Source organism: Microbacterium gawkjiense (assembly GCF_031932225.1).
GTDB classification, from domain to species: Bacteria; Actinomycetota; Actinomycetes; order Actinomycetales; family Microbacteriaceae; genus Microbacterium; species Microbacterium gawkjiense.
In genome coordinates, this window is the sequence record NZ_JAUZVV010000002.1 from 1235639 (window position 1) to 1292811 (window position 57173).

Sequence of the window (57173 nt, forward strand, 5' to 3'; positions counted from 1 at the left end):
TCACGCGGGGATCGGGGTGGTGGATCGGGAAGCTGCGCCCGGCGCGGAGCTCGGAGTGGATCACCGAGAGGATGCCCTCGAACCAGCTCTCCGGAGGCCGCGGCATCCGTTCGGCGTCGTCGGCGACCAGGTCGCGCGAGAGCTGGCCGACACGCTCCAGCGCCTCGAGAGTGTTCAGGCAGTCGGGGCAGGACTCGATGTGCGGATCGCGCGGCGTGCGCCCCGCCTCGACGTAGCTGCTGAGCTCGTCGATCGTGCGGCCGCAGTCGAGGGTCGAGGAGTCATCGTCAGCGCTCATCGCCATCCCTCCATCTCGATCGCGATGCTCGCCCGCGCACGTGCGAGCAATCCTCGGACGGTGCTGTCGGTCATGTTCATCTCTTCTGCGATCTCGGCGTAGCTGAGTTCAGCCACTTCTCGGAGCAACCAGCATCGCCGTTGATCCTCTTTGAGTCGATCCAGCGCCCGCGAGAGAGCGGCGAGATGCTCGTTCTGGATCGCGGACCTCTCGGGCTGCGCGGCGGACGACGGGGGCAGGGTCGCATCGTCGAGAGCATCCTCTCGCGACCTGCGGGTGGCCAGGGCCAGCGCCTCCCGCCCCGCGATCCGCATCAGCCAGGACTTGACGGCCGAAGGATCGCGGAGGGTGGGGAGCTGCTTCCAGGCCGTCACGAACGCGTCCTGGACGACGTCGTCGGTATCGGCGACGGACTTCACGATGCGGTACACGTAGGCGCGCACGAGGGAGGAGTGCCTGCGCAGGATCTCGCCGAAGGCGGCGGTGTCGCCGTCGACCGCCCGCTGGACGAGGATGCGGTCGGGCACATCGTGCAGCGGAGAGACCATGACGCGCTCCCTCCCGTGCGGCCTCCTCGGGTGGGCCGGCTGGTGCCGACGCTAACCGTGGCGTCGGGTCGCAGAAACTTCTTGCGTACCCGCATGCGAACGGCTAGGCGAAACCGAAGAAGCGTCGCGCGCGTTCGAGCGCGGCGCCGACCCCGTCATCCGTCTCGCCGTCGAACAGCGTCGCCTCTGCGGCCCCCGTCGCCCCCTTCGCGAGCGAGAGCCGCCACGTGCCGACGGCCACGCCGCGGCGCAGGATGACCGGCCGCATCATCCCGTTCGCGGTGGGGCCGACCGTCACCCGGTCGCCCGCGCCGAGCCCGATCGTCCGGTCGGCGTACGACAGCGTGTACTCGTCGAAGGCCGGTAATGCGAGGGTCGCGGCATCCGCTGCGGGGCGCGGCACCGGGGATGCGCCCGGAAGGGCGAGGAGCCCGTCACCGAAGGCGACGACCCGGTCCTCCGCGCGTTCCCCCGCGGCGCGCGCCAGGCCCGCGGGGATCCCCGCCCACCACGCGAAGTCCGCCGTCGACGCCGGCGCATGCCCGCGGAGGTAGGCGACGAGGAGGTCCACCGCGGGGTCGTCGCCGACAGCGCCCCCGTCGGGCAGCCGGACGAGGAACTGCTCGCGGGTGACACCATCGTCGCGCGGGACGACGGGCCCGAGACCCAGGACGCCCCGGAAGGAGAGGGCGAGCAGGATGCCGCCGGCCTGGCGTGCTGAGGTGACGACACCGTCCCGTTCGAGCGCCGTCGCGAGGCCGGCTCGCGTCCGACGGCCCTCGACGGCCACCGCGGCTCGGAAGACGCGCTCGGCCCGGTCGAGCACGTCGGGATCGACGCCGATCGCGCGCAGCTGCCGCGCGCCCGTGACCGCGAGGATCGCGGCGACGGACGACGGCGTGACCGTGTGGAGCGTGCCGCGCTGCGTCCACGCCCGGACGAGGTGTCCGTCGTCGAACGCCCGGTCGACGTCCGCGTCGGAGATCTCCCCCGCAGTCCGGATGCCGAGGGCCCACCGCCCGGCGCCGAAGTCCTGCGCCTGCAGGGCGCCCAGATGCTCGGCGACCTCCACGACGCTCGCCGCGGGCGAGGCGAGCAGGTGCGAGCGGAGCCGGTGCGCGCGGACCGTCGCGGCATCCGTCATCTCGGCATCCGCCCGCTCAGGCCGACGTCGCGTACGGCTCGAGCGCGTCGATCACGCTCGAGGCGAAGTCGGCGCTCGCGCCCCAGTCGAAGCGGAACAGCGCCCCCTCGCCCCCGCCGGATCCGCGGAAGACGGCCTTCGTCGGGCCGGCGAGGTTCTCGATCACGACCGTGAGGGACGCGCGACTGCTCGTGCGCATGTAGTACTTCTCGAAGATCAGCAGCGCCATCTGGTGACCGGACTCCGTCGCCGTGGCGTGCTGCCCCACGCACTCGACCGTCATGCCCGACGACTGCACGTGGTCGAGGACGATGCGTGCCGCGTCGAACGGGGTGAGGCTGATCTCCATCGTCTGCAGCATGACCGCAGTGTGGCACGCGGACGTGATTCCCGCACGCGTCGTGGCTACACTGAATGCCGTCCAGGGCCGCGACCGACCCTGGTGCTCGGAAAAGGGGCACGCAGCCACCCGCGACGCAGCGGGGAGCGAGACACATACGGCATCCGTCGTCATCGTCTCCAGGAGCATCCATGCCCACCGTCGCCGCCCACGTCGCCTCCGCCCTCGCCGCCCACATCGACCACGTCTTCGGCGTGATGGGCAACGGCAACGCCCTCGTCCTCGACGCCCTCGAGCGTCGCGACGACGTCACCTTCACCGCCGTCCGCCACGAGGCGGGCGGGGTCGTCGCCGCCGACGCGCACCATCGGGCCGGGGGCGGGCTCGCCGCCGCGACCGCCACCTACGGCGCCGGGTTCACGAACACGCTCACCGCGCTCGCCGAGGCGGCACAGGCTCGGGTGCCGCTCGTGCTCGTGGTCGGCGACGAACCGACCTCGGGTCCGCGTCCGTGGGACGTCGACCAGCTCTCGCTCGCGTCGGCGGTCGGCGTCCGCACCTACACCGTCGGACGGACGGACGCCGCGGCCACGACGGTCATCGCCATCGAGCACGCCCTGTCGTTCCGCATCCCCGTCGTCCTCGCGATCCCCTACGACGTCGGCGGCCGCGAGGCGGGCGAGATCCCCCCGACACCCGATCCGGTGCTGCCCGCCCCGCTCGCACCCAGCGGACCCCACGCCGAGGCGACCGTCGCGGCGATCGCGCGTCTGCTCGCCACGGCGGAGCGCCCCCTGCTGCTCGCCGGTCGGGGCGCGTGGACCGCCGGGGCCGGCGACGAGCTCGGACGTCTCGCCGACGCGGCCGGGGCGCTGACGGCATCCACCGCCCTCGGCCGGGGAATCTTCCCGCGCGCGGAGTTCGACCTGGGGGTCACGGGCGGCTTCGGGGCCGAGCGGGCCATGGCGACGGTCCGCGAGGCCGACGTCGTCGTCGTCTTCGGCGCCTCGCTCAACCAGTTCACGATGCGCTTCGGCGAACTGTTCGCCCCCGACGCGACGATCGTTCAGGTCGACGTCGCACCCGCGGCGACGCATCCGCAGGTCGGCCGGTACCTGCGGGCGGATGCCGCGCTCGCCGCGCGGGCGATCGTCGACGAGCTCGAGCGTCTCGGCGGCGGCGCGTCGCGCTGGCGGGAAGGCGTCGACGTCGCCGCACTGCGCGCGCGGGAGCACGGCGACGGCATCGCCCCCGACGGCCGGCTCGATCCCCGCAGCGCGGCGGCGGCCATCGCGGAGCTGCTGCCCGAGGACCGCGTCGTCGTCTCGGACGGGGGCCACTTCATCGGCTGGGCCAACATGTTCTGGCCGGTCGCCTCACCCGACCGGATGATGATGGTCGGCACCGCATATCAGTCGATCGGGCTCGGCTTCCCGTCGGTCCCCGGTGCGGCGACGGCGCGTCCCGAGTCGACGATCGTTCTCACGACCGGCGACGGCGGCGGACTGATGGCGATCGCCGACCTCGAATCCGCCGTCCGGGTCGCGCGCGGCCGCGGCCTCGCGGTCGTGTGGAACGACGGCGCGTATGGCGCCGAGGTGCATTTGTACGGGGTGATGGGACTGGCGCGCGGGCCGATGGAGATCCCCGAGGTCGACTTCGCCGGCCTCGCCCGCGCCGTCGGTGCCGAGGGCGTCGTCGTGCGGACCCTCGACGACCTCGACGCGCTCGCACACTGGCGGGAGCTGCCGGCGGACGAGCGCCGGTTCCTGCTGCTGGACCTGCGCGTGTCCGGCGCCGTCCGCGCGCCGTACCAGGAGGAGATCCTGCAGGTGAACCTGCGGCGCTGAGGCGCGACCCGTCAGGTGCGGGAGTCGGGGCGGCCCTCGAGGCCGGCCCGCCGACCGACCGCGAGCCAGGCGACGGGGCCGAGGACCGGGACGAACAGCACCACGAGGACCCAGATCAACGCCTGCACGGCGGTCAGACGGCGCGCCACCCGCGAGAGCGAGACGATCGCGACGATCGCGAGCCCGACGATGACGACCGCAACGACGGACCAGACGATGTCGTAGGCAGTCGGGGGGAGCGGGTTGACGATCACGCCTCCGAACCTAGCTCAGCTCCACGACGGGTCCGGGCGCCGGCCGGTGCGAACTCCACCCTGCGATCTCCCAGCTTTCGGGTTACCGTGGCAGTGGAGGCGCAGACCCCCAGACTGCGGCGCACATATGAATACCCCACGACGGATGCTGACGATCATCGCGGCCCTGGTCACCGTCTACGCCTTGATGGGGTCGGCGATCGTGGCTGCGCCCCCCGCCCACGCCGACACGAAGCCCGGGTTCGGCATCGGCACCACCGGACTCTACCGTCCGACCGGCTCGACGGGTCGCTACATCTACGTCGACGCGGCCCGCGGTGCGGACTTCGCCTACGACCCCACAGGGCACGAGGCCGGTGATGCGCCCTGGCCACGCAACGACTGTCTGCATGGCAACCGGACACCGTATTGGGCTCGTACCAACGGTCTGGGCTCCGCCAACTGCCCCCAACCCGACGCCGCCCACCCCATGCGGACGATCAAGGTGGCGATCTACGCCTCGCGCCCGGGCGATGTCATCGTGGTGCGGGGCGGGACCTACAACGAGGCCATCAGCACCACCGGCGACGGACGCACCGACCACAAGGGCACCTCGAGCACCCACCGTCTCGTCCTGCAGAACTATCCCGGCGAGTCGGTCAGGCTGAACGGGTACATCAACTTCCAGGACCCCGACTACTGGACCATCGCCGGTATCCGCTTCGGCTGGCACTCCACCATCACGGCCAACAGGCACTACATCGTCGGCATGTTCGGGGGCACCGGCTGGCTCTTTCAGCGCAACGAGGTCTCGGGCGCACACGGCAACGCCAATATGCTCGTGAGCTTCGCATCCGGGGGTCCCAGCGCCGCCACCGCGCCTCAGTCCTGGCGCGTCAATCAGAACTGCATTCACAACAATCGGGGCACCAACCCCGGCAACACCGACCACAACCTGTACGTGAAGCCCTCGCAGTACTCCCGTGATGGCGTGATCCAGCGCAACTTCATGTGGAACGCACCCAATGGGGCGAACATCAAGCTCGGTCCGTCACAGAACCCTGCCGAATCACCCGCTTACGTCACCGTGCGCAACAACACGCTGCTGCGCTCCGGATCGGGCGTGGTCGTCGGATCGACCGCCCAGCACATCTCCATCACTCGCAACGTCATCGGCCTGCCCTTCACCCCGAACCGCGACGACGGCGGGATCAAGACCTACTCGATGCGCTACCCCACGACCGTCACGGTGAACGACAACTACATCGCCGGCTGGCCGAACTACATCCGCGAGACGGGAACCAACCCCTACGGACACGTCGTCCGTCAGAACAACAAGGTGTGGGATCAGCTCACGACGGGGTCGTACAACAGCTGCACCGTCGTGCCTGCGACCAGTACCGTTCGCAGCGGCTGGGGCCACGTGGCCAACTGACCGATCCGCCCGGGTCCCGTTGAGGCGCGTCACCGGTCGGCATCCCACCACTGCAGCGCGCGGAGCGCGAAAAAGGTGAGCCAGCGCGAGGGCTGCCCCTCGGGAGCGTCGACATCGAACCAGCGGCGCCCTTCGAGGAGGCGACCCTGGTGCCACGTCCCGTCGGGCCGCTGCGCGGCCCGCACCAGGTCGACGGCGTCCGAGAGTCGCTCGTCGGGGGCGACGCCGTCGTGCAGGGATGCCTCGCGGAAGTGGTCGAGGGCGGTGAGTGCGCTGTAACGGTGCCGGTTCGGGTAGACGAACTGCGTCACGAAGGGTCCGACGAGGTCGCCGGTCGACAGCCGGTACAGCAAGCGGCGCTCGAGCAGATACTCCTGACCGCGTCGGCGACTGTCGCGCAGGGCGGTGTCGCCCGTGAACTCCTCGTAAGCGAGCATGCCCCGCAGGGCGTTGAGGGTCGAGTGGAACGAGCTGCGGACGGAATCACCCTCCTCGGCCTCGCAGTTCCACCCGCCGTCGGCGAGCTGATGCTCGGGGAACCACTGCGCGAGCCGCGAGACGTCGGCGCCGAGCCAGGCCCCGGTCCCGAGCGTGAAGGCGTTGATGCAGACGTCGACCTCGCCGCCCCAGTAGGGCAGGTCGTCGTACTCCCACCGGCTGTGGCGGTCGAGCTTGTCAGCGGTGTCCCCGAGGGCGGATGCCGGGACTCCCCACTCGCGCAGATCCTTCAGCGTCCAAGTCGTCGCCGTCCACGGCTGCCCGGCATCTCCGATTCGGGGCTGCCGAAGAACCCGGCCGGGAAGTACGCGCCGCCCTCCCACTGTCCGTCCTCACCCTGCTGCGCGAGCAGGGCCGCGCCGTACCCCTCCGTCGCGACACGGGCGCGCGTCGCCTGCCACACCTCGGCGGGCTCCCCCGCGAGGTCGCGCTCGACCTGCCATCGCAGCGACGGGTCGGAGTCGCGCATCCAGTCGAGGATCCGGGGGTCGACGCTCATGCGCTCATCTTCCCGCGCGCCTCCGACACCCGCCAGGGGTCGACGCCCAGGCTCCCGCGGCGGTCAGCGCTCGGCGAGCATCTCGCCGTAGCCGTCCTCGAACGTCGGGTAGGCGAGCGGGCCGACGACCGAGCGCAGCAGCGCACCGTCGAGCACGGTGCCGCGCCGCTCACCCGGTGCGCCGCGCGGCGGCACCGGCACTCCGAGGTGTCCGGCGAGGAACGTCACGACCTCGCCGAGCGTGGCGTGGCGCTCGTCCGTGCCGTGCACCACCCGCGGCGGGGCGTCCACGGCGAGCAGGGCGAGGATCGTCCGCACGACGTCGGTCTCGTGGATGCGGTTGGTCCGGCGCTCGTGATCGACCGGCGCACCGGCCTGGACCTGCCGGATGAGGCGGTCGCGCCCGGGCCCGTAGATCCCGGCCGGCCGCAGGATGACCGCGTCCAGCAGGTCGACGGCGCGCACCTCTCCGTCGACGAGCTGCTGCGCGCGCGGACCCGCCGGGCGCGGCTCGTCAGCCTCGGTCAGGGGGCGGCCGTCGCCGTACCCCTCGAAGACGCGCGTCGACGAGACCCACACCGTCCGCCCCGGCGCCACGGGAAGCGCCGCCGCCAGATGGCTCGCCGCCGCGGCGAGGAAGTCGTCGTCCCCGGGCGGCAGTGTCACGACGACGGCGTCGACGGCCGGCAGCGGGCGTTCCAGCGGACGCGAGAGGTCGGTCGCGATGTGGTGATCGTCGGGTGCGGATGCCGCCGACCGCCGCAGTGTCCAGACCTCGCCGCCCGCGTCGCGCAGCGCGGCCGCGACACGCGAGCCGATCCGACCGGACCCGACGATGAGAGTGCGAGAAGGAGTCACCCCGTCATCCTCTCAAGCGCGCACCGGCCCGCGGCGATGACGGGCGTGTAACAAAGCGACGCTCCGGGGCCCGCGGCATCCCTCCCCGCGCGAGAATGAGGGTCGGCACCCGCCCGATCGCGCGGCGTCGCCACCCGAACCCCCTCGACCGAGCCTGCTCGGCGCCTCCGGAGGCCCTCATGTCCCGTCGTCCCGCCTTGCGCATCGCACTCGCGGCATCCGCTGCCGCCCTCGCCCTGCTCCTCGGAGGTTGCGCGTCGAGCGCCGCGCCGAGCGCCTCGTCCTCGTCGGATGCAGGCCCCTCCCCCGACGACTACGTCACCCCCGGCAAGCTCACGATCGCGACCGGCGAGACCGCGTACGAGCCGTACGTCATCGACGACGACCCGGAGTCCGGCGAAGGCTTCGAAGCCGCCGTCGCCTACGCCGTCGCCGACAAGCTCGGCTTCGCGAAGGACGACGTCGAGTGGGTGCGGACGAGCTTCGACGCGGCGATCGCTCCGGGGCCGAAGAGCTTCGACTTCAACGTCCAGCAGTACACGATCACCGACGAGCGCAAGCAGGGTGTGGACTTCTCGTCGCCCTACTACTCCGCCAGCCAGTCGCTGATCGCCCTCAAGGGCGGTAAGGCCGATGGCGTCACCGCCCTTGCGGGGCTCGAGGACATCACGATCGGCGCGATGGCGAACTCCACGAGCGCCCTCACCCTCGACGCGCTCGACCTCGGACTGAAGCCGAAGCTCTACAACTCGAACGAGGACGCCACCGCCGCCCTGAGCGCCGGCCAGGTCGACGCCGTCGTCCTCGACACCCCGACCGCCTACGTCGCGGTGAATTTCTACATCGAGAACTCGTTCTTCGTCGGCGAGCTGCCGAAGTCGGGCATCGAGGACCAGTGGGGCCTCCTCCTCGCGAAGGACTCGCCGCTCACCCCGGCCGTCAGCGCCGCCGTCGACGAGCTCCGCGAGGACGGCACCCTCGCCGACCTCGAAGAGAAATGGCTCTCTGGTCTGACCGAGGGCGTCACCGAGCTCCAGTGAGGGCGCGCTAGCGTCGATCCGTGACCCCCCGCATCCCGAGCGAGCTCGAGCTCGACCGTCGCGCCTACCGGCGCGGCCGCGAACGGCGATCCGTGCTGATCGCCATCGCGTCGACCCTCGTCTTCGCCGTCGTCGTCTGGGCGACGGTGATCAACACCGAGGGCTGGTCGAAGGTCCAGCAGAGCTTCTTCGACCCCGCCGTCGCACTGCAGGCGCTGCCGAAGGTGTGGGACGGGTTCCTCGTCAACCTCACCGTCCTCGGCATCTCGATCTTCACGGTCGGCGGCGTCGCGCTGGTGATCGCGTTGCTGCGGACGCTCCGCGGTCCGGTGTTCTTCCCGGTCAGGATGCTGGCGGCCGGCTACACCGACCTGTTCCGCGGCCTGCCGTTCATCATCGTCCTCTACCTGGTCGGGTTCGGTCTGCCGACGATCGTCGGCGAGCGGATCGACGAGCTGTTCCTCGGTGTGCTCGCGGTGACCCTCACCTACTCGTCGTACGTCGCCGAGGTGATCCGCGCGGGCATCGAGTCGGTGCACCCGTCGCAGCGCCTCGCCGCCCGCGCCCTCGGTCTCAGCCACGTGCAGACGCTCCGCCGCGTCGTGCTGCCGCAGGCTCTGCGCAAGATGACACCGGCGCTCATGAACGACTTCATCTCGATGCAGAAGGACGTGGGACTCATCTCGATCATCGCGGGGATCGACGCGATCGCCGGGGCGCGATCGGTGACCGCGACGACGTACAACTTCACGCCGTACGTCGTCGCCGGCATCCTGTTCATCCTGCTCGCGATCCCCACGATCCGCCTCGCGGACTGGTACACGGCGCGGCTGCGCGAGCGCGAGCAGACGGGATCGGTGCTGTGAGCGCGGTCCTGCGAGCCACCGGCATCCACAAGTCCTTCGGCGACCGCGAGGTGCTGAAGGGCGTCGACGTGTCACTCGCCGCGCACGAGGTCGTCGCTCTCATCGGCGCGAGCGGCTCGGGCAAGTCGACGCTGCTGCGCTGCCTCGGACTGCTCGAACCCATCGACGACGGGCAGATCTTCCTCGGCGACGAGGACATCTCCGACCCTCGTGTCGACGGCAACCGCGTGCGGGCACGGCTCGGCGCAGTGTTCCAGAGCTTCAACCTCTTCCCGCACCTGTCCGTGCTCGACAACGTGACGCTCGCCTCGCGCGTCGTGCACCGTGTGCCGCGGCGCGAGGCCGAGACCCGCGCTCGCGAGCTGCTCGCCCGCGTCGGCCTCGCCGACAAGGCGAAGGACCACCCCGACCGGCTGTCGGGAGGTCAGCAGCAGCGCGTGGCGATCGCCCGCGCGATCGCCACCGACCCCGAGGTGCTGCTGCTCGACGAGATCACGTCCGCGCTCGACCCCGAGCTCGTCGGAGAGGTCCTGGAGCTCGTCCGCGATCTGGCGTCCGAGGGCGCGACGATCCTCATGGCGACGCACGAGATGGCGTTCGCCCGCGATGTCGCCGACCACGTCGTCTTCCTCGACGCCGGCACGATCGTGGAGCAGGGCCCGCCGTCGGAGGTGCTGCGGCATCCTCGCGAGGAGCGCACCCGCGCCTTCCTCGCCCGCTTCACCGCCTGAGGCCCCGGCGCGGGTCACTCCCCTGTCACGACACGCCGCGCACCCCCGCAGATTGCGACAGGCGAGCGGCGTCGGGCACCACCCCCACGGCTCCCCTGTGACAACACGCCGCGCGCCTCCGCAGATTGCGACAGGCGAGCGGCTGGGCAGTGCGCCCAGGGCTCCCCTGTCACAACACGCCGCGCGCCGCCGCAGATTGCGACAGGAGAGCGGCTTCCGAAGACGAGAACGCGGGATGCCGGGCGACACCCGGCATCCCTCGTTCACGACATGTGCGTCAGGCGCGCAGGCCCGCCGCGCGCTCGGCGACCTCGACGACGTTCGTCATGAGGAGCGCGACGGTCATGGGGCCGACGCCGCCGGGGTTCGGCGAGAGCCAGCCGGCGACCTCCGCGACGTCGGGGTGCACGTCGCCGTAGACGCGGCTCTTGCCGGTCTCGGGATCGTCCTCGCGGGTGACGCCCACGTCGAGCACCGCCGCGCCGGGCTTCACGTGCTCGGCGGTGACGATGTGCTTCACACCGGCGGCGGCGACGATGACGTCGGCTTCGCGCAGGTGCGCGCCGAGGTCAGTCGTGCCGGTGTGGGTGAGCGTCACGGTCGCGTTGTACTCGCGGCGCGTGAGCAGCAGACCGATCGACCGCCCGATCGTGACACCGCGGCCGACGACGACGACGTGCTTGCCCGCCAGGTCGTAACCGTTGCGCACCAGCAGCTCGATGACGCCCCGCGGCGTGCACGGCAGCGGCGAGGTGATCGGGGTGTTGACGTTGAGCACCAGGCGGCCGAGGTTCGTCGGGTGGAGGCCGTCGGCATCCTTCTCCGGGTCGATGCGCTCGAGGATCCGGTCGGTGTCGAGGTGCTTCGGCAGGGGCAGCTGCACGATGTAGCCGTGGCACGCCGGGTCGGCGTTGAGCTCGTCGATCAGCGCCTCGACCTGCTCCTGCGTCGCGTCGGCGGGAAGCTCCCGCTGGATCGAGTTCATCCCGATCGCTTCGGACTGCCGGTGCTTCATCCCCACGTAGAGCTGGGATGCCGGGTCCGCCCCCACGAGCACGGTGGCGATCCCGGGAGTCACACCGTGCTCCTTGAGCACGGCCACTCGCTCCGCCAGCTCGGTCTTGATCGCGGCCGAGGCCGCCTTGCCGTCGAGGACCCGTGCGGTCATCGTGTCTCCTGTCGTCGCCCCTCGACCGCGAGACTGCACCGGGAGCTCGAGACTGCGGTCCGCGACCACTGTCTCGAGGCGTGCGTGCAGTCTCGCGGGCGGAGGAGGGGCCGGATGCCGGGGGTCACTGCTGGAGGCCGGGGTACAGCGGGAAGGCGTCGGCGAGCGTGGCGACGCGGGCGCGGAGGGCCTCGAGGTCGGCGCCGGGCTGCAGCGCGAGCGCGATGACGTCGGCGACCTCGGTGAACTCGGCGTCGCCGAAACCGCGGGTCGCGAGCGCCGGCGTGCCGATGCGGAGCCCCGACGTGACCATCGGCGGGCGCGGGTCGTTCGGGACCGCGTTGCGGTTGACGGTGATCCGGATCTCGTGGAGCAGGTCCTCGGCCTGCTTGCCGTCGATCGCCGCGTCGCGGAGGTCCACGAGGACGAGGTGCACGTCGGTGCCGCCGGAGCGGACCGAGATGCCGGCATCCTTCACGTCCTGCTGCGAGAGCCGGTCGGCGAGGATCGCGGCGCCCGAGACGGTGCGCTGCTGGCGTTCCTTGAAGGCGTCGGATGCCGCGAGCTTGAACGCGGTCGCCTTGGCGGCGATCACGTGCATGAGCGGCCCGCCCTGCTGACCCGGGAAGACGGCCGAATTGATCTTCTTCGCGATGTCGGCGTCGTTCGTGAGGATGAAGCCCGACCGGGGGCCGCCGATCGTCTTGTGCACGGTCGACGAGACGACGTGCGCGTGCGGCACGGGCGAGGGGTGCAGGCCGGCCGCGACGAGACCGGCGAAGTGCGCCATGTCGACCCAGAGGAGCGCCCCGACCTCGTCGGCGATCGCGCGGAACGCGGCGAAGTCGAGCTGACGCGGGTAGGCGGACCAGCCGGCGATGATGACCTTCGGCTTGTGCTCGAGGGCAAGGCGCCGCACCTCGTCCATGTCGACGAGCGAGGTCTCGGCGTCGACGCCGTACGCGACGATGTTGTACAGGCGGCCCGAGAAGTTGATCTTCATGCCGTGGGTCAGGTGGCCGCCGTGGTCGAGCGAGAGGCCGAGCAGCGTGTCGCCGGGGCGGGCGATCGCGTGCAGCACGGCGGCGTTGGCCGAGGCGCCCGAGTGCGGCTGGACGTTGGCGAACTCGGCGCCGAAGAGCGACTTGGCGCGCGCGATCGCGAGCTCCTCGGCGACGTCGACGACCTCGCAGCCGCCGTAGTAGCGGCGACCGGGGTAGCCCTCGGCGTACTTGTTGGTGAGGACGGAGCCCTGCGACTGCAGTACCGAGACGGGAACGAAGTTCTCGGAGGCGATCATCTCGAGGAACCCGCGCTGGCGGTCGAGCTCGCGCTCGAGCACATCGGCGATCTCGGGGTCGACCTCGGACAGCGGGGCGTTGAACAGCGAATCGGTCATGCGATCTCCTGACGACGGCTTTCGGGATGGGTGATCTCGCATCGGCCCAGGCGCGCGGTCGAATGCCGTGTCAATCGCTCCCCGGTGGTCCTCCACCTCAACGCCAGTCGCGACACTGCGAGCATAACGGATGCCGCCGCTGCTAGGCTGGCCCGATCGGTTTTGTTAGGACACCTTACAGAACGGCGGTGACGGTGCTCCCCCTCCCCCTCGTGCCCCTTCCCGCAGACCTCGCCCTCGCGGACGGCGCCCCGTACGCGCTGAGCGGGGCGGCGGTGACGGGCGATCCGGATGCCGCCGCGCACCTGCGCACGCTCGTCCGGACGCGCACGGGACTCGACCTCGGCACGGGCGACGGCATCGCGCTGGCGGTCGACGGGTCGGGCCCGGCGGAGTCGTACCGGCTCGAGGCGTCGGGCACCGGCATCCGGATCACCGGAGCGGATGCCGCGGGCCTCTTCTACGGCGTGCAGACCCTCGTCCAGCTGGTCGCACGCGACGGCGGCGCGTGGGTCGTCCCCGCGGTGCGGATCGTCGACAGCCCGCGGTTCGCGTACCGCGGCGTCATGCTCGACGTCGCACGGCACTTCCACGACCTCGACACCGTGCGGGCGTACATCGACCGGGCGGCATCCCTCAAGCTCAACGTCCTGCACCTGCACCTGTCGGACGATCAGGGCTGGCGGCTCGAGCTGCGCTCGCGCCCCGAGCTCACCGCGGAGGCGTCGGCCACCGCCGTCGGCGGCGCCCCCGGCGGGTACTACACGCAGGACGACTACCGCGCTGTCATCGCGTACGCAGCATCCCGGCACATGACGGTCGTGCCCGAGTTCGACATGCCCGGCCACACGCACGCCGTCGGCCTCGCGTACCCCGAACTCGCAGAGGCCCCCGCCGTCGAGGTCATCACCGAGGGGTCGACGCCGGTCGCCGGCGAGCCCTACACCGGGATCGGCGTCGGGTTCTCGTCGCTGCGCATCGGCGACGAAGCGACGGATGCCTTCGTGCGCGACGTGTTCGCCGAGCTCGCCGAGCTCACCCCCGGCCCGTGGCTGCACTTCGGCGGCGACGAGTCGCTCGGCACCACGCCCGAGGACTTCGCCCAGTTCGTCGCCTCCGCCAGCGCCGCGATCACGGCGCTCGGCAAGACCCCGGTTGCCTGGCACGAGGCCGGCGCCGCGGCGGGTCTCGCGCCCGGCACGGTCGGTCAGTTCTGGGGCTTCGTCTCGCCGACGGATGCCGCGACCCGCCACGCGCGCGCGTTCGCCGAGCGAGGCGGCCGGCTCATCCTGTCGCCCGCCGACGCGGTCTACCTCGACATGAAGCCCACCGCCGACTCCCCGCTGGGGCTCACCTGGGCGAACGGTCCGACGAGCCTCGTCCGCGCGTACGACTGGGAGCCGACCCGTGTCGTGGACGGTGTCGACGAGGCGACGATCCTCGGCGTCGAGGCGCCCCTGTGGACTGAGACCGTCGCGACCCTCGAGGACATCGACGCCCTCGCGTTCCCCCGCATCGCGGCCGCGGCGGAGATCGCCTGGTCGCCCGCGTCGGGCGCGGAGCGCTCGTGGGCGTCCTTCCGCAGCCGCGTCGGCGGTCTCGGACCGCTGTGGACGACCCTCGGCATCCGCTTCCCCGCCCTCGAGGAGGTGCCGTGGACGACCTGAGCCGCATCGTCCACTCGGTCCGACTCGTCGACGGCGGCACCGAGACCCCGGACGCGTGGATCCACGTCGTGGCCGGCCGGGTCGCGGCATCCGGCACAGGTGACGCCTGGCGCGGGCTCGACGCGGACGAGGTCGTCGACGCGCGGGAGGTCGCCGGCGACGCGGCGCTGCTCACACCCGGCTTCGTCGACCTGCACGGCCACGGCGGCGGCGGCCGGGCGCACGAGGAGGGGCGCGACGCGATCCTCGCGGCCCGCGCGCTGCACCTCGCCCACGGCACGACCCGCGCCGTCGTCTCCCTCGTCGCCGGCTCGCCGGCGGATCTGCAGACCCGCCTCGGTGTCATCGCGGATCTGGCGGAGACGGATGCCTCGGTCCTCGGCGCGCACCTGGAGGGACCGTTCCTCGACCCGGGTCACCACGGCGCGCACGACCCCGCACTTCTCGTTCACCCGACACCCGACGCGATCGAGGCGCTGATCGCCGCCGCGCGCGGCTCGCTCGTGCAGGTGACCCTCGCCCCCGAGCTGCCCGGCGGACGCGACGCGATCGCACGCCTCACCCGCGCCGGGGTCGTCGTCGCGGTGGGACACACCTCCGCCGACGCCGACCTCGCCCGCGACGCGTTCGAGGCGGGCGCCACGCTGCTCACGCACGCGTTCAACGCGATGCCCGGCCTGCACCACCGCGCCCCAGGCCCGGTGGCCGCGGCGACCGGCGACCCGCGTGTGACGATCGAGGTCATCGCCGACGGCGTGCACGTGCACCCCGACGTCATCCGCATCCTCTTCGCCGCCGCCCCCGGCCGCATCGCGCTCGTGACCGACGCGATGGCCGCCGCCGGGGCGACTGACGGGACCTACCGCTTGGGATCGCTGTCCGTCAGGGTGCAGGCGGGCGTCGCGCGTCTCGCGGACGGCACGATCGCGGGGTCGACGCTCACGCAGGACGCCGCTCTCCGCACCGCGGTCGCGGCGGGGGTCGCGCTGCCGGACGCGGTCACGGCCCTGACCTCGACGCCGGCGCGCACGATCGGCCGGCCCGAGCTCGGCTCGCTCGCCGTCGGCGCCGTCGCCGACGCGGTGCTGCTCGACGCCGGTCTGCAGGTGCGGCGGGTCTTCACCGGCACGGTCTGACGCGGCATCCGCTCGGCGCGTTCCGTACGCAGTCCGCGGGGTTCGCATCGTCGTCCCCGGATCAGGCACCCGTGGGCCGTTTGGACCGTGAGCGACTCGCCGGGACGGAATCCCGTACCGCGGCCCGCCTCAGACCCCGGTCACCGCGGTCGCGCCCGCCAGGAGCGCCGCGCCCCGCGCACCGATAGGCGCGTTCCGGGGCGTCGGCACCACGCGATCGGCCAGCTCCAGCGAACCCAGGAAGGCAGACCCGGATGCCGCAGTGTCCAGGGCCGTGCGCACCGGATCACGCAACCGCTCACCGAGGTGCGACACCCCGCCGCCCAGCACCACGACATCCACGTCGGCGGTCAGCACGAGCAGCTGCACGGCCGAGGCGACCCCGCGCACGACGTCCGCGCGCAGGCCCGCGGCGAGCGGGTCGCCCACCTCCGCCGCGTCGAACACGTCGGCCACCGGCAGGGCGGCGGGCCGCGCCCAGCGGGCGGCCACGGCCGCACCGCCGGCGAGCGCCTCGATGCACCCGCGCTGCCCGCACGAGCAGGCGGGCCCGGCGGGGTCGACGCTGACGTGGCCGATCTCGCCCGCAGCGCCGCGCGCGCCGCGCCACGGCATCCCGTCGCGGACGATGCCCGCGGCGATGCCGGTTCCGAGATTCAGGTAGGCGATCGACCCGGCACCGGGGAGGAGGGACGCCGCACCGACGGCGGCCGCGCGGACGTCGTTCTCGACGACGGGGCGGAGTCCGGTCCGGGCGCCCACCACCTCGGCGAGGTCGAGCACGTCGATGCCGAGGTTGAGCGCGTGGCGCACGACACCGTCCGGCGACACCTGACCCGGCACCCCGATCCCCAGCGCGTCCGGGCGCCCTCCCCCGGTCACGACCGTGACGACGGCGACGATCCCGTCGACCACGGCCTCCGGGCCCCAGCCGGTCGCCCGCCGCTCCTCGGCGATGACGCGTCCGGCGTCGTCGAGCGCGACGGCGAGGGTTTTCGTGCCTCCGACATCCACTCCGATGCGCACGTCAGCCCTTCACGGCGCCGGACACGAGTCCACCCGACATCCGTCCCTGCACGATCAGGAAGAAGATGACGACGGGGATCGAGATGAGGGTGGATGCCGCCATCACCGCCCCCCAGTTGGTGGCCTCGGTCGCGGACTGGAACGACAGCAACCACGGCGGCAGGGTCAGGTTCTGACCACGCAGCAGCAGGAGCGCCATCGTGAACTCGTTCCACGACTGGATGAAGGCGAACACCCCCGTCGCGACGAGGCCCGGGGCGAGCAGCGGAAAGGTCACCTTCCAGAACGCCTGCGAGCGGGTGCAGCCGTCGATCATTGCGGCCTCCTCGAGGTCCACCGGGACGCCCGCGACGAAGCCGCGGAGGGTCCAGATCGTGAAGGGGACGACGGCGGCGACGTAGACGATGCCGAGCCCGACGAGCGTGTTCATGAGACGCCAGTCGTCGATCATCCCGTAGATCGTGAACATCATCGCCTCGCCCGGGATCATCTGGACGATCAGCACCGCGACGATGAAGGACCGGCGGCCGCGGAAGCGGATGCGGGCGACCGCGATCGAGGCGAGGAAGGCGACCAGCAACGTGACGACGAGCACACCGACGGTCACGAGCCCCGAGCTGAGGAGTCCATGCACGAAATCGGTCTGCCCGGGCGCCGCGGGCCGCGTCCACGCGGTCTCGTAGTTGCGGAGCGTGAAGTCCAGCGGCAGGAAGCTCGGGGTGCGGCTGATGATCGACTCGCCGCTCGTGAACGACATGTTCAGCATCCAGTACACGGGGAAGACCGAGCAGGCGAACACGACGAGGGCGGCGACGTTGAGCAGGATGCGGCCGAGCGGCGAGCGCCGCTGCCGCCGCGCCGCGAGCGACCCGGTGACGGGCGTCTTCGCGTGGCCGACGGGTCCGGCGACCTCGTCGACGCCGACGGTCGAGAGCTGGGCGGCGGGGGTGATCTGGGTGCTCACAGCTCCTCCTCCTTGAGAGTCGTGCGAACGTAGCCCCACGAGAGGGCGAGCAGGAGGATGACGGTGAGCACGCCGATCGCGCTCGTCACCCCGAACTCCCCCACGCCCTGCCGGAAGATGTAGGTGCCGAGCACGTTCGTCTCCGAGACGAGACCGCCGCGCTGCTGGAGTGTGTAGACCTGCGTGAAGATGCGGAGGTTCCAGATGACCTGGAGCACCACGACGACGGTGACGACGTTGCGGAGGTAGGGGTAGACGACCAGGCGGAAGCGCTGCAGCCCGGTCGCGCCGTCGAGCGACGCCGCTTCGAGCACCTCGCCCGGCACCTGACCGAGCGCCGCGTAGAGCGTGAAGGCCGCGAACGGGACGCCCTGCCAGACGACGATGATCGTCAGCACGACGAAGAACGACCACGGGTCGAGCAGCCAGGAGTGGTTCGTGAAGTCGCTGGTCCCGGTGACGGTGTTGAACAACCAGTTCACGAGCCCGTACTCGGCGTCGAAGATCCACCCCCACACCGTCGTGGCCGCCAGCGGCGGCATCGCCCACGCCAGGAGCAGCCCGACCGACACGAGCAGCCGCCAGCCGCGCGTGAGGCGCGTCATGAGCACCGCGACGAGGGCACCGAGCCCGACGATGAACACGGTCATGACGAGCATGAGCCCGAGGCTGCGCACGAGCACCGCCGGGAAGTCGGACGCGGTGAACACCTCGAGGTAGTTGGCGAACCCGACGACGTCGGGCAGAGTCCCCTGCACCTTGTTGCGGATCGAGTAGTCCGTGAACGACTGGACCACCATGAGGACGGCCGGGTAGCCCACCATCACCGCGAGGATCACGAGGGAGGGACCGAGCAGGGTCAGTGCCGCCGCCCCATCCTTACGACGACGGGCACGTTCGCGCGCGGCGCCGGCGAAGCGGTCGCGGGGTGCCCGCGCGGGAGCGGGCCGGGTCAGGGTGACGGTCATCGGCATCCTCCGGAAAAGGGTGCAGGGGGCGTCGCCGCCCCCTGCACCGGGGGTCACGAGTTGAGGATCGACTCGATCTGGCCGTCGAGCTCGGTCGCGATCTGCGTGACGTCGCCGCCCTGGGCGATCTTCACGAGCGCGTCCTTGATGACGCCCGCGGACTCGACCTCGGCCCACTTCGGGCTGGCCGGGACGGCCTTGGAGGATGCCGCGGCCTTCGCTGCCTCGGCGGTGATGGCGTCGTCGGGCAGGTACTGCGCGAACGAGGTGCGCGCAGGGATGAGGCCGTTCTCGGCGAGGATCTTCTGGTAGCCCTCGGAGAGGATGATCTCGAGCGCCGCCTGGGCCTTCTCCTGCGCGTCGGACTTCGCCGCGATGGCGACGTTCGAGCCGCCGGCGAAGACGGGGGCGACCTCGCCCGCGCTCATGCCCGGCAGGGCGAAGGCGGCGAGGTCCTTGCCGGCGCCGTCGGGGCAGCCCGGCGCTTCGGCGTCCGCCGGCGCGAGGATCGACCACTTCACCCATGCGGGCGCCGACAGGAACCCGATCTCGTCGGCGCAGAAGGGCACCTGCGGGTCGGCCTCGTCGGCGTCGGCGGGAGCGATGGTCGCGTTCTCGTAGACGTCCTGCAGCATCGTCAGGCCGGCGACGCCGCCCTCGCTCGAGAACCCGCCGACCCACTTGTCGCCCTCGAGAGTGGCGATCTCGCCGCCGTTCGCCCAGACGTAGGGCAGTGCGTTGTACCAGTCCTTGCCCGGAGCGTAGATGCCGGACTTCGTGGCGGTGGTGGCCGCGATCCCGTCCTTCACGTAGTCCTCGAGGGTGGCGGGGATCTCGCCCGAGTAGGTCGACGGCGAGTAGAACACGACGCGCGACCCGGCGTAGTAGGGCGCCGCGTAGAGCGTGCCGTCCTCCGATCCGAGGTCGACGAAGCTCTGCAGCATGTCATCGCCGCCGAGGTCGTCCTGGATGCCGGAGAGGTCGGCGAACAGGCCCTGCGAGATGAAGCCGGGTGCCTGGGTGTTGCCGACCTCGACGATGTCGGGCGCATCGTTGGACGACAGCGCGGCGACGTACCCTTCGGCGGTGTCGGCCCAGGTCTTCTCCTCGATCGTGAGGGTCCACCCGTCGTTCTGCTCCTCGAAGGTCTTCTCGAGGTAGTCGCGCGCGTCCTGGGGGGTGTCGGTGCCGACGAGCCAGACGGTCAGGTCGCCGGTCTCGGCGCTTCCTCCCGCAGGGGTCGAGGCGCCGGCGCAGCCGGACAGGACGAGGGCCGACGCGCCGAGGAGCGACAGTGCTCCGAGGGTCTTCTTCATAGCGGTTCCTTCACTGTGTGGGATGCGGCGACCCGGGCGGATCGTCGCGGGAGATGCGGGTGGAGCGGGTGATGCGGGGGTCAGGACACGCCGAGACGGCCGGACAGGACCATGACGGCTGCACCGCGCAGGACGATGTCCTCGCTGTGGGTCGACATGCGCACCTGGAGCCCGTCGTGGAACGTGGCGAGGGTCCGGGTGCGTACCGTCTCGGCGGCAGCCTCGGCGAGGGTGCCGCCGAGGAGGTCGGCGGGGCCGGAGAGGGCGATCTCCGACAGATCGAGGGCGCCGACGATCGGCGCGAGGGCGATGCCGAGGCGCTCGCCGGCGTCGCGGAGCACCCCCTGCGGGTCGTCCGCGGCGGCGAGCCGTTCGGTGAGGGCGGGGACCGCGAGCCAGGCCTCGAGGCATCCGATCTTGCCGCAGGCGCACGCGGGGCCGCCGTCGGTGCCGACCGTCACGTGGCCGATCTCGCCCGCGGCGAAGCGGGCGCCGACGAGCGGCTCGCCGCCGGTGAGGAGCCCCGCACCGACACCGCGGCCGACCCGGACGAGGATGACGTCGTCGCCCGCTCCCCCGAACGTGTGCTCGGCGAGGACGGCCGCGTTCGCGTCGTTGGCGACGAGGACGGGGAGACCGAGCTCGGCCTCCAGCTGCCCGGCGAGATCGACGTCCGTCCACCCGAATCCGGGCGCCGCGAGCACGACGCCGCGGTCGTCGACGACACCGGGCGTGCCGACGCCGAGGCCGAGCACCGGCGCGTGCGCGTCGGCGATGACGTCGCGCGCGAGGCGGACGATCGCGGCGAAGACGTCGCTGCGATCGGCGGGTACGTCGACGGCGTGCCGGGCGACGATCTCGCCGTCGAGGGTGAGCACGGCGCCCGCGAACTGCTCGCTGCCCGACAGGTCGAGCCCGGCGATGCGGTGGCCGTCGCGGTCGATGTCGACGAGGATCGCCGGTTTTCCGGGACCGGATGCCTCGCGCACCCCCTGCTCGATCACGTAGCCGTCGTCGATGAGGCCGGCGACGAGGTCCGAGATCGTGACGCGGGTGAGGCCCGTCTCGCGGGCGAGGTCGGCGCGGCTCATGGCGCCCTGCGTGAAGAGCGCCTGGAGCACGAGCGCGCGATTGTGGGCGCGGGCGTGCTCGGGCAGGATCTTGCCGGCGGTGCGGCGGCTGCGGGTCGCGGGGGCGGGTCGCGTCGGGGTCGACATGTTTGTTAGTAGACCTTACGAATAGGGTCGCCACAAGATGCCCGACCCCGTTTGCGAGCAGTCTTAACAAACTCGTTACACTTCCCCGCCCGCGTAGGATCGAACCATGTCCGAGCTCCCCCACGTCCGGCCCGAACGACCCGCGGAGCCCGCACCCGCCGCGACCGCCCCGGCACGTCTCTCCGGACTCGACCTCCTCAGCTTCCTGTGCGCGATGTTCGCCGTCGTGTCGCTCGCCATCTGGGGTTTCACGGCGTGGGATGCTCCGTGGAACGTCGTCCTCGGCATCGCGACCCCGCTCGCCACCCTCATCGTCTGGGGCCTGTTCGCCTCACCGCGCGCCGTGGTCCGGGTCCACCCGTTCGTGCGCGGCCTCGTGGAACTGCTCATCTACCTGTCGGCGACGATCGCGTGGTGGAGCGCCGGTCAGGCCTGGATCGGCCTGGGCTTCGCGCTCGTCGCCGTCGTCGTCGGCGTCCTGGCGGGTCGTCGACGGCTGTCGTGACCGACGTCGTCGACCGCCTCCGCGACGCGCTCGGCGAGCGCGTCGACACGAGCGAGGCCGCCCTCGAAGACGCCCGCGCCGACAAGTCGGGACACCGCGCGTCGGGACGACCGCTCGCGCTCGTGCGGGCGGCATCCGTCGCGGACGTGCAGACCACGATGCGGATCGCATCCGCCACGGGCACGCCGGTCGTGGCCCGCGGCGCCGGCACGGGCCTCGCCGGCGGCGCGAACACCGGCTCGGGCGAGATCGCCCTGTCGCTGCGCGGCATGGACCGCATCCTCGAGGTGCGGCCCGACGACCTCCTCGCCGTCGTCGAACCCGGCATCCTCAATGCGGATCTCGGCCGCGCCCTCGCTCCCCACGGCCTGTGGTGGGCGCCCGACCCCGCCAGCCGCGAGATCTCCACGGTCGGCGGGAACATCGCCACGGGGGCGGGCGGACTGCTCTGCGCGAAATACGGCGTCGTCCGCGACGCGGTGCTCGCGCTCGACGTGGTCCTCGCCGACGGGCGCCTCATCTCGACCGGCCACCGCAGCGTGAAGGGTGTGACCGGCTACGACCTGACCGCGCTGATGATCGGCTCGGAGGGCACGCTCGGGGTCGTCGTGGGTGCGACGCTCAAGCTCCGACGGCTCGCGCCGGGGCAGTCCCGCACCCTGACCGCGCAGTTCGCCGATGTGCGCGCCGCCGCCGCGGGTGCTGCCGCCGTGACCGCCGTCGGGGTGCAGCCCGCGATCATGGAGCTGATGGATGCCGTGAGCCTGGCGGCCGCGCACGCGCTGCTCGGGCTGCCGAGCCCCACACCGGGTGCGACGCAGCTCACGGTCCAGACCGACGGCGTCGCCGCCGCCGCGGAACAGGCGGAGATCGCCGAGATCCTCACCGCCGCGGGCGGCGCGGTGCGCCTGGCCACCGACGACGCCGAAGCGGCGCAGCTGTGGGCGGTGCGCCGGGCGATGCACCCCGCGATGGAGAGCCTCGGGACGGCGCTCATCGAAGACGTGTCGGTGCCGCGCAGCGCCCTTCCGGCGATGTTCGACGAGATCGCGCGCATCGAGGCGGAGTTCGGCCTCACGATCCCGACCGTCTGCCACGCCGGCGACGGCAATCTGCACCCCAACTTCATCTTCGACGGCGACGAGGTCCCCGAGCGCGTCTGGCAGGCCGCCGACGCGCTCTTCCGCGCCGCGCTCGCCCTCGGGGGCACCCTCACCGGGGAGCACGGGATCGGCGTCCTCAAGAGCCGGTGGCTCGCCGACGAGATCGGCGACGACCAGTGGGCGTTGCAGCGCGGCATCAAGGCCGCGTTCGATCCGGCCGGCATCCTCAATCCGGGCAAGGTGTTCGCCGCTCAGCCGTGACGCGCGGTCGCGCCGGCCGCCGCGGTCGTCTCGCGCGGCGCGGCGGGACTCGTCGTCACCGCCAGCACCATGGAGACGATGCCGACGACACCCGGGATGGTCGCGGGCAGCACCCCGACGGGTCCGCCCGCCCCCGGAGCGACGACCGGGACGGCGGCGAACACGATCGCCAGGAGGAGACCGAGCACGAGTGCGGCCAGCGGGATGCGGCTCCACGGCTGCGGGATGACCCCGACGCGAAGGATCGCGATCGCCCCGCCGATCGCGAGCACGAACGCGACGATGTCGCCGAGTGCCGCCGTCGACTCGGCGCCGGCTCCGGCGGCGTAGCCGGTCGGCCCCGCCCACCACACGGCGTGCGCGACGACGAACGCCGCCAGCAGGAACAGCACCCCCATCCCCGCGGGGTGCCGTGCCACGACGCTCTCGTGCGCCCGGACCCCGAAGGCGTACACGACGCAGGCCGCGGCGACCAGAAGGGCACCGCCGAGCTCGAGGGGCACCGAGACGGGATCATCCGCTTGCACCGCGAGCGAGGCGAGGACGGCGAGGACGCTCTGGAGGAGCAGGAGGAGCCCTCCGATGAGCCACGACCACACCGTTGTGCGCTGCATGGCCACACCCTACGGCCCGCGCCGCCCCGGTGTCACCCGACGTACCGCCCCCGGTCCACCGTTCCCTCAGGGCGATCGTGGCAGTCTCGAACGGTCCCGTCCTCGAGGAGGTCCGCTGTGCCCGCATCCCGCTCCGTCCGCACGACCGGTGCGCTGGTCGTGGCCGGCCTCGTCGCGCTGGGCGGCGCCGCGTGCACGTCGTCGTCGCATCCCGAGGCGGACGGCCAGAGCGTCGCCGCCGCGTGCGCGACCCTCGCCGACTCGGTCGAGCAGGCGATGAGGGCGTTCACCGAGGCGGATGCCGCCGACCCGGCCGCCGCGGCGCAGGCGACCGCCGAGGTGCGCGACGACCTCGCCGCCGCGGTGACGTCGATCGGCAACGCACGCGTCGAGGCCGTCGCGGCCGATCTGCGGGCGGGGTTCGACGTCCTCGCCGAGGCGACCGCCGCGGCCTCGGCGGGCGACATCGCCGGCGCGACGGGTCTCGCCGACGCCACCGATCGCATCCGCACCGGCCTCGCCGAGTATCACGATCTGTGCAGCGGATGATCGGTGATCCGCCCTCGTCACGTACCATTTCCTGAAGCGACATTCGCCCGACGACGAGACCCCGGATCCCCGTGGCGTCCGGAACGCCGGGCCGCAGCTCGGGGGAGACCGATGTCGGAGATCATCACACGCCAGGACACCGGCGACACGCCCGCCTCGGGCGAGCACCTCGACGTGCGCTGGGCTCCCGCCGAGCCCGCGCCGCGCCCCCGTCGCCTCTGGCTGAAGATCGGTCTGCCCGCCGCCACGGTCGTGGCGGCCGCGACGGTCTGCTCCCTCGTGCTGATCGCTCCCGGCACGACCGCCGCCGGCGTCCCCGTCGGCGGGCAGACGGTGGGCATGGCCGCCGACTCCATCTCGTCCCGGCTCGCCTCGATCCAGGTCTCCCTGGGCGACGGCGGCCCGACGGTGTCCGCCGCCGACCTCGGCGCGACCGTCGACGCATCCGCCCTCGCCGACGAGGCCTTCGCGGGCAGCCCCCTCTGGAACGTCTCGGCATGGTTCGCCGAGTACGGCACGCCGACGGTCACCCTGAACGCCGAGCGCGCCGCGACGACGCTGCGCGCCGCGCTCCCCGACGCGTACGTGGATCCCACTCCCGCCGCGGTGTCCTTCCAGGACGGCGCCTACGTCAGCACGCCCGCCGTCGACGGCACGGGCATCTCGCTCGCCGCCGTCAGCGACGCCCTCGGATCCGCTCTCGCGTCGGGCGCCTCCACGGCGACGGTCGACGCGACTCCCGAAGCCGTCCCCGCCACCGTGACGACCGCCGCCGCCGAGTCCGCCGTCGAGCGCCTCAACGGCATGATCGCCGAGGCCGGTTTCTACGCGGGCGACGACCGTGCGGTCCCCGTCTCCGCCGCGGAGCTCGCCTCGTGGCTGAACGTCGAGACCGACGCCTCCGGCGCCTTCACGATCACCGCCGACGCCGCCGCGATCCAGCTCGCCGTCGACAAGCTCCCCGAGGTCGTCAACCAGGACCCGGTCACGGCCCAGGTGCTCGCGAACGAGGCCGGTGAGGTCCTGACCGCGATCGTCGAAGGCCAGGACGGGCGCGTGCTGGGCGACACGTCCGGCGTCGCGCGTGATTTCGCCGACCAGCTCGCGACGGGCGATGCGTCTTACGCGCTGCCGGTCGACGTCACGCCGCGGGAGACCGTGAGCACGGTGCGTCTGGCCGAGGTCGACCTGGGCGAGCAGCGCCTGTACCTGAAGGAGAACGGCAAGGTCGTCGACACCTGGCTCATCTCGAGCGGTCGCGACGGCGCGGTGACCTTCACGGGCCACTACTCCATCGGGTGGCGCACGCCGCTGCAGGACATGACCGGAACCTCGCGCGACACCGGGACGAAGTACACGCAGCCCGACGTCCCGTGGGTGATGTACTTCAACGGCAACCAGGCCTTCCACGGCGCCTACTGGCACAACAACTTCGGCAACCAGATGAGCGCCGGCTGCGTGAACATGCCGCCCGCCCTCGCCAAGCAGCTGTACGACTGGATGCCGAACGGCGGCGACGTCTGGATCCACTCCTGAACGTCATCTGACGCCCGGTATCCGTCGTCTAAATGCGACGGGCACGGATCACCGTTAGCCTGTGCTCATGGCTGACCTCCGCGTGGAAGAACTGTCGGCGTCGACGATCGTCGCCGTGAACACCCTCTCGCTCAAGCCGGGCCAGGAACGCTTCATCGCGCCCGAGAGCTACGCGATCGCCGCAACGGTGGTCGACCCCGCCACTTCGTGGCAGCGTGTGATCCTCGACGGTGACGAGGTGGTCGGCTTCGTGAGCGCCGGCTTCGACGCCGACGCCCCGCACGAGCACTTCCGCTCGGTGCTGTGGCGGATCAACGTGGATGCCGACGACCAGGGTCGCGGCGTCGGGCGCTACGCCGTCGAGCAGCTCACGAACGAGGCCCGCGCGCGCGGGTTCGATCACGTGAACGTCATCTATGAAGCCGGTGAGGGCGGGCCCGACGCGTTCTTCCGCCGCGTCGGCTTCACCCCCGTCGACGAGACCGAGTACGGCGAGGTCGTCGCGCAGATCCGGCTCTGACGCTCCCCCGAACGCACGGATGCCCCGGCCCGCTCTCGCGGCCGGGGCATCCGTCTGTGCGGATCAGAGTCCGTCGATGATGCCGTTCAGCGTCGCGGAGGGCCGCATGACCTTCTCCACCAGCGCCGGGTCGGGACGGTAGTAGCCGCCGATCTCGGCGGGCGAGCCCTGCACGGCGACCAGCTCGGCGACGATGGTCTCCTCGCCTGCGGTCAGCGCCTCGGCGACCGGGGCGAACGCCGCCGCGAGCTCGGCGTCGACGGTCTGACGCGCCAGCTCCTGCGCCCAGTAGGTCGCGAGGTAGTAGTGGCTGCCGCGGTTGTCGATCGTGCCGAGGGCACGGCCCGGCGACTTGTCCTCTTCGAGGAAGGTCCCGGTCGCGGCGTCGAGCGTGTCGGCGAGGACCTTCGCGTGCGGGTTGCCGGTGTAGTCGGCGAGGTGCTCGAAGGATGCCGCCAGCGCGAAGAACTCGCCGAGCGAGTCCCACCGCAGGTAATTCTCCGCGACGAGCTGCTGCACGTGCTTGGGGGCGGAGCCGCCCGCGCCGGTCTCGAACAGTCCGCCGCCGGCCAGCAGCGGGACGATCGAGAGCATCTTGGCGCTCGTGCCGACCTCGAGGATCGGGAAGAGGTCGGTGAGGTAGTCGCGCAGGACGTTTCCCGTGACCGAGATGGTGTCCTCGCCGCGGCGGATGCGCTCGAGCGAGTAGCGGGTCGCGTCGGCCGGAGCGAGGATCTCGATCGTGAGACCGTCGGTGTCGTGCTCGGCGAGGTAGGTCTTCACCTTCACGATGAGGTTCGCGTCGTGGGCGCGGTTCTCATCGAGCCAGAAGACGGCGGGCGCACCCGTCGCACGCGCACGGGTGACGGCGAGCTTCACCCAGTCGCGGATGGCGACGTCCTTGGTCTGCGTCGCGCGCCAGATGTCACCGGGCTGGACGGCGTGGGAGAGGAGGACCTCGCCCGCCCCGTTCACGACCTCGACGGTGCCGGCCGCGGCGATCTCGAACGTCTTGTCGTGCGAGCCGTACTCCTCGGCGGCCTGCGCCATGAGGCCGACGTTCGGCACGGAGCCGATCGTGGCCGGGTCGAGCGGACCGTTGGCGATGACGTCGTCGATCGTCGCCTGGTAGACGCCGGCGTACGAGGAGTCGGGGATGACGGCGATGGTGTCATCCTCGCCGCCGTCGGCGCCCCACAGCTTGCCGCCGTTGCGGATGAGCGCCGGCATCGAGGCATCCACGATCACGTCGGAGGGGACGTGCAGGTTCGTGATGCCCTTGTCGGAGTTGACGTACGACAGGCGCGGGCCGTCGGCGATGGCCGCCTCGAATGCCGCGCGGATCTCGTCGCCGCCCTCGACGCCGCCGAGACCGGCGAGGATCGCGCCGAGGCCGTCGTTCGGGGTGAGTCCGGCAGCCGCCAGCGTGTCGCCGAAGCGCGAGAAGACGTCGGCGAAGAACGCGCGGACGACGTGGCCGAAGATGATCGGGTCGCTGACCTTCATCATCGTGGCCTTCAGGTGCACGGAGTACAGCACGTCGTCGGCCGCCGCCTGGGCGATCGTGTCGGCGAGGAAGGCGTCGAGGGCCTTCGCCGAGAGGAACGTCGCGTCGACGACCTCACCGGGCAGGACCTTCAGACCCGACTTCAGCTCGGTGACGGCGCCGTCCTCCCCCGTGAAACGGATCGTGAGGACGTCGTCGTTCTCGATGACCGTCGAGGTCTCGTTGGACTTGAAGTCGTCGTGACCGAGCGTCGCGACGCGGGTCTTCGAACCCTCTGCGAACGCCTTGTTGCGGTGCGGGTGCTTGCGCGCGTAGTTCTTGACCGACAGCGGCGCGCGGCGGTCGCTGTTGCCCTCGCGCAGGACCGGGTTCACCGCGGAGCCCTTGATGCGGTCGTAGCGGGCGCGGACGTCCTTCTCGGCGACGTCCTTGGGCTCGTCCGGGTAGTCCGGGATGGCGTAACCCTGGGACTGGAGCTCGGCGATGGCCGCCTTCAACTGCGGGATGGATGCCGAGATGTTCGGCAGCTTGATGATGTTGGCCTCGGGGAGCGTCGCGAGACCGCCGAGCTCGGCGAGCGCGTCGCCGACCTGCTGCTCGGGGGTGAGGTTCTGGGGGAAGGCGGCGAGGATGCGGCCCGCGAGCGAGATGTCGCGCGTCTCGATGCCGACGCCCGCCTTTCCGGCGAACGCTTCGACGATCGGCAGGAAGGACGCCGTCGCCAGCGCGGGAGCCTCGTCGGTGTAGGTGTAAATGATGGTGGAATCGGGCACGTGTCGTCTCCAAGAAAAGGGCGTCGCGGATCGGTCTCAGCGTATCGCACCGCCCCCGTTTCTCTCGATGTCGAGATATCTCGGCGGGCGCGGAAGACACCTGCGTGCGCGGCCGGATGACCGCTAGGGTGAGCGCGTGCCGCGCTTCGATCTGCCTCTGTCCGACCTCCGCGACTACCGTCCCGACGTCCGCGTCCCCGCGGACTTCGACGCCTTCTGGTCGACCACGATCGCGGGTGCTCGCGAGGCGGGCGGCGCGCCCGTCGTTACGCCCGTGACGACGCCGCTGCGCGGCATCGAGGCGTTCGACGTCACGTTCCCCGGGTTCGCGGGCGACCCGGTCAAGGGCTGGCTGCTCCTGCCCGCGCACCGTGACGGGGCGCTGCCCGCCATCGTCGAGTTCAACGGCTACGGCGGCGGACGCGGGCTCCCCGTCGAGCGGCTCGGGTGGGCGGCATCCGGGTACGCGCACTTCTTCATGGACACGCGCGGCCAGGGCAGCGCGTGGGGGGCGGGCGGCGCGACGCCCGATCCGCACGGCTCGGGCCCCGCCTTCCCCGGCTTCATGACGCGGGGCATCGACGACCCCGAGACCTACTACTACCGGCGCGTGTTCACCGACGCCGTGCGGGCGATCGACGCGGTGCGCACCCTTCCCGAGGTGGATGCCGCCCGCGTCGCCGTGACCGGGGGCAGCCAGGGCGGCGGCATCGCGATCGCCGCGGCCGCGCTGAGCGACGGGCTCGTCGCCGCCATGCCCGACGTGCCGTTCCTCTGCCACTTCGAGCGCGCCGTGGGCATGACCGGGCGCGACCCGTACGAGGAGGTCGCGCGGTACCTCGCCGTCCACCGCGGTGCCGAGGAGCGGGTCTTCGAGACCCTGGCGTACTTCGACGGGGTGAGCTTCGCCGCCCGGGCGGATGCGGCATCCCTCTTCTCCGTCGCGCTCCTCGATCCGATCTGCCCGCCGTCGACGGTGTTCGCCGCGTTCAACGCATGGGCGGGGGCGGACAAGGAGATCGAGGTGTTCCCCTTCAACGAGCACGAGGGCGGTCAGGCGCACCAGTGGCTGCGGCAGGCCGAGTTCCTCGCCGCGCGGGTCTGAGCGGGATCAGTCGAACGGAGGCCGCTCGCCGGTCCCCCGCTCGATGATCCAGGTCGGCAGGGTGATCTGGCGGACGAACCCCGACGGGTCGCCGATGCGCTCCATCGCGAGCGTCGCCGCGCGACGCCCCAGCTCGAGCGGGTCGTAGGAGATGACGGACACCCCCAGGACGTCGGCGGTGTCGAAGTCGTCGAAGCCGATCAAGGCCGTCCGCTGGTCGTCCCGTGCGCGCAGCGCGCGGAGGGCGCCGACCGTCACGCGGTTGTTCCCCGCGATGATGGCAGTCGGCGCGGCGTCGCCCCGCCAGAGCCGTTGCACCAGGTCGACGGGAGAGATCTCGAGGTCGTCGCCGAGCATCTCCCACGGGGTCGGATCGACACCCGCCTCGGCCATGGCCTGCCGGTAACCGGCGAGTCGCTCCGATTGCGTCCAGACGGATGCCGGGTTGCAGACGTACGCGATGCGGCGATGGCCGAGCGCGGTCAGCCTGCGCGTCGCGTCGAGGACGGCGGTGCGGTTGTCGAGCACGATCGCGTCCGCCGCGAGGTTGCGGGCGGGACGGTCGATCGCGATCACGGGTGTGCCCAGCTGTCGCTCACCCTCGAGGTAGGACTGGTCCTCGCCGACGGGGATGAGCAGCAGAGCCCCGACGCGCTGGGCCAGGAGCGCATCGGCGACACGCCCCTCGCCCTCCTCGGTGTCGTCGGTGGTCGCCACGACGAGGCTGAACCCGTGGGACGAGAGCTCCTTCTCGATCCCCGCGGCGACCTTGTAGTAGAACGGGTTGCTCAGCTCGCCGATGATGAATCCGACCGTGCGGCTGCCTCCGCGTCGGAGCCCCTGGGCCAGGCTGTTCGGTCGGAACCGCAACCGCTTGGCCGCCGTGAGCACGCGCTCGACCGTCTGCGGCGAGACCAGCTCGCGCTGTGCGAACACCCGGGACACCGTCTTCGAGCTGACCCCCGCCAGACGTGCGACGTCCTCGAGGGTCGCGCGCTGCTGCACCGTCATGGTTCCTCCTGACGCCGAGGATAGCACCAGGGCCGCAATGACGACGATAGACATTTTAGCGACATCGGAGACGTCGAGCTGTCTCCATCGCGCTCACGAAATCCAGATCAGCGGTATTTTTCTGGACTTCGAAAGAGACAGGACAGACAGAGACAGCGCTGTCATTTCGCCCTTGTGGAGGGTCCTCCGCGCGGCTAGCGTGAGCGCCATCGGCGAAGTCGCCGACCCGCACCCGAGTGGTTTCGAAGACGAACCTGACAGGAGACGCACACATGGCACGCACACGGATCGGCGCCGCACTCGCGACGCTCACCGTCGCCGGCATCGCGCTCGCCGGCTGCGCCGGCGGCGGCGCCCAGCCGGCCGGCGACAACACGATCGACGGCGAGGTCGCCGGCGACATCAAGGTCATCACGTGGCGAACGGACCTCGTGGAGGACGGCACGTTCGCGGAGTACGCCAAGGAGTTCCAGAAGACCTACCCCGACGTGAACGTGACCTTCGAAGGGATCACGGACTACGCCGGGGAGATGCTCACCCGCATGTCGACCACCAACTACGGCGACGTCATCGGCATCCCGGCGATCAAACCCGACCAGTACGAGCAGTTCCTCGAGCCGCTCGGTGACACGTCGTCGTTCGAGGACACCTACCGCTTCCTCCCGGCCGCCAGCTACGACGGCACGCAGTACGGCATCGCCTTCGGCGGCAACGCCAACGGCATCGTCTACAACAAGAAGGTCTTCGAGGAGGCCGGCATCACCGAGCTGCCCACCGACGAGGCGAGCTGGCTCGAGACCCTCCAGAAGGTGAAGGACGGGACCGATGCGATCCCGATGTACACCAACTACAAGGACGGCTGGCCGCTGACGCAGGCGTTCGGCAACCTCGGCGCGATCACGCATGACCCGGACGCGCCCATCACGATGGCCGAGGACCCGGCGCCCTGGACCGAGGGCACCGACGCCTACGCGGTCGACTCGTTCCTGTACGACACCGTCGCCGCCGGCCTCACCGAGGAGGACCCGCTCACCACCAACTGGGAGCAGTCGAAGGTCGACCTCGGCACGGGCAAGATCGCCACGATGCCGCTCGGCTCTTGGGCCATCTCGCAGATGCAGGCAGCCGCCGAGGCGAACGGCGGCTCCGCCGACGACATCGGCTACATGGCCTTCCCCGCCAACGTCGACGGAACGCAGTACGCCGTCATCGGCGGCGACTACAACCTCGCCGTGAGCAAGCACTCCAAGGCGAAGGCCGCCGCGTGGGCGTGGATCCAGTGGGTCGCGGCCGACTCGGGCTACACCGAGGCGCAGGGCATGATCTCGCCCGTGCTCGACAAGCCGCTCCCCGAGAACCTCGCCGGGTTCGAGGACTCCGGCGTGGAGCTCATGGAGATCAACCCCGCCCCCGCCGGCAAGGAGGGCCTCATCAACTCCGTCGCCGACGACTCGCAGATCGACCTCTACGGCCCCCTCTACCGCCAGAAGCTCATCGACATCGCCCGCGGCGCCGCCGACGGCGACAAGGAGAGCTACTTCGCTGAACTCAACGAGCGCTGGGGCGCATCGGTCGAGAAGCTCGGCTGAGAGAGGCATCCACGATGGCGATCGCAACTCCCGGCTCCGCTCCCGCGGACGCCCCTGCGGTCCTGTCCGCACCCGCCCGGGTGCGCCGGCTTCGCGGCTCGCGCCGCGGGACCGGCGCACCCGGCGCCGGGTCGCGCGGGGCGGGACGCGGGATCGTCCAGCGGCTCACGCCCTGGCTCTTCCTCTCGGGGGCCGTCGGCCTCCTCCTGCTGTTCACGTACTGGCCCGCGCTGAACCTCTTCTACTACTCCGTCACCGACTGGGACGGCATCGACCTCGAGAAGAACCTCGTCGGGCTTGACAACTACATCCAGGTGTTCACCGACCCTCGCATCTTCAGCGTCTTCTGGGTGAGTCTGTATTACTTCGCGGCGTCGTTCCTGCAGATGGCGATCGCCCTCTACTTCGCGACGATCCTCAGCTTCTCGACGCGGTTCTCGAACCTCTTCCGCGGCATCCTGTTCTTCCCGTACCTGATCAACGGCGTCGCCATCGGGTTCGTCTTCCTCTACCTCTTCCAGCCCGGCGGCACCCTCGACACCGTCCTCGGCTGGTTCGGCCTCGCCGACCCGCCGCAGTGGCTCGGCGACCCGGACGTCGTCAACTGGTCGCTGGCGGGCACCTCGGTCTGGCGCTACACCGGCCTCAACTTCGTCCTGTTCCTCGGCGCGATCCAGTCGATCCCGCGCGAGCTGTACGAAGCCGCGGAGCTCGACGGTGCCAACAAGTGGCAGCAGTTCTGGTCCATCATCGCCCCCGGCATCCGTCGCATCATCGGCCTGTCGTTCATCCTCGCCATCGCCGGCAGCCTGTCGGTGTTCGAGGTGCCCTTCATCATGACCGGCGGCGCCAACGGATCCGCGACGTTCGTCATCCAGACCCTGCAGACCGCGTTCTCGTTCCGGCAGGTGGGCCTCGCCTCGGCGATGGCCGTCGTCCTGCTGGTGATCGTCCTGGTCGTCACGGTGATCCAACGACGCGTGTTCCCCGACGAGAAGGTGGACCTGACGTGACCGCGACCCTGATGCCGCCCACGAAGCCGACGTCGCTCCCCCGGCGCCGGTCCGCGCGGACGCCGCTGCAGCGCCTCGGCAGCCTGAGCGCGACGGCGGCGAAGTACACGAGCCTCGTGATCGCGGCGATCGTGACGCTGCTGCCGCTGTCGGTGCTGCTGTTCGCGGCGATGAAGAGCTCGAGCGAGTATGCGAGCACGGGCCCCTTCGACCCGCCCTCGAACTGGTTCAACGTCGACAACTTCGTGACCGCGTTCACGAGCGGCAAGATGCTCGAGGGCTTCGTCAACACGACGATCGTGCTCGCCGTGTCGCTCGTCGGCACGATCGCGCTCGGCACGATGGCCGCCTACGCCCTCGACCGCTTCCAGTTCCGCGGCAAGAAGGTCGTCATGGGACTCTTCCTGCTCGCGACCCTCATCCCGGGGGTCACGAGCCAGGTCGCGACCTTCCAGCTCGTCAACGGCCTCGGGCTCTACGACACGAAAGCCGCGCTCATCCTGCTGTTCATGGGCACGGACATCATCGCGATCTACCTGTTCATCCAGTTCATGCAGTCCATCCCGATCTCGCTCGACGAAGCCGCCATGATCGACGGGGCGAACCGGTGGACCATCTACTGGCGTGTGGTGCTGCCGTTGCTGCGTCCCGCGATCGCGACGGTCGTCATCATCAAGGGCATCGCCGTGTACAACGAGTTCTACGCCCCCTTCCTCTACCTGCCCTCCGAGGGCATGATCTCCACGTCCCTCTTCCGATTCAAAGGGCCCTTCGGCGCGCAGTGGGAGGTGATCGCCGCCGGGACGCTCGTCGTGATCATCCCGACGCTCATCGCCTTCCTGCTCCTGCAGCGTTGGATCTATCAGGGCCTCACCTCAGGAGCCGTCAAGTGACCCACCTCTCCCGCCGCCCCCTCCACGACGGGTGGACCGTCCGCGCCGCCGCAGGGCCCGTCCCCGACGCCCTCGCGGGGGCCGACGTCGACGCGGTCGTGCCCGGCAGCATCCACGTCGACCTGCTCGCCGAGGGGCGCATCCCCGACCCGTTCCACGGGGACAACGAGTCGCTGCTGGCCTGGATCGGTCTCGTGGACTGGACCTACCGCACCACGTTCGCCTGGACGCCCGACGGCAGCGACCGCCACGACCTCGTCTTCGACGGCGTCGACACGGTCGCGACAATCCGCTTGAACGGCCGCGCCGTCGGTGAGGTCGCCAACCAGCACCGGTCGTACCGCTACGACGTCGCCGCGCACCTGCAGGACGGCGACAACGAGCTCGAGGTCGCCTTCCGCGCGCCCGTGCCCTACGCGAACCAGGCCAGCCTCGACCTCGGTGCCCGCCCGCGCCCCTACCCGCTGCCCTATGAGGCGATCCGCAAGTCCGCCTGCAGCTTCGGCTGGGACTGGGGCATCGCCACCTACACGAGCGGCATCTGGAAGCCGGTGCACCTCGAGTCCTGGTCCACCGCGCGCCTGTCGCGGACGCGCGTCGTCGCGACACCGATGGGCGACGGCGGACGGGTCACCGTCGACGTCGACGTCGAACGGACGGATGCCGCCGGCTCGAACCTGGAGGTGCACGCGATCGTCCGCGGTCCCGGCCTGGACGGCGAGACGACCGCGAGCGCCGCGGTCGTCGGCGAGACGGGCCGCGTCGAGGTGAACCTCTCGGCCGTCCGACGCTGGTGGCCGGTCGGTCACGGCGAGCAGCCGCTTTACACGGTCGAGGTCGTCCTCCACGCGGCGGGTCGGACGCTGGACGCGACCACCCGACGGGTCGGGTTCCGTACTGTCCACTGGGACACCGAGCCGGATGCCGCGGGCACCCCCTACACGCTCGTCGTCAACGACCGGCCGATCTTCGTGAAAGGCGTCAACTGGATCCCCGACGACGCACTCCCCGTGCGCGTCGATCGGGACCGCTACGAGCGCCGACTGCGCCAGGCGATCGACGCGAACGTGAACCTCATCCGCGTGTGGGGCGGCGGCCTCTACGAGTCCGACGACTTCTACGACCTCGCCGACGAACTCGGACTGCTCGTCTGGCAGGACTTCCTGTTCGCCTGCGCCGCCTATCCCGAGGAGGAGCCCCTGCGCTCCGAGATCGAGGCCGAGGCGCGCGAGAACGTCGTGCGTCTGGCGTCGCACGCCTCGCTCGCCCAACTCGTCGGCAACAACGAGAACCTGTGGGGCTTCGAGGACTGGGGTTGGAAGCTGAGCCTCGACGGCAAGAGCTGGGGCGCGACGTACTACTACGAGCTGTTCCCGGCGATCATCGCCGAACTCGCCCCTCACGTGCCGTACGCCCCCGGCAGCCCGTTCAGTCCGGAGACGGGATGGGATGCCGCATCCGGCCGTCAGACCGGACCGCACCCCAACGACGAGAAGCACGGCAGCATGCACCTGTGGGAGCAGTGGAACCGCCGCGACTGGTCGACCTACCGCGAGCACACCCCGCGCTTCGTCGCCGAGTTCGGCTGGCAGGCACCGCCGGCGTGGACGACGCTCGTCGACTCGGTCGACGACAGTCCGCTCACCCCGGAATCGCCGGGCATGATCGTGCACCAGAAGGCGATGGAGGGGAACACGAAGCTCACGAACGGGCTGCTCCCCCACTTCCGGATGCCGGCCGATATGGAGACGTGGCACTGGGCCATGCAGCTGAACCAGGCCCTCGCCGTCGGCGCCGCGCTCGACCACTTCCGCTCGTGGGCGCCGCACACGATGGGCGCCGTCGTGTGGCAGCTCAACGACTGCTGGCCGGTCACCTCGTGGGCGGCGATCGACGGAGCCGAGCGGGTCAAGCCGCTGTTCCACGCGCTGAAGAACGCCTTCGCCGCGCGCGTCGTGACGGTGCAGCCGCGGGACGGCCGGCTCGTCGCCGTCCTCGGCAACGACACCGATGAGACGTGGACCGTTCCGCTCCGCACCCGACGCGTCTCGTTCGGCGGCGACGTGCTCGCCGACGGCGCGGTGGACGTCACCGTCGAGGCCTGGGGGACGCTCGCCGTGACGATCGACACCGACCTGACCACGCCGACGGATGCCGCCGCCGAAGCGCTCGTCGTCGACGCCGACTCCGCGCGCGGGGTCTGGTACTTCGCCGAGCCGCGCGACTCGACGCTCGGCGACCCGGGCCTGGCTGTGGCGACGCGCCCCGTCGAGGGCGGCACGGAGGTGAGCATCACGGCGGAGCGCTTCGCCCGCGACGTCTCGCTGCTCGCCGACAAGGTGCACACCTCCGCGCAGCCGGCCGACGGCCTGCTCACGCTGCTCCCCGGCGAGACCGGGCGCATCGTCGTGCACCACGACGCCGGCATCGCACTCGATGCCGCCGCCCTCGCCGATCCGCGCGTGCTCCGCTCCGCCAATCAGCTGGTGACCGGATGACCGCCCTCGAGGGGCCAGTCTGCGGCATGACGTGGGGATGGACGGGCGTCCGCGGAACGTGGTCGACCCCCGCCGCAGCGGCATCCCTCGACGCGATGGCCGACCACGGCGTCACCTGGACGGCGCTCGCGTACGCCGCCGAGCAGGCGACCGCGTTCTCGACCGACATCCCGTTCCGCGACGAGCCGACGGTGACCGAGGACGAGATCGTGCACGCGATCCGCGCCGCGCACGAGCGTGGGATGAAGGTGTGCCTGAAGCCGGTCGTCAACGTCGCCGACGGGACCTGGCGCGCCTTCATCGGCTTCTTCGACTGGGACGTCCCCGGCGAACCGAGCTGGACCGAGTGGTTCGCGTCCTACCGGGCGTTCATCCTCGACGCCGCCCGCATCGCGCAGGCCGAGGGCTGCGCGATGCTCTGCATCGGCTGCGAGATGGTGCGCGCCGACGGGCAGGAGGCGCACTGGCGCGAGCTCATCCGGGCGGTGCGGGAGGTGTACTCCGGACTGATCACGTACAACTGCGACAAGTATCAGGAGGACCGGATCGGCTGGTGGGACGCGGTCGACGTCATCTCGTCCAGCGGCTACTACCCGATCGACGCGTGGCAGGAGAACCTCGACCGGATCGAGGCGGTGGTCGAGGCATCCGGCACGCCCTTCGTGTTCCTCGAGGCGGGCTGCCCGTCGCGGGAGAACTCCCCGATGAGGCCGAACGACTGGGCTCTCGAGGGCGCTCCGTCGGGCCAGGCGCAGCTCGACTACTACCGCGCGATGTTCGACGCGTGCGGCGAGCGGGAGTGGGTGTCGGGCTTCTTCCTCTGGGACTGGCCGGCGGAGCTCTACGCGCCCGACGCGGCGGAGGACAACGACGACTACTGTCCATACGGGAAGCCGGCGGGTGAGTTCCTGCGCTCGCACTATCGTGCGCTGACGGCGGCTGCCACAGGAGGAGGACGATGAGCGCGCGCCGCGTGCTGGCCATCGACGCCGGCCAGAGCGACATCAAGGTGAGGGTCGACGACGGCTCCCGTCGGGAGGACCTCGCGTTCCGCGGCATCCACACCGGCGGACCGCTCCTGCCCCAGCTGGCGCGCGTCGTCCACGAGACCCTCCAGCGCACGGGCACCGAACCCGACATCGTCGCGGCGGGGATCTCGGGACTCACCGACCGCGACGCGGATGCCGACGCGCTGCTCTCGCTCGTCCACGCCGACGGCGTGCGGGCCACGATGCTCGCGCACGACTCGACGACGTCGTTCCTCGGTGCGCTCGGCGACCGGCACGGCGCGGTCGTCGCGGCCGGAACGGGAGTGGTCACCCTGGCCGTCGGCGCGACCGACACGGCCCGTGTCGACGGGTGGGGCTGGATCATGGGCGACGCCGGCAGCGGCTACTGGATCGGTCGAGAGGCGCTCGACGCCGTCATGCGCGCATACGACGGCCGCGGACCGGCGACGCTGCTGACCGACGACGCCCTCGCCCGGTGGCCCGACCTCTCGCAGGCGTACATGGCCCTGCAGGCCGATCACGATCGCGTGCGGGTGGTCGCGTCGCTCGCGCGGAACGTCGCGCGGGCGGCGGATGCGGGCGACGCCGTCGCGCGGGAGATCTCGCACCGTGCCGCGCAGCAGCTCGCGTGGTCCGCTCGGACCGCCGTCCGCCGCGTGCGCACCGACGAGCCGGTGTTCGACGTCTGCGCGATCGGCGGGGTGTTCGCCTCGCGGACGCTGCACGACGCCTTCGCGGCCGCGCTCGGCGAGGGCGCGGGGCTGCGGCTCGTCGCCCCGCAGGGCGTCGGGATCGACGGCGCCCTCGCCCTGGCCGAGATCACGACGGCCCACCCCCTGGGTACGGCCGTCCACCGCGCCGGCGCGATCTGACCCGCGGCCGGCGTCCGGCGTGCCGAGTGCAGGTTCAGAAGACTCCGACCGCAGGCTGCGCGCGGTGACGGCCGCCTGAACCTGCATCCGGCACGAACGGCAGACCACGAACGACGGATGCCGGGGCCCCGACTTCGGGCCCCGGCATCCGTCAGCGGCTCAGCGCCGGCTCAGACGAGCGATTCGCGCCAGGCGCGGTGCAGCTGCGCGAACTTGCCCGTGCCGGCGATGAGGGCGTCGGGGGTGTCGTCCTCGATGATCCGGCCGTGCTCCATGACGAGCACGCGGTCGGCGATCGCGACCGTCGACAGACGGTGCGCGATGATGATCGCCGTGCGGTCGGCGAGCAGGGTGCCGAGGGCCTCCTGGATCTGGCGTTCGCTCGGGATGTCGAGCGACGCCGTGGCCTCGTCGAGGATCAGCACCGCGGGGTCGGCAAGGAACGCGCGCGCGAACGAGATCAGCTGACGCTGACCGGCCGAGACGCGGCCACCGCGCTTGTTCACGTCGGTGTCGTACCCGTCGGGCAGCTTCTCAATGAAGGCGTCCGCACCGACCGCGCGGGCCGCCGCACGGATCTCGTCCATCGTCGCGTCGGGCTTGCCGAGCGCGATGTTGTCGGCGACGGTCCCGCTGAACAGGTACGCCTCCTGCGTGACCATGACGATCGCGCGGCGCAGGTCCTTCGGGTGCAGCTCCCGCAGGTCGACGCCGTCGAGGGTCACGGCCCCCTTCGTCGGGTCGTAGAACCGCGCGACGAGCTTGGCGAGGGTCGACTTGCCGGCGCCCGTCGTGCCGACGAGGGCGATCGTCTGCCCGGCCGGGATGTCGAGCCGGAAGTGCGGCAGGATCGTCTTCGACTCGGAGTACCCGAACGTCACGTCGTCGAAGCGCAGGTGGCCGGTCGCCTGGCGCAGGTCGACCGGCTTCGTGGGGTCGGGGACCGTCGGGTCCTCCTCCAGTACGCCCGACACCTTCTCGAGCGCCGCGGTGGCGGACTGGTACGAGTTCAGGAAGAACGCGACCTCCTGCATGGGCGCGAAGAAGTTTCGCACGTACAGGACGGCCGACAGCAGGAAGCCGAGCTCGAGCGCACCGCTGACCACGCGCAGCCCGCCCCACAGCACGACGGCGGCGAGGGCGAACGAGGCGAGCGCCATCATGGCGGGCTCGAACGTGCCGAACAGGCGGATCGAGCGCATGTTGATGTCGCGGTAGTCGCTCGCGAGCCCGCCGAACTCGCCGTCGTTGGCCGGCTCCTTGCGGAAGGCCTTGACGGCGCGGACGCCGGTCATCGTCTCGACGAACTTGACGATCACCTTCGCGCTCACGACGCGCGATTCGCGGTAGACGACCTGCGAGCGCAGGTAGAACCAGCGCATGAGGAAGAACAGCGGGATGCCCATGAAGGCGAGCACGAGGCCGGACTGCCAGTCGAGCAGGATCAGCGCGACGAGCGTGAACCCGCCGTACAGCAGGCCCGAGACCAGCTCGTTGAGTCCGCCGTCGAGCAGCTCGCGGATCGTGTCGAGGTCGCTCGTCTGACGCGAGATGATGCGGCCGGACGTGTACGACTCGTGGAACTCGAGGCTGAGCTTCTGCGTGTGCAGGAAGATCCGCTTGCGGAGGTCCAGCATGACCGCCTGAGTCAGCCGCGCCACGACGACCGCGTACCACCCGATGAGGGCCGCACCGCCGATCGCAGTGACCAGGAACACCGCGACGACGGCGATCGTCGGCATCCAGTCGGCCTCTTTCTGGACAGCGGGCAGGGCGTTCGCGATGCCCCAGCCGACCAGCGCCGGGCCGGCCACGCGGAGCACCGTTGAGACGACCAGCACGATGCCCGCGAGGACGAGCTGCATCTTCAGCGGCGTGACGAGCGACCCGAGCAGTCGCAGCGAGCGGCGCCGGATCTGCCGGCTCTCCTCGCGGGTGTAATCGGAGCGGTCTTCGCCGCTGGTGCCCGTGACGGTGCTCACAGGGACACCTCCCTCTTCTGCTGACGTTCCTGCTCGTCCTCGAGGCTCGAGATGACGTGCCGGTAGTGCTCGCTGGTGCGCAGGAGCTCGGAGTGCGTGCCGACAGCGGTGATGCGCCCCTCTTCGAGGAGGGCGACGCGGTCGGCGAGCGTGACGGTGGACGGCCGGTGGGCGACCACGAGGGCCGTCGTCTCGGCGAGCACCACGCGGAGGGCGTCCTCGACGAGCGCCTCGGTGTCGACGTCGAGAGCCGACAGCGGGTCGTCGAGTACGAGGACGGCCGGGCGGGCGGCGACGGCACGGGCCAGTGCGAGACGCTGACGCTGACCGCCCGAGAGGCTCAGCCCCTCTTCGCCGATGACGGTGTCGACGCCGTCGGGCAGGTCGTCGACGAACGCCGCCTGCGCGACCTGCAGGGCTTCGCGCAGGACGCGCTCACCCTCGGGGCTGTGCGGATCGAGGTCCTCACGACCGAGGAGGACGTTCTCGCGCACGGTCTGCGAGAACAGCGTGGCGTCCTCGAAGGCCATGCCGACGTGACGGCGCAGCTCGGTCAGCGGCAGCGCGCGCACGTCGACGCCGTCGAGCAGCACGCGTCCTCCGGTGACGTCGTACAGGCGTCCGGGCAGCGTCGTGAGCGTCGTCTTGCCCGAGCCGGTGAGACCGACGAGCGCCATGGTCTCGCCCGGCCGCAGCGACAGGTCGATGCCGTCGAGCAGGTCTCGCTCGGTGGCCGCGGCATCCTGATAGCGGAACCGCGCCCCCTCGAAGACCAGCTCGCCGCGGGGTTCGGCGATCGAGACGGGGCGTTCGGGGTCGACGATCGTGTTCTGCTCGTCGAAGACCTCGAAGATGCGGTCCGTCGCGGTGCGCGCGTCGACGAGGAACGAGAACAGGAACCCGATGGATTCGACGGGCCACCGCAGAATGGTCGCCATCGCGAAGAAGGCGATGAGCGCCGCGGTGTCGATCTGCTCCACCGACACGAGGTAGATGCCCGCGCCCAGGCACAGCGCGAACGCGATGTCGGGGAGCAGCACCAGCCAGAACCAGATCCAGCCGACGGCCTTGGCCTTGCTGATCTCGGTCTCGCGGAGCGTCTCCGCCTGACGCGTGAACTTGCGCAGGGCGTGGCTGCCGCGGCCGAAGGCCTTGAGGACACGGATGCCGTGGACCGACTCCTCGACGGCGGTCGCCAGGTCGCCGGCCTGGTCCTGGCTCTGCCGCGAGAGCATGCCGTATCGGTTCTCGAAGACGTAGCCGGCGATCCACAGCGGTGCGGAGACGACGACGAAGATCGTGCCGAGCAGCCAGTGCCAGCTGAACAGAATGACGGAGCCGACGACGATCGTGATCATGTTCACGACCAGCAACACGACACCGAAGGCCATCCATCGACGGATGAGGCCAATGTCCTGCATCATGCGGCTGAGCAGCTGGCCGGACTGCCAGCGGTCATGGAAAGCGACCGGCAGCCGCTGCAGGCGCGCGTAGAAGTCGGTGCGCAGCTCGTACTCGACGGCGGTGGCTGGGGCGAGCACGAACCAGCGGCGCGCCCACACCATGAGCGCCTCGAGGAGGCCGAGCAGCAGCACTGCGCCGGCGCCGAGGGCGATCAGCCACGGGTCACCCGAGGCTATGGGCCCGTTCGTGCCGACGATCTGCTCGAGCACGAGGGGGATGGTGAGACCCAGCAGACTCGCGATGAGCGCGCTGAGGGCGCCGAGCCCCAGGCGCGGGAGCACGGGCTTCGCGAAGGGGATCAGGCGGGCGAGGGAACGGGCGGTGGACAGACGGGGATGCGTCGAGGAGGTCATGATCCTGCACAGGTGAGGAGCGGATGCCGAAGCGGCGAGGAGCGCACGGGGGCGCGGACGATCGGGGTCTCGGGGACCCGTCGAGGGAGAACGATGAGGGGCGCGGGAAGCTTCCGCGCGAGGTCAGACCTCGGTCGTCATCCCCGACGGACGGGGCGTCCGGCGACGAGGAAGGCGGCGGACTTCGTGTAGACGATCTCCGGGGACATGGCTTCCTCCTTGATGGGGCCGGACAGGGCCCCCGCGGCGTGCGGGAGCCCTCCAGGATATCCCTGAGGATTCGCTGTAAGCAAGCGCTTACTCAGATGGATTGATCATTTCCCCGCTTCGCGCTGCAGCAGGCTCTGCTTCACGTGCAGCCCCCACGCGAACCCGCCGAGCGCTCCCGCGGTGCGGAGGACCCGGTGGCACGGGACGAACAGCGCCGGCGCGTTCCGCGCGCAGATGGATGCCGCGGCCCGGACCGCGTTCGGCGATCCGAGGTGGGCCGCGAACTCGCGGTACGTGAGCGGTCCCCCGGCCGGGATGCGACGCAGGGCCGCCCACCCGGCGGTCTGCAGGGCGGTGCCGTACTGCATCACGGGCACGTCGTCGATCGCGGTGAGGTCGCCGTCGTAGTACGCGAGCGTCCGCGCCGCCGCCTGCGTCCGCCCCGGCGCGACGTGCGGCGGCACGCGGTCTGCGCGGAGGCGCCCGAGGATGCGCTCGGGGTCGTCCGTCCACCCGGACGACAGCACCCGACCGTCGTCCTCAAGGATCGTGAACGGGCCGTCGGGGGTGTCGATGGTCTGCAGGATCGCGGTCATGAGGCGGCCTTCCGGGAAGAGGGATCGAGGTCCACGGCACGCCAGGCCTGCGTGACGGGCGCGGCGTACCAGAGGTGCGCCATGAGGTAGCTGCGCCAGGGCGCGACCCGCGCCGACCAGGCGGTCAGGTTTTTCGCGTCCGACGGGATGCCGGCGGCCGCCGCTCCCGCCCGGGCCGCCACGTCGCCGGGCAGCAGGACGTCGGGGTCGCCGAGCACCCGCATGCGCACGTAGTCAGCGGTCCACGGCCCGATCCCCGGGAGGGCGAGCAGGGCGGCGCGCTGTTCGTGGGTGTCGTCGCCGGGTCCGAGCCGGAGCGAGCCGTCGGCGAGGGCCGTCGCCGCCTGAACGATGGCGCGGATGCGCGCGCCCGGTCCCCGCAGCACCTCGGCACCGTGCTCGGCGACGGCCTGCGGCGTCGGGAACAGGACGGCGGGTCCGTGCGGGGTCTCGACGGGCTCGCCGAGGGCGGCGGCGAGGCGGCCCATCACCGTCCGCGCCGACGCGACGCTGATCTGCTGGCCGATCATCGCGCGGATGAGCATCTCGTCCGCGTCGATCGCTGCGGGCAGACGCACGCCGGGCACCCGCGCGACGAGGGGCCGCAGCTCGGGGTGCGCGGCGAGCGCCGCGTCGACGGCGGCGGGGTCGGCGTCGAGGTCGAACAGGCGACGGACGCGGGACAGGAGCGGGGCGAGGTCGCGCAACGAGGCGAGGTCGGCGCGCAGCCGCATCCGTCCCGCGGCATCCTGCCGCACCTCGAACCACGCCGGTCCGCCGTCCAGCCGGATCGTGCGCGCGAACGACGCCGTCTCACCCACCTCGACACCCGGGATCGCATGGGCGCGCATCCACCCGAACAGGCCGACGGAGTCGAAGGGCTCGCGCACGGGCAGGACGAGGTCGATGCGGCCGGCGGTCGCGGTCCCGCCCCGCCGCCTCGCGCGCAGCTCGGTCGGCGACAGCGCGAAGACCTCGGTCATGGTGTCGTTGAACTGACGGATGCTGCCGAAGCCCGCCGCGAACGCGACGTCGGCCATCGGCAGCTCGGTGTCGACGAGCAGGGTCCGGGCCGTGTGCGCCCGGTGGGCCCGCGCGAGGGCGAGCGGGCCCGCCCCGAGCTCGGCGGCGAGCAGACGCGTGAGGTGGCGTTCCGAGTAACCGAGACGCCGTGCGAGCCCGGGCACTCCTTCCCGGTCGATGACGCCGTCGGCGATCAGGCGCATCGCGCGACCGGCGACGTCGCCGCGGAGGTTCCACTGCGGCGAGCCCGGGGTCGCCTCGGGGAGGCAGCGTTTGCACGCGCGGAAACCGGCCTCGTGCGCGGCGGCGCTCGTCGGGTAGAAGGTGACGTTCGCGGCTTTCGGCGTGCGGGCCGGGCAGCTCGGTCGGCAGTAGATGCCGGTCGAGTGGACGGCGGTGACGAACTGTCCGTCGAACCGCGCGTCCCGCGCGTCGATCGCGCGGTACCGCTCGTCGAAGGTCATCGGCGCGATCGTCATGGCTCCAGCCTGACACGCGCCACCGACACCGACTCGCGGAAATCGGACACGACAGCGGATGCCGCGGTTCAGCCGGCGGGCGTCCAGCCCGCGACGTCGGAGAGCAGCGGAGCGTCGTCACCGTCGCGCACCGTGACCCCGGTGACGTCAGGGGCGACGATCGTCACGCGCGGGGCGGCGGCGAGCGGCCGTGCGACGGCGGCCTGCACGATCGTCGACTCGATCCGGGCGAGCAGATCCCGCGCGGCGTAGACGTCGACGGTCTGCTGGAGCGTCGAGATCAGCTCGTCGCGTGCGGGGTCGGCCTGGCCGACGAGGCTCGACGATCCGTCGGTGCCCCACTGCTGGGCGATGGCCCGAGGGGTCTGCGGCACGCGGACGCGCCGGATGACGGCATCCCACCCGGGCGCCTTCACGGCGGCGTCGAGGTCGTCCGTGGCGCAGTCGACGACGTCCCACCCCGCCTCGGCGGCCGCCGTCTTCAGAGCGCCGAACGCCCCCTTGGCGAAGCCGTTGCGGGAGTCGTAGAGGACGCACACGCGCGCGTCGTCGCGGACACCCGCCGCCGTCCGGTCCAGGGCGGCGTCGTCGGCCGGCGTGCCGAGCGCCTCGGCGAATCCGGAATCCTCCGTGACGACGTCGAAGGCGCGGGACCCCGGCGCCGTGACCATCGACGTGGTCTTCGGGTACGCCTGCGCCCACTCGCCCGCACCGGCGGCGACCATCTCGTCGGCGGGGACGACACGCAGGAAGGCCGCGCGCGCGGCGCGTTCCGTGAAGACCCCGTCGGGACTGAGGAGCAGCGTCCAGATGGTGCCGTCGTGCGTCGTCTGCACGACGAAGTCCCGTCGCTCGCGCTGACGGACGGCTTCCCGGTCGTCGGGGGTCGGGCTCAGCGAGACGATGTCGAGCGACTCCCCCACCGCCGCGACGGGATCGTCGCCGCGCGGGACGAGCTCGATGTCGGCGAACTTGGGCGCGGCCGCACCGGCGTAGGCCGGGTTGGGCGCCAGCGTGACGCTCGCGCCCTCGTCCGCGATGTCGGCGACGACGTAGGGGCCGCTCGAGAGCGCGAGATCGGCGTCGACGGTGTCGCCCGAGACGGCGAAGGCGGTGTTCCAGACCTCCGCGATCGCGGCGAGGGCACCGGCATCCCGCTCGAGGACGGCCCGGATGACCGCCTGCTTCGCCTCCATCGGGTCGTCGAGGTCGAAGGCACGCATGCCGACCGTGTGCGCCGGGGCGTCCGCCGACACCGCGGTCTGCCACGCGATGGTCGGGGCTGCGAACATGACGTCGATCGACCGCGCGAACTCGTCGATCCTCGGACGGGGCGCCTCCAGCGCGGCATCCGACGGGCCGTCCTCGGACAGCAGACCCACGGATGCCGCCCATCCGAGGACGAGGTCGGCGGCGTCGAGCGGGATGCCGTCAGACCATGACGGCTCCGCCAGGTCGTAGCGGACCGTGAACGGGTCTTCTTCAAGGATGCGGACCGTGCCGAACGACTCGTCCGGGACGACCTCACCGTCCACGACACGGCCGAAGGACGATCGGGTCACCGCCGCGATGTCGCGGTTGCCCGGCGTCGGATCGACCCGGGCGTTCAGGGATGTCACCGGACCGGCCCAGCCGACGGTGACCGTGCTGTCGGGGACGACGGACGGCGGGAGCGCCGACGCGCACGCGCTCAACGCCAGGACGGCGACCGCGACAGCAGCGACCGCGGTGCGGCGGGAAGCTCGCATCCGCTGATCAGATGCGGTCGGTGTCGTCGCCGAGCTCCTCGGCCATCTGCCGGTACGGCTCGCTCTCTTCGCTTTCGAGCCAGCTCTTCGCGTACTCGAGCAGCACGGCGGGCGAGTCCTCCGCCTCGGCTGCGCTGGCGAACGGGCCCAGGCAGTCCTCCGACGGGCGCTCGTCGTCGCGCACCACGGACTGGGTCGAGAGGTTGTACCAGTAGGTCTGCGAGGTGGTCATCGTCGCGACACTCCGTTCGTCATCCTGATCCTAATCATCATGAACACAGGCAACGGGCCGCGATGCGGATCCTGAGATCGCATCGCGGCCCGTGAGCGAGCCGGGGATCAGCCTGCGGCCATCTCCGCGTCCGTGTCGCGGATGCGGTCCGCCATCTGGTCGAGCGCCTGCGCCATGTCGTTGACGGCCTCGGCGGCGTCGTCGAGCGACGTCGTGAGCTCCGAGTAGGCGGTCGAGTAGGCCTCGGACGCGTTCTCGGTCTTGAAGCCGTCCTGCACCAGGTCGTCGATGATGCCCTGGAGCTCCTTGAGCGTGTCGGTGACGGTCTGGCGACCGTCGCGAAGCCGCGCCGCCGCGCTCTCCATCTCGCTGTATGTTGCACCAAAATCGTGAGCCATGAACCCGCCTCCCAGCGTGTCGTCGTGGTGCGGGGACCTTGTCCATCCCCCCGCGTCACCGATGCTAGCGAAGGACATCCGAGCCACATATGGGGAGAACTACCCACCTTCGAGGCCCTATATTTCGCCCAGCACGAACCGCCGCGCGGATCAGTGTCCGATCGGGCCCTGCAGGTCGACTATGACCTGGATAGCCGAGAGGGTGGGACGCTTCTGGAGAGTATCGGCCGTGCCCGGCCCACCCAATGACGGGAGGGGAACGAAGATGAACGATTCGTCGAAGTCCGGCGGACCCTGCTGCTCGACCGCCTGGGGAAAGACATCCCACGCGAACTTCTCCGACAGGTATTCCGAACCGTCCAGCTTCAGCAGACCGAGAAAGGTAGCGGCTTTGCCCATCCCCGTACCGCGGTTGCTTCTGAACATGAGAGCGACGAGCCCGCCCAGACTCGGCTCCCACGTGATCAGGTCACCGAGACCGGTCACCATGACAGGAATGGCGATCCCGTCCCCCTGGGTCTTCCCGATGCGGTCGCCGAGCTCGGACTCGTACACGCCAGGGTTGATGACGCGGATGAAGCCCTCGCCGAACGTGCCATATCCGTACTGCTCCCAGATCTCGACGATCTCCGCGGGAACTCGGTCACGGTAGGCAGCGATCACTTCCGGCTCTACCGGCGCATGCGGGACGAAATCCTCGACCTGAACCATGGTTTCCAACCTAGAGAGGAATTCAAGGTGTGGCCGGTCAGTGCCCGATGGGCCCCTGCAGGTCGACCATGACCTGGATAGCCGACAGCGTCTGACGCTTCTGAAGAGTGTCGACCGTGCCCGACCCACCCAACGACGGCAGCGGAACGAAGATGAACGACTCCTCGAAGCCCTGCGGGCCGTGCATGGCGACCGCGTCGGGGAAGACCCCCCAGTTGAACTCCGAGGCCAGATGGTCAGCACCCACAGCCTCCGTGAGCAGAAGGAACGAATCGACATCCCCCAGGCCGACGCCTCTGTTCTCGCGGAAGATGAGACCCACAAGTCCACCCAGACTGGGCTCCCAGGTGATGAGATCTCCCAGCCCGGTGACCATGACGGGGATCGCCACACCGTCACCCTGGGTCTTGCCGATTCGGCCGCCGAGTTCAGCCTCGTAGACCGTGGGATTGATTACTCGAAGAAAACCGTGAGCGAATGTGCCGTACCCGTACGTGTCCCAGATCTCGACGATCTCTGCGGGCACCCGCTCCCGGTAGGCCGCGATGACCTCGGGTTCGACCGGCGCGTGCGCAACAAAATCAGCGATCTCGACCATGTCCCTCAAGCTAACCGAAGACCGTCGTTGTGGAGACCCCACCGGAGTCCACCCGGAGATCGAAGGGCTGGGACGAATCCGACTGCGGCCGATCAGTGCCCGATGGGCGCCTGCAGGTCGACCATGACCTAGATAGTCGACAGCGTCTGACGTTTCTGCAGGGTGTCGACCGTGCCAGGTTCGCCCGAAGAAGGAAGGGGACGAACATGAAGGACTCGTCAAAAGCGGGTGCACCCTGCCGCTCAACCGCCTCAGGGAACAGGCCCCAGTCGAGTTCGTCCTCGAGGTGCTCTGCACCGTCGAGCCTCAGAAGGGTCAGGAACGCATGCGGGACGAAATCTGCGATCTCCGCCACGTGATCCACCTCTCTGGATACGACGTTCGGCACGTCGGGGGTCAGGCGCCGAGCGTCGTTCCCGCGGCATCCGCCGTCACCGCTTCGCGGGCAGCCGCCCGTGTCGTCGGGGGCGCGACCGTCGGCTGCGGCGGGGGTGCCACATCGGCGACGAGCGGCATCTGCACGGTGACCGAGCGACCCGCCTGCACGAAGATGCCTCGACCGACGGGGAAGTCCGACCGCTTGACCCGGCCGAACGGCGTCTTGAAGATCGCCTCGCCGTCGTACGTGTCGGGCTTGAGGACGATGCCCTGACGGCCCGCCTTCCACTCCCCCAGCACACCGATGCTGCCGCTCGCCCGCGAGATCTCGGCGTCGCCGATCAGCATGTGCTCACTGTCGTTCATCGCCTGCAGCAGGGTGCGCATCGGGCGGTCGGCGGGGCCGTCCGACAGGTGCGGCATGTCCTCGATCACGATGAGGATGCGGCCTTCCGATACATCCCGCGTGATGAGCTCGGCCAGCTCGGTGGCCAGCTCCTTCTCGTCGTCGGGACGGGTGGCGCTCTTCACCCACGGACGGAAGTCCTTGAGCTCGGCGCGCCGGCTGCCGAAGTGGTAGAGCTGGACGCCCGGGTCGAAGCGTTCCATCGCGATGACGAGCGACTTGAGAGCGTTGGTGCGACCGGATGCCGGCGGCCCCGAGATCACGAACGAACCGATCGGCTCGAAACCGTGCGCCGAGAGGGTGTCGTCGGCGACGCCGAACACCGGCATCCCGTCGACCCGGGCCGGCATGTCCGTGGCCGGCACCGCGGTCGGCAGGGCACCGATCTCGGGGAGATCGCGCACGCCCTCCGCGCGGAGCTTGTCGCCGAGGACCCCGAGCGCCTTCGTCTGCTCGACGGCGTTGGAGGTCCCGCCGAGGACGGCGATCTGCGCCTCGTGACCGTCGATGACGGCGCGCCCGGGAACGGACTGCTCGTCGAGCACGTCGCGCGGAGTGCCGAGCAGCATGTACTGCGACGGGTCGCCCATCCGCAGGACCACCTTGCGCGAGATGTTCGAGGCGACGGCGCTCGGGACCGCGTTGCCGCGGTCGGCCGTGAGGACCGTGTGCACCCCGAGCGTGCGACCCTCGCCGAGGATACGCATGAAGGTGCGGTAGAACGGGCCGCGACCGGGCGCCACCTCCCAGTCCTTCTTGAACTCGGGGAAGTTGTCGATCAGCAGGATGATGCGCGGGAGGTTGGGGTCCGCGATCTCGCGATACTCCTGCAGCGTCGCGGCGCTGGCCGCCGAGAATGCCGACGCGCGGCGGTCCATCTCGCCGTCGAGGGTGCGCAGCAGGCGCTGGATACGCTCGACGTCCGAGCCGTCGACGACCGACCCGACGTGCGGGAGGGCCGACAGCGCGCCGAGCGCGCCGGTCGCGAAGTCCAGGCAGTAGACGTTGACCCGGCCGCGGTCCGGTCGCATGCCCGCCGCCGTGCCGATCGTCTTGAGGACGGTCGACTTGCCCGACCCGGACGTGCCGTACACGACGAGCGATCCGTCGCGATCGGGGACGAAGAACGCCGGCTCCTGCTGCTGCTTCTCGGGCACGTCCATGAGGGCGATGGGGATGCGCGTGTCGCCCTCGTTCGCAAGGTTCGCGAGGTCGACGAGCGCCGACAGATCGTCGAGCCAGGGACGGCGGGGGCGCGGCAGACCCGCGACCTCGCACGCGGTCACGAGGTTCGACACGATACGCCTCTGGTCGTTCGGCCCGAGGTCCTCCTCGTGCGAGTCCGACTCGGCGGGGCGGTCGGGCTCCCACTCGGCGGCCGCACCGAAACGCAGCTCGGCGACGCGCACCTCGGCGACCGCGGTGTCCTCCAGACTCGTCCAGCCGCCGGTGTAGGCGGACTGGAACGGCACGAGGCGGCCGGGGCCGGTCTTGGCGATCGCGCGCCCCGGGACCGACGCGGGGAAGCTCGCCGCGACATCATCGTCCACCACGTCGCGCGAGTCCGCCTCATCCGCCATACGGAGGGCGATGCGCAGGTTCGTGTTCGCGCGGAGATTGTCCTTGATGACACCGGCGGGGCGCTGGGTCGCCATGATGAGGTGGATGCCGAGGGAGCGGCCGCGCTGGGCGATGTCGACGACGCCGTCCACGAACTCCGGCATCTCCGAGGCCAGGGCGGCGAACTCGTCGATGACGAGCACGAGCGACGGCGGGCACTCCGGGTCCTGGCGCTTCTCGAGTTCGAGGAGGTCCTTGGCCTTCTTGCGGTTCAGCAGGTGCTCGCGGTGCTGCAGCTCCGCGCGGAGGCTCGTCAGCGCCCGGCGGACGAGGTGCGGGTTGAGGTCGGTGACGAGGCCGACGCAGTGCGGCAGGTCGACGCAGTCGGCGAAGGCCGAACCGCCCTTGTAGTCGACGAAGAGGAAGGTCACGCGGTCGGGGCTGTGCGCGGCGGCCATGCCGAGCACCCACGCCTGCAGGAACTCGGACTTGCCCGAACCGGTCGTGCCGCCCACGAGCGCGTGCGGTCCCTGCGTCCGCAGGTCCAGCGCCATCGCGTCGCTCGGCCCCTGCCCGATGATCGCGCGGAGCGTGCCGGCCTTCTTCAGACGGGGCCGCGGCGTCGGCGTGCGGTCCACGATCGTGTTGTTCTGCTGCCAGCGCTCGATCGCCGCGTGCGGGTTCTCGGCGATCGCGGGGTCGATGAGCTGCAGGAAGTTGACCGAGTTGGGGATGTCGGACGCGTCGTGCACGACCGTGCTGGCATCCACCACCGGCGACAGGCGTCGCGCGAACATCTCCATGTAGGCGTTCGAGACCCCCTCGACGGCGACGTGCTCGAAGGCCTCGCCGTTGCGGACGAGACCGACCCGCGCATCGGCGAGGTCGTTCCGCAGCTCGATGAAGCTGCGGCAGACAGCGGGCAGCGACTCGACCGTCTCGGAGATGAACACGGCGTGGACACCGTGATCGGCGCCTCGCTCGAGGACGTCGGTGAGGCGCCCGCGGTCGACCGGCGCATCGCCGGTGACGAAGACGACCACCGAGATCGGGGGTGTGCGGACGCGGTCCTCGGCGGCACGAGCGACATCCGTCCCGTAGAGGAGGGGATTCCAATCGTCCTTGAACGGGCCACGGGGCTCGCCCTCGCGGCCACCGCCGGAGGCGCGACGGACGTACTCCTCGAGCGAGTTGAGCAGGCCCGCGGCACTCGGCGCGGAATCGGCCAGCGGCGCCGAGCGGAACGGGCTGCGCTCGGCGGTCGTGTGCGGAAGCCACTTGAGCCACTCGAGCTCGGGCGTCCAGGACGAGTCCGAGAAGGCGACGGTCACGACGTCGTTGGGCGCGTGCAGGCCGAACACCTGCACGGCCACGCCGCGCATCGCATCGGCCACGAGCGCGCGCGGACCGGCGATGCCGATCGAACCGGAGGTGGGGAACGTCTCGAAGACGGGGACGTCGTCGACCATCTCGTAGCGCAGCCGCAACCGATCGACGCGGTCGATGTACTCGGGCAGCCCGTCGGGCGTCTCGGCGTCGTCGATCCCGTTGCGCGCGGGGAGGGAACAGGTCCCGAGTCGCAGGGCGAGGAAGTTCCAGTGCTCGGGACGTCGGGTCCACAGCAGCGGACCGAGCCGCATCGCCTCCTCGAAGACGTCGGCGACCGCCGGCGCCTCGGCGTTGCGAGCCGCCTCCTCCTCGGGCTTGCCGCGGAAGAAGTCCTCCTCCAGTTGCTCGAACTGCCGCTCGAAGAGCAGACGCTCGTGGTCCTCGCTCTTGCGACTCTGGACCGACTGGTTGATGAGGTTTCCGAACGCCATGAGCGGTGTCATGACGATCAGCAGGAGCGAGCGGGGATTGCCGTTGAGCGCGAACAGCGCGGCACCCATGAGGATCGGGGCGACCATGATCGGCCAGGGGAAGATCTTGCCGATCTTCTCGGTGGGCAGGCGCGGCGGCTTGAAGCGCGTGCCCGGGTAGCGGACCTCGACGCGCGGACTGCGGTTGAACAGCAGCCCGCCGCCACGCTCGATGATCGGGTCGTCGGCGGCGGCACCGTCCCACGCGTTCGTGAGGTAGACGACGAGCGTCGTCGCGCCGATGACGAAGGGCCGACCGTCCTCGACGCGCACACGCTGCACTTCGACGCCGTCGACGAGGACGCCGTTGGCGGAGTTCAGGTCGACGACCTCGGCGTGCGCACCGACCTCGAGTCGCGCGTGGCGCTTCGAGACCATGGGGTCGGCGAGCACGACGTCGTTGCTCGGGTCGCGCCCGATGGACACGTGACCTGCCGACAGGGCGAACTCCTGTCCGGCGAGCGGCCCGGCGGTGGCCCGCAGGATGCCCACGGTCTCGCCGCGTCCGGCGCGGGTGTATCCGGCGCCGTAGTTGACGATGGATGCCGCGAACCCCGACCCGAGGGGCGCTTCGCCGATCGGCAGGTCGTGGGGCAGCTCGACGGCGCGGGACGCGGTCGGCGGCGCGACCGACAGGGTGAGGACGTCGTCCTCGGCGAAAGTGGTCGACCGGGCGGGATCGGATGCCGCGATGTACCGCGCGACGTCGCCGACGGTCGCCGTGGAGTCGGCTGTCACGACGATGTCGACGGGGTCGTTGTCGTGCCGGTGCAGGGTGAGCTTCAGCCGCATTGCTCTTCTCCGATGGGGTGGGGACGCGTCGGGCGGACGGGTGCGGGCGGGACGATCACAGTGCGACGACTTCGGCGAGGCGGTCTCCGAGGCGGACGGTGTCGCCGACGGCCGCGGCGAGTGCCACCCCGGCGACGGCCGCTGTCTCGACGCCCGCACGGACGACCGCGCTGCCGTTGGTGGACCCGCGATCGACGACCTCGAGCCCGTGGGCGGTGGGCGTCAGAATCGCGTGGGTCTTCGAGAGGGAACGGCTCTCGTCGAGCAGGCGGTGCGGCTCGGCACCCGGTGCACTCGCCGGGTCGGGATCGCGACCGATCAGGAGCGGCCCGGTGACGGCGACCGTCTCCCCCGTGTCGAAGCGCAGGCCCCACCGGGGCGACGGCGCGGGCGCGGGCTCGGGTGCGGGCGCGGGCTCGGGCGCGGGCTCGGGTGTGGGCGCGGGCTCGGGTGCGGGCGCGGGCGCGGCTTCGCGGGCCGGTGCCGGCGTCGGCGCGGGCGCGACGCGGGGGGTCGCGAGGCCGGGGGCGGCGTCGATGACCCCCGGAGCGGCCGACGCCGCGGCATCCTCCGTCGCCGCAGGGCGGCCGTCGGGTCCGCGGTTCACGCCGAGGACCCCGGCGCTGATGCGGTTGCCGGGACGGTAGTCCGGACGCGCGCCGGGCCGGGTGGGAGTGGCGAGCGACGGGCGCTCCGGGCGTTCGGGGACAGGCTCCGCCTTGACGGTCTTCCGGGCGATCCGCATCCGCTTCTCGTCATACGGGTTCAGGCCGCGGCGGATGTCGACCAACCACATCCGCGCGGCACGGTCGTGCAGCCCGCGGCCCCGCTCCTGCGGGTCGAAGGTGGGTGAAGCGAGGATGACCGCGGTGCCGATGACCGGGATGACGCCGGCGAGGCCGACGATGAGCGCACGGAGGAGGACGGCTCCGGCGCCGGGCTTCTCGAGCGTGCGGACGTTGATGCTCCGGAGCCCCGTGAACCCCTTGCCGATCGTCAGTCCGCGCCGCGCCTGCAGGACCCACTGCACGATGAGGAAGGCGAGCGAGAGCGCCACGGTGATACTCGCCATCACGACGGCCAGCACGAAGCCGGGGTGATTGACGAGTCCATAGGGCGAGATCGCCCCGGTCGCGAGCTTCAGGAGCAGCGGGACGGCCCCGAGCCACAGCGGCAGCTGCAGGAAGGCCCAGATGAGGATGTCGAGGAGGAAGGCGAGGGATCGACGACCGAACGGTGCACGGACGAGGCCCAGGGCGGCCGCGTACGCGGGGTCGGGCCGACCCATCGCGTCGACGCCATCCGGCCGGTCCTCCGGCTGATCGATCTCCCAGATCATGCCGTCGGTGCTGCGGGCTGATCGCCGGGCACGAAGTAGCGCGCGGGTGAGAGCCCGGTGCGCACGACCGCGTCACCGGCGGCGTCGAGGAACTGGGTCAGCGTCGCGACGCTGAGGGTCCCCGACGGGTCGGCGATGATGACATTGTCGACCACCGGCAAAAGCGTCGCGGTGCCCTGCGGCCACGTCGCGAACGTCGTGGTCACCCCCGACTCCAGCACCCGGATCTTCGCGGGCGCGATGTGCACGTCGGGGCGCTGGAGGGCGACGGTCTGCACGTCATACGCGCGCACCGAGAACAACCGCAGCACGCGCTCGAACCGCATCGCCAGCTCCGGCACTCGCTCCCGCCACGGGAACGGCGCCCACCCCTCGTCGGTCAGCACCATCGGGTGCGCGCTCACCAGGGGCCGGTCCGCATCAAACAGCTCCTCCGCGACGTCCAGCGTCCGCGCGATGGCGGCCTGATCCTCCGCACCCACGATGACCACTCGATCACGGGCGAAAGGGAACACCACCGGGTCGCCGGAGAGCTCGAGCCCCGCCACCCGCGACGGGTCGAGCAGCACCGCAGCGGCGAGCGCCTCGTCCTCGATGACCACCGCCCTCTCGACCGCGGAGGGGAGCTCACCGACGAGCGAGACCGCAGCGCGCAGGGCGTCCCGGAACCCGGCATCCGCCCCTTCCGTCTCCCCCTGAGTGACGGCGGAGCCCCGATCACGGTGATCGAGCCCGACGAAGACCTCACCGCCGACGTACTCGACCCGCGGGTGCGCGGGTCCCGGAGCCGTCTGCGCGAGCACTCCCAGCTCGCTCGCACCATAGATACGCACGGTCACATCCGTCGCGATCGCACTCATCGGTTCAGCCCTCTCATCAGCGTTCTCACAGACTAAGTCCTCGGTCGTCGGCGCTGAGCGCGTCGACGTCTCCCCACGACCACCGAAGGTCGGGGACGTCCTGGCTCGGGCCGGGCGACCGGTGGAACACCCACCCGTCGGGAACGAGGTGCAGGGCGAGGGATAGCGTCGCCTCCGGGGACCCGTCCCCGGCTCGCACGAGCGCCACGCCGACCCCGTCCGGATAGATCCAATACCGGACCCGAGTGGCAAGGACAGCGCGCAGCGCCGCCGTGTAATCGCCGATCGCGTCGTCGCGCTCGGCGTCGAGGTCCAGCAGCGACCAGTTGCCCGCGCGATACAGGCACGCTGCGCTCAACGAATGCCAGAGTTCCTCGGCGTCCGCAGGTGTTCCCGCGGAATGCCACTCCGCCAGCGGCACGATCCGCGCGTCCCCGCGGACCAACACGGGCACGGCCCCCTCGATCAGACCGTCATGCGTCGCCTCTATCGCTCCTGCTGGCGCTGCGTACGCGCTCACCAGCGCGCGCCGCGCCTCCTCGGGGAGGATCGTCGATTGCCGGGTCGCGGCTGTCATCGGTCGCCCCCACGACCGTCCGTCGCCGGCGACCACGTCAGGTCCACGGGCGGGATCCTGCGCGTCGGCCGGGTCGTCGACAGCCATCCGAGGGGCACGATGTGGACGGCACTGGCCGACGCGGGCGCCGGGAGCGGTTCGCCGTGCACGACGAGGACGATCGCCCTGTCGTCGGAGCCCCACCAGTCGGCGCGGCGGACCCCGTGGCGCTCCAACGCCCGCACATACGCGTTGGAGGGCGCACCGCCGGGCTCCACGGCCAGGGCGGCGCCGTGACGGTACTCGCAGGCGCTGCGGATGCCCCGCCACAGTTCGCTGGCGCGCTCGCGCACGGCCGCGCGAATCTCGTCGCTCGTCGGGGGCTCCCACGAGAGCGGCACGATCGACACGTCGCCGCGACGGAGGAGCGGCGTCCCCGGGATCAGCTCGCCGTCAGGCTCGTCGCCGCGGGCATCGACGAGCCGCGCTTCGATCTCGTCCACGATGCGGCCGCCTCTGACGAGGGCGCCCTCGCCGTCCTCCGAGCGGACGTCGGCCGCGTCGATCACGTGACCCGTGAGCCAGGGCTCTCCCGACACGGTCGCGTCGGGCTGAGTCATGAGTTCAGGTCCAACCTCTGCGCCCTGCCCGGCCACACGCCCGGGTTGTAGTCGCCGTCGAGGTTGCGCCCCACGCCCGTCGCCGAAGAAGGTATGTCGATGACCGCTTCAGGGATGCCGGTGGGCAGATACCCGCCGGGGATCCAGTGCTCGTTCGCGCCCGCCTCGTTGCCGGACGGCATCCGGAGGTTCGTCAACTCAGAGGGGTCGAAATGGCGGACTTCGAGCGGCAGCGGATTGCCGTTGTCGTCGAAGAACCAGCTGCGCTCCATGCCGAGTTGATCGGCGATGATGTTCACGTCGCCGTCGGCGTTGCGGATGATGTCGTCGAGCTCGGACGTCGGGAAGACGAAGGTCGAGCCGTCCCATTGCCCGGGGCCGTACGTGTGCAGCGTGTCGGAGAAGTAGATCCTGCTGGCGCCGTCGTCGAAACGCGCCAGGTGCTGGGA

General features: G+C 71.1%; 50 protein-coding genes, 1 pseudogene and 1 riboswitch (2 of these 52 running past the window's edge). Of the genes and pseudogenes, 19 read left to right on the forward strand and 32 right to left on the reverse strand.

What is annotated here, in order from left to right; all coding sequences use genetic code 11:
• The 4 genes from Q9S71_RS14190 to Q9S71_RS14205 all read right to left on the reverse strand — a co-directional run.
• Nucleotides 1-298 carry the 5' portion of an Asp23/Gls24 family envelope stress response protein gene (locus Q9S71_RS14190; protein WP_311863032.1) on the reverse strand. The gene continues 287 nt to the left of window position 1, outside the view, so the window shows 298 of its 585 coding nt (coding positions 1-298); the start codon lies at nucleotides 296-298; the stop codon falls past the left edge of the window.
• The gene (locus Q9S71_RS14195; RefSeq protein WP_311863034.1) at nucleotides 295-846 is read right to left on the reverse strand and encodes an RNA polymerase sigma factor; all 552 of its coding nucleotides are present in this window, start codon (nucleotides 844-846) and stop codon (nucleotides 295-297) included. Before Q9S71_RS14195 ends, Q9S71_RS14190 begins: the two co-directional genes overlap by 4 nt.
• Before the next feature lie 103 nt (nucleotides 847-949).
• A complete protein-coding gene (locus tag Q9S71_RS14200; RefSeq protein WP_311863037.1) occupies nucleotides 950-1990 on the reverse strand; it encodes a winged helix DNA-binding domain-containing protein in 1041 nt (346 codons plus the stop codon).
• A gap of 16 nt (nucleotides 1991-2006) precedes the next feature.
• A complete protein-coding gene (locus Q9S71_RS14205; protein WP_064001314.1) occupies nucleotides 2007-2351 on the reverse strand; it encodes a DUF6054 family protein in 345 nt (114 codons plus the stop codon).
• Between the two features lie 170 nt (nucleotides 2352-2521).
• On the opposite strand from Q9S71_RS14205, the gene Q9S71_RS14210 reads away from it, so the two are divergent.
• A complete protein-coding gene (locus tag Q9S71_RS14210) occupies nucleotides 2522-4180 on the forward strand; it encodes a thiamine pyrophosphate-binding protein (protein WP_311863038.1) in 1659 nt (552 codons plus the stop codon).
• An 11-nt stretch (nucleotides 4181-4191) separates the two neighbouring features.
• Here the strand turns inward: Q9S71_RS14210 and Q9S71_RS14215 are convergent, their stop codons facing one another.
• A complete protein-coding gene (locus Q9S71_RS14215) occupies nucleotides 4192-4434 on the reverse strand; it encodes a PLDc N-terminal domain-containing protein (RefSeq protein WP_311863039.1) in 243 nt (80 codons plus the stop codon).
• A 145-nt stretch (nucleotides 4435-4579) separates the two neighbouring features.
• Here Q9S71_RS14215 and Q9S71_RS14220 point away from each other — a divergent pair, with 145 nt between their 5' ends.
• Complete coding sequence (locus Q9S71_RS14220; protein WP_311863042.1) at nucleotides 4580-5848, forward strand: hypothetical protein; 1269 nt, start codon at nucleotides 4580-4582, stop codon at nucleotides 5846-5848.
• 29 nt (nucleotides 5849-5877) lie between these two features.
• Here the strand turns inward: Q9S71_RS14220 and Q9S71_RS14225 are convergent.
• Nucleotides 5878-6845: pseudogene (locus tag Q9S71_RS14225) on the reverse strand (squalene cyclase).
• Nucleotides 6846-6908: 63 nt separating this feature from the next.
• The gene (locus Q9S71_RS14230; protein WP_311863045.1) at nucleotides 6909-7703 is read right to left on the reverse strand and encodes an NAD(P)H-binding protein; all 795 of its coding nucleotides are present in this window, start codon (nucleotides 7701-7703) and stop codon (nucleotides 6909-6911) included.
• Between the two features lie 179 nt (nucleotides 7704-7882).
• Here Q9S71_RS14230 and Q9S71_RS14235 point away from each other — a divergent pair, with 179 nt between their 5' ends.
• From Q9S71_RS14235 to Q9S71_RS14245, 3 genes are read left to right on the forward strand one after another with little or no spacing between them, the layout of a single operon-like run.
• On the forward strand, nucleotides 7883-8743 hold the full coding sequence (locus tag Q9S71_RS14235; protein WP_311863047.1) for an ABC transporter substrate-binding protein: 861 nt from the start codon (nucleotides 7883-7885) through the stop codon (nucleotides 8741-8743).
• A gap of 20 nt (nucleotides 8744-8763) precedes the next feature.
• Complete coding sequence (locus Q9S71_RS14240) at nucleotides 8764-9609, forward strand: amino acid ABC transporter permease (protein WP_311863049.1); 846 nt, start codon at nucleotides 8764-8766, stop codon at nucleotides 9607-9609.
• On the forward strand, nucleotides 9606-10340 hold the full coding sequence (locus Q9S71_RS14245; protein WP_064001308.1) for an amino acid ABC transporter ATP-binding protein: 735 nt from the start codon (nucleotides 9606-9608) through the stop codon (nucleotides 10338-10340). The genes Q9S71_RS14240 and Q9S71_RS14245 overlap by 4 nt, the downstream gene beginning before the upstream one ends.
• Before the next feature lie 277 nt (nucleotides 10341-10617).
• Here the strand turns inward: Q9S71_RS14245 and Q9S71_RS14250 are convergent, their stop codons facing one another.
• Together Q9S71_RS14250 and glyA are read right to left on the reverse strand one after the other, a co-directional pair.
• Nucleotides 10618-11508: a bifunctional methylenetetrahydrofolate dehydrogenase/methenyltetrahydrofolate cyclohydrolase gene (locus Q9S71_RS14250; RefSeq protein ID WP_311863051.1), complete on the reverse strand. Its 891-nt coding sequence runs from the start codon at nucleotides 11506-11508 to the stop codon at nucleotides 10618-10620.
• A gap of 124 nt (nucleotides 11509-11632) precedes the next feature.
• Complete coding sequence (glyA, locus tag Q9S71_RS14255; RefSeq protein WP_311863054.1) at nucleotides 11633-12907, reverse strand: serine hydroxymethyltransferase; 1275 nt, start codon at nucleotides 12905-12907, stop codon at nucleotides 11633-11635.
• A 37-nt stretch (nucleotides 12908-12944) separates the two neighbouring features.
• A riboswitch (ZMP/ZTP riboswitch) is annotated at nucleotides 12945-13028 on the reverse strand.
• Nucleotides 13029-13095: 67 nt separating this feature from the next.
• Between glyA and Q9S71_RS14260 the strand changes: the two genes are divergently transcribed.
• Both Q9S71_RS14260 and Q9S71_RS14265 read left to right on the forward strand, forming a co-directional pair.
• Nucleotides 13096-14574, forward strand: coding sequence for a family 20 glycosylhydrolase (locus Q9S71_RS14260; RefSeq protein WP_311863056.1), 1479 nt, complete (start codon nucleotides 13096-13098; stop codon nucleotides 14572-14574).
• Nucleotides 14562-15710: an N-acetylglucosamine-6-phosphate deacetylase gene (locus tag Q9S71_RS14265; protein WP_311863057.1), complete on the forward strand. Its 1149-nt coding sequence runs from the start codon at nucleotides 14562-14564 to the stop codon at nucleotides 15708-15710. Before Q9S71_RS14260 ends, Q9S71_RS14265 begins: the two co-directional genes overlap by 13 nt.
• Before the next feature lie 129 nt (nucleotides 15711-15839).
• Here the strand turns inward: Q9S71_RS14265 and Q9S71_RS14270 are convergent, their stop codons facing one another.
• The 5 genes from Q9S71_RS14270 to Q9S71_RS14290 form a co-directional block, all read right to left on the reverse strand.
• Nucleotides 15840-16736 (reverse strand): ROK family protein, encoded by an 897-nt coding sequence (locus Q9S71_RS14270; RefSeq protein ID WP_311863059.1) that lies wholly within the window; start codon nucleotides 16734-16736, stop codon nucleotides 15840-15842.
• Between the two features lies 1 nt (nucleotide 16737).
• On the reverse strand, nucleotides 16738-17700 hold the full coding sequence (locus Q9S71_RS14275; RefSeq protein WP_311863061.1) for a carbohydrate ABC transporter permease: 963 nt from the start codon (nucleotides 17698-17700) through the stop codon (nucleotides 16738-16740).
• Nucleotides 17697-18668, reverse strand: coding sequence for a carbohydrate ABC transporter permease (locus Q9S71_RS14280; RefSeq protein ID WP_311863064.1), 972 nt, complete (start codon nucleotides 18666-18668; stop codon nucleotides 17697-17699). The genes Q9S71_RS14275 and Q9S71_RS14280 overlap by 4 nt, the downstream gene beginning before the upstream one ends.
• Before the next feature lie 53 nt (nucleotides 18669-18721).
• The gene (locus Q9S71_RS14285; protein ID WP_311863065.1) at nucleotides 18722-19984 is read right to left on the reverse strand and encodes a sugar ABC transporter substrate-binding protein; all 1263 of its coding nucleotides are present in this window, start codon (nucleotides 19982-19984) and stop codon (nucleotides 18722-18724) included.
• A gap of 80 nt (nucleotides 19985-20064) precedes the next feature.
• Entirely contained in the window at nucleotides 20065-21201 is a 1137-nt protein-coding gene (locus tag Q9S71_RS14290; protein WP_311863066.1) for an ROK family transcriptional regulator, read from the reverse strand.
• Between the two features lie 106 nt (nucleotides 21202-21307).
• On the opposite strand from Q9S71_RS14290, the gene Q9S71_RS14295 reads away from it, so the two are divergent.
• Entirely contained in the window at nucleotides 21308-21706 is a 399-nt protein-coding gene (locus Q9S71_RS14295; protein WP_064001298.1) for a YrdB family protein, read from the forward strand.
• The gene (locus Q9S71_RS14300; protein WP_311863067.1) at nucleotides 21703-23070 is read left to right on the forward strand and encodes an FAD-binding oxidoreductase; all 1368 of its coding nucleotides are present in this window, start codon (nucleotides 21703-21705) and stop codon (nucleotides 23068-23070) included. Before Q9S71_RS14295 ends, Q9S71_RS14300 begins: the two co-directional genes overlap by 4 nt.
• Here the strand turns inward: Q9S71_RS14300 and Q9S71_RS14305 are convergent.
• Nucleotides 23061-23684 carry a hypothetical protein gene (locus tag Q9S71_RS14305; RefSeq protein WP_311863070.1) on the reverse strand — a complete coding sequence of 208 codons (624 nt, stop codon included), beginning with the start codon at nucleotides 23682-23684 and terminating at the stop codon, nucleotides 23061-23063. The genes Q9S71_RS14300 and Q9S71_RS14305 overlap by 10 nt on opposite strands.
• 117 nt (nucleotides 23685-23801) lie before the next feature.
• Between Q9S71_RS14305 and Q9S71_RS14310 the strand changes: the two genes are divergently transcribed.
• The 3 genes from Q9S71_RS14310 (at nucleotide 23802) to Q9S71_RS14320 (ending at nucleotide 26289) form a co-directional block, all read left to right on the forward strand.
• On the forward strand, nucleotides 23802-24233 hold the full coding sequence (locus tag Q9S71_RS14310; protein WP_311863071.1) for a hypothetical protein: 432 nt from the start codon (nucleotides 23802-23804) through the stop codon (nucleotides 24231-24233).
• Nucleotides 24234-24344: 111 nt separating this feature from the next.
• Entirely contained in the window at nucleotides 24345-25769 is a 1425-nt protein-coding gene (locus tag Q9S71_RS14315) for a L,D-transpeptidase family protein (RefSeq protein WP_311863072.1), read from the forward strand.
• Nucleotides 25770-25836: 67 nt separating this feature from the next.
• The gene (locus Q9S71_RS14320) at nucleotides 25837-26289 is read left to right on the forward strand and encodes a GNAT family N-acetyltransferase (protein ID WP_064001293.1); all 453 of its coding nucleotides are present in this window, start codon (nucleotides 25837-25839) and stop codon (nucleotides 26287-26289) included.
• Nucleotides 26290-26352: 63 nt separating this feature from the next.
• Here Q9S71_RS14320 and Q9S71_RS14325 read toward each other — a convergent pair whose 3' ends face one another.
• Nucleotides 26353-28569 carry an NADP-dependent isocitrate dehydrogenase gene (locus tag Q9S71_RS14325; protein ID WP_311863074.1) on the reverse strand — a complete coding sequence of 739 codons (2217 nt, stop codon included), beginning with the start codon at nucleotides 28567-28569 and terminating at the stop codon, nucleotides 26353-26355.
• Between the two features lie 136 nt (nucleotides 28570-28705).
• On the opposite strand from Q9S71_RS14325, the gene Q9S71_RS14330 reads away from it, so the two are divergent.
• Nucleotides 28706-29674 carry an acetylxylan esterase gene (locus Q9S71_RS14330; RefSeq protein ID WP_311863076.1) on the forward strand — a complete coding sequence of 323 codons (969 nt, stop codon included), beginning with the start codon at nucleotides 28706-28708 and terminating at the stop codon, nucleotides 29672-29674.
• A 6-nt stretch (nucleotides 29675-29680) separates the two neighbouring features.
• Here Q9S71_RS14330 and Q9S71_RS14335 read toward each other — a convergent pair whose 3' ends face one another.
• Entirely contained in the window at nucleotides 29681-30685 is a 1005-nt protein-coding gene (locus Q9S71_RS14335) for a LacI family DNA-binding transcriptional regulator (RefSeq protein WP_311863078.1), read from the reverse strand.
• A gap of 272 nt (nucleotides 30686-30957) precedes the next feature.
• Here Q9S71_RS14335 and Q9S71_RS14340 point away from each other — a divergent pair, with 272 nt between their 5' ends.
• The 6 genes from Q9S71_RS14340 to Q9S71_RS14365 are packed head-to-tail and all read left to right on the forward strand — an operon-like array spanning nucleotide 30958 to nucleotide 38560.
• Nucleotides 30958-32274 carry an ABC transporter substrate-binding protein gene (locus tag Q9S71_RS14340; protein WP_311863080.1) on the forward strand — a complete coding sequence of 439 codons (1317 nt, stop codon included), beginning with the start codon at nucleotides 30958-30960 and terminating at the stop codon, nucleotides 32272-32274.
• A 14-nt stretch (nucleotides 32275-32288) separates the two neighbouring features.
• Complete coding sequence (locus Q9S71_RS14345) at nucleotides 32289-33287, forward strand: carbohydrate ABC transporter permease (RefSeq protein WP_311863081.1); 999 nt, start codon at nucleotides 32289-32291, stop codon at nucleotides 33285-33287.
• Nucleotides 33284-34180, forward strand: coding sequence for a carbohydrate ABC transporter permease (locus Q9S71_RS14350; RefSeq protein ID WP_311863082.1), 897 nt, complete (start codon nucleotides 33284-33286; stop codon nucleotides 34178-34180). Before Q9S71_RS14345 ends, Q9S71_RS14350 begins: the two co-directional genes overlap by 4 nt.
• Nucleotides 34177-36678, forward strand: coding sequence for a glycoside hydrolase family 2 protein (locus Q9S71_RS14355; protein WP_311863083.1), 2502 nt, complete (start codon nucleotides 34177-34179; stop codon nucleotides 36676-36678). The genes Q9S71_RS14350 and Q9S71_RS14355 overlap by 4 nt, the downstream gene beginning before the upstream one ends.
• 26 nt (nucleotides 36679-36704) lie before the next feature.
• Nucleotides 36705-37640, forward strand: coding sequence for a glycoside hydrolase family 113 (locus Q9S71_RS14360; protein WP_311863084.1), 936 nt, complete (start codon nucleotides 36705-36707; stop codon nucleotides 37638-37640).
• Nucleotides 37637-38560, forward strand: coding sequence for an N-acetylglucosamine kinase (locus Q9S71_RS14365; protein WP_311863087.1), 924 nt, complete (start codon nucleotides 37637-37639; stop codon nucleotides 38558-38560). Before Q9S71_RS14360 ends, Q9S71_RS14365 begins: the two co-directional genes overlap by 4 nt.
• 170 nt (nucleotides 38561-38730) lie before the next feature.
• On the opposite strand, the gene Q9S71_RS14370 is transcribed toward Q9S71_RS14365, so the two are convergent.
• The 15 genes from Q9S71_RS14370 to Q9S71_RS14440 all read right to left on the reverse strand — a co-directional run.
• Nucleotides 38731-40542: an ABC transporter ATP-binding protein gene (locus Q9S71_RS14370; RefSeq protein ID WP_311863089.1), complete on the reverse strand. Its 1812-nt coding sequence runs from the start codon at nucleotides 40540-40542 to the stop codon at nucleotides 38731-38733.
• A complete protein-coding gene (locus Q9S71_RS14375; protein ID WP_311863091.1) occupies nucleotides 40539-42359 on the reverse strand; it encodes an ABC transporter ATP-binding protein in 1821 nt (606 codons plus the stop codon). The genes Q9S71_RS14370 and Q9S71_RS14375 overlap by 4 nt, the downstream gene beginning before the upstream one ends.
• Nucleotides 42360-42673: 314 nt before the next feature.
• Nucleotides 42674-43165, reverse strand: coding sequence for a methylated-DNA--[protein]-cysteine S-methyltransferase (locus tag Q9S71_RS14380; protein WP_311863093.1), 492 nt, complete (start codon nucleotides 43163-43165; stop codon nucleotides 42674-42676).
• Nucleotides 43162-44667 carry an AlkA N-terminal domain-containing protein gene (locus Q9S71_RS14385; RefSeq protein WP_311863095.1) on the reverse strand — a complete coding sequence of 502 codons (1506 nt, stop codon included), beginning with the start codon at nucleotides 44665-44667 and terminating at the stop codon, nucleotides 43162-43164. The genes Q9S71_RS14380 and Q9S71_RS14385 overlap by 4 nt, the downstream gene beginning before the upstream one ends.
• A 68-nt stretch (nucleotides 44668-44735) precedes the next feature.
• Nucleotides 44736-46415 (reverse strand): ABC transporter substrate-binding protein, encoded by a 1680-nt coding sequence (locus Q9S71_RS14390; RefSeq protein ID WP_311863098.1) that lies wholly within the window; start codon nucleotides 46413-46415, stop codon nucleotides 44736-44738.
• Between the two features lie 7 nt (nucleotides 46416-46422).
• The gene (locus tag Q9S71_RS14395; RefSeq protein ID WP_064001283.1) at nucleotides 46423-46647 is read right to left on the reverse strand and encodes a hypothetical protein; all 225 of its coding nucleotides are present in this window, start codon (nucleotides 46645-46647) and stop codon (nucleotides 46423-46425) included.
• A 107-nt stretch (nucleotides 46648-46754) separates the two neighbouring features.
• Nucleotides 46755-47045 carry a WXG100 family type VII secretion target gene (locus Q9S71_RS14400; RefSeq protein WP_311863101.1) on the reverse strand — a complete coding sequence of 97 codons (291 nt, stop codon included), beginning with the start codon at nucleotides 47043-47045 and terminating at the stop codon, nucleotides 46755-46757.
• Nucleotides 47046-47195: 150 nt separating this feature from the next.
• The gene (locus Q9S71_RS14405; protein ID WP_311863104.1) at nucleotides 47196-47756 is read right to left on the reverse strand and encodes a GAD-like domain-containing protein; all 561 of its coding nucleotides are present in this window, start codon (nucleotides 47754-47756) and stop codon (nucleotides 47196-47198) included.
• Nucleotides 47757-47793: 37 nt separating this feature from the next.
• A complete protein-coding gene (locus tag Q9S71_RS14410; RefSeq protein ID WP_311863105.1) occupies nucleotides 47794-48354 on the reverse strand; it encodes a GAD-like domain-containing protein in 561 nt (186 codons plus the stop codon).
• Nucleotides 48355-48750: 396 nt separating this feature from the next.
• Nucleotides 48751-53349: an FtsK/SpoIIIE domain-containing protein gene (locus Q9S71_RS14415; RefSeq protein WP_311863108.1), complete on the reverse strand. Its 4599-nt coding sequence runs from the start codon at nucleotides 53347-53349 to the stop codon at nucleotides 48751-48753.
• Between the two features lie 55 nt (nucleotides 53350-53404).
• Complete coding sequence (locus Q9S71_RS14420; RefSeq protein ID WP_311863110.1) at nucleotides 53405-54688, reverse strand: RDD family protein; 1284 nt, start codon at nucleotides 54686-54688, stop codon at nucleotides 53405-53407.
• The gene (locus tag Q9S71_RS14425; protein WP_311863113.1) at nucleotides 54685-55548 is read right to left on the reverse strand and encodes a hypothetical protein; all 864 of its coding nucleotides are present in this window, start codon (nucleotides 55546-55548) and stop codon (nucleotides 54685-54687) included. Before Q9S71_RS14425 ends, Q9S71_RS14420 begins: the two co-directional genes overlap by 4 nt.
• A 25-nt stretch (nucleotides 55549-55573) precedes the next feature.
• Nucleotides 55574-56125 (reverse strand): hypothetical protein, encoded by a 552-nt coding sequence (locus Q9S71_RS14430; RefSeq protein ID WP_311863116.1) that lies wholly within the window; start codon nucleotides 56123-56125, stop codon nucleotides 55574-55576.
• Nucleotides 56122-56724, reverse strand: a complete 603-nt coding sequence (locus tag Q9S71_RS14435; RefSeq protein ID WP_311863119.1) for a hypothetical protein — start codon at nucleotides 56722-56724, stop codon at nucleotides 56122-56124. Before Q9S71_RS14435 ends, Q9S71_RS14430 begins: the two co-directional genes overlap by 4 nt.
• Nucleotides 56721-57173, reverse strand: partial view of a hypothetical protein gene (locus Q9S71_RS14440; protein ID WP_311863123.1) — the 3' portion only. 246 nt of this gene lie beyond the right edge of the window; the window shows 453 of its 699 coding nt (coding positions 247-699); its start codon lies beyond the right edge, outside the window — the gene reads right to left on this strand; its stop codon occupies nucleotides 56721-56723. The genes Q9S71_RS14435 and Q9S71_RS14440 overlap by 4 nt, the downstream gene beginning before the upstream one ends.

What these genes read in the sequence shown, in the direction of transcription:
- Q9S71_RS14195 (WP_311863034.1), bottom strand. Translation starts at nt 846, where the DNA reads ATGGTCTCTCCGCTGCACGATGTGCCCGACCGCATCCTCGTCCAGCGG.
- Q9S71_RS14200 (WP_311863037.1), bottom strand. Translation starts at nt 1,990, where the DNA reads ATGACGGATGCCGCGACGGTCCGCGCGCACCGGCTCCGCTCGCACCTG.
- Q9S71_RS14205 (WP_064001314.1), bottom strand. Translation starts at nt 2,351, where the DNA reads ATGCTGCAGACGATGGAGATCAGCCTCACCCCGTTCGACGCGGCACGC.
- Q9S71_RS14210 (WP_311863038.1), top strand. Translation starts at nt 2,522, where the DNA reads ATGCCCACCGTCGCCGCCCACGTCGCCTCCGCCCTCGCCGCCCACATC.
- Q9S71_RS14220 (WP_311863042.1), top strand. Translation starts at nt 4,580, where the DNA reads ATGCTGACGATCATCGCGGCCCTGGTCACCGTCTACGCCTTGATGGGG.
- Q9S71_RS14235 (WP_311863047.1), top strand. Translation starts at nt 7,883, where the DNA reads ATGTCCCGTCGTCCCGCCTTGCGCATCGCACTCGCGGCATCCGCTGCC.
- Q9S71_RS14250 (WP_311863051.1), bottom strand. Translation starts at nt 11,508, where the DNA reads ATGACCGCACGGGTCCTCGACGGCAAGGCGGCCTCGGCCGCGATCAAG.
- glyA (WP_311863054.1), bottom strand. Translation starts at nt 12,907, where the DNA reads ATGACCGATTCGCTGTTCAACGCCCCGCTGTCCGAGGTCGACCCCGAG.
- Q9S71_RS14280 (WP_311863064.1), bottom strand. Translation starts at nt 18,668, where the DNA reads ATGACCGTCACCCTGACCCGGCCCGCTCCCGCGCGGGCACCCCGCGAC.
- Q9S71_RS14285 (WP_311863065.1), bottom strand. Translation starts at nt 19,984, where the DNA reads ATGAAGAAGACCCTCGGAGCACTGTCGCTCCTCGGCGCGTCGGCCCTC.
- Q9S71_RS14290 (WP_311863066.1), bottom strand. Translation starts at nt 21,201, where the DNA reads ATGTCGACCCCGACGCGACCCGCCCCCGCGACCCGCAGCCGCCGCACC.
- Q9S71_RS14295 (WP_064001298.1), top strand. Translation starts at nt 21,308, where the DNA reads ATGTCCGAGCTCCCCCACGTCCGGCCCGAACGACCCGCGGAGCCCGCA.
- Q9S71_RS14305 (WP_311863070.1), bottom strand. Translation starts at nt 23,684, where the DNA reads ATGCAGCGCACAACGGTGTGGTCGTGGCTCATCGGAGGGCTCCTCCTG.
- Q9S71_RS14315 (WP_311863072.1), top strand. Translation starts at nt 24,345, where the DNA reads ATGTCGGAGATCATCACACGCCAGGACACCGGCGACACGCCCGCCTCG.
- Q9S71_RS14320 (WP_064001293.1), top strand. Translation starts at nt 25,837, where the DNA reads ATGGCTGACCTCCGCGTGGAAGAACTGTCGGCGTCGACGATCGTCGCC.
- Q9S71_RS14335 (WP_311863078.1), bottom strand. Translation starts at nt 30,685, where the DNA reads ATGACGGTGCAGCAGCGCGCGACCCTCGAGGACGTCGCACGTCTGGCG.
- Q9S71_RS14340 (WP_311863080.1), top strand. Translation starts at nt 30,958, where the DNA reads ATGGCACGCACACGGATCGGCGCCGCACTCGCGACGCTCACCGTCGCC.
- Q9S71_RS14345 (WP_311863081.1), top strand. Translation starts at nt 32,289, where the DNA reads ATGGCGATCGCAACTCCCGGCTCCGCTCCCGCGGACGCCCCTGCGGTC.
- Q9S71_RS14360 (WP_311863084.1), top strand. Translation starts at nt 36,705, where the DNA reads ATGACGTGGGGATGGACGGGCGTCCGCGGAACGTGGTCGACCCCCGCC.
- Q9S71_RS14365 (WP_311863087.1), top strand. Translation starts at nt 37,637, where the DNA reads ATGAGCGCGCGCCGCGTGCTGGCCATCGACGCCGGCCAGAGCGACATC.
- Q9S71_RS14375 (WP_311863091.1), bottom strand. Translation starts at nt 42,359, where the DNA reads ATGACCTCCTCGACGCATCCCCGTCTGTCCACCGCCCGTTCCCTCGCC.
- Q9S71_RS14380 (WP_311863093.1), bottom strand. Translation starts at nt 43,165, where the DNA reads ATGACCGCGATCCTGCAGACCATCGACACCCCCGACGGCCCGTTCACG.
- Q9S71_RS14385 (WP_311863095.1), bottom strand. Translation starts at nt 44,667, where the DNA reads ATGACGATCGCGCCGATGACCTTCGACGAGCGGTACCGCGCGATCGAC.
- Q9S71_RS14390 (WP_311863098.1), bottom strand. Translation starts at nt 46,415, where the DNA reads ATGCGAGCTTCCCGCCGCACCGCGGTCGCTGCTGTCGCGGTCGCCGTC.
- Q9S71_RS14395 (WP_064001283.1), bottom strand. Translation starts at nt 46,647, where the DNA reads ATGACCACCTCGCAGACCTACTGGTACAACCTCTCGACCCAGTCCGTG.
- Q9S71_RS14400 (WP_311863101.1), bottom strand. Translation starts at nt 47,045, where the DNA reads ATGGCTCACGATTTTGGTGCAACATACAGCGAGATGGAGAGCGCGGCG.
- Q9S71_RS14405 (WP_311863104.1), bottom strand. Translation starts at nt 47,756, where the DNA reads ATGGTTCAGGTCGAGGATTTCGTCCCGCATGCGCCGGTAGAGCCGGAA.
- Q9S71_RS14410 (WP_311863105.1), bottom strand. Translation starts at nt 48,354, where the DNA reads ATGGTCGAGATCGCTGATTTTGTTGCGCACGCGCCGGTCGAACCCGAG.
- Q9S71_RS14415 (WP_311863108.1), bottom strand. Translation starts at nt 53,349, where the DNA reads ATGCGGCTGAAGCTCACCCTGCACCGGCACGACAACGACCCCGTCGAC.
- Q9S71_RS14420 (WP_311863110.1), bottom strand. Translation starts at nt 54,688, where the DNA reads ATGATCTGGGAGATCGATCAGCCGGAGGACCGGCCGGATGGCGTCGAC.
- Q9S71_RS14425 (WP_311863113.1), bottom strand. Translation starts at nt 55,548, where the DNA reads ATGAGTGCGATCGCGACGGATGTGACCGTGCGTATCTATGGTGCGAGC.
- Q9S71_RS14430 (WP_311863116.1), bottom strand. Translation starts at nt 56,125, where the DNA reads ATGACAGCCGCGACCCGGCAATCGACGATCCTCCCCGAGGAGGCGCGG.
- Q9S71_RS14435 (WP_311863119.1), bottom strand. Translation starts at nt 56,724, where the DNA reads ATGACTCAGCCCGACGCGACCGTGTCGGGAGAGCCCTGGCTCACGGGT.